Here is a 57671-nt window from a genome sequence, read left to right on the forward strand (position 1 = left end):
GAACCACACCTTCTACTGGAACAGCCTGAGCCCCAACGGCGGCGGTGCTGCTACTGGCGCAGTGGCGGAAGCCATCAACGCAGCCTTCGGTTCCTTCGACAAGTTCAAAGAAGAGTTCACCGCAAGCGCCGTGAACAACTTCGGCTCCGGCTGGACCTGGCTGGTGAAGAAGTCCGACGGCTCTGTTGCCATCGTGAACACCTCCAACGCCGAAACCCCGCTGACCGACGGCAGCGTGACTCCCCTGCTGACTTGCGACGTATGGGAACACGCCTACTATATTGACTACCGCAATGCGCGTCCGAAGTACATGGAAGCGTTCTGGGCACTGGTAAACTGGGACTTCGCGAACCAGAACTTCGCCTGATCCCGGATACTCTCCGGTGATACCGAAAGCGGGCCCCTGAGGCCCGCTTTTTTATGCGCACGCAAAACCACCTCCCCACCCTTTGCGTACAAATGCGTACAAGAAGTGACCGACGGCTCATGAAATTTGCAACCAACGCCGCTTATGGTTACAACACTGAACCCTCAAACCCTTTATTCACTGACGTTGAGATAACACCATGAAACTCAAGCTGACTCTGCTGGCAGCCGCCATAAGCGCGCTGGCCATCACTGGTTGTGACCGCGAACAAACGAAAACGCCGGAGTCTTCGGCTGCGGACTCTGCCCAGGTCGCCGATCAGGCAAAGGGCAACAATGCCGACACCTCTGATGCAACCGCCGGCGGCAACCCAGAAGTCATCGAAAAAACCAACCAGCTTTTCGAAGAACAGTTCCAGACCCACCTCAATCGCAGCCCGGAGTTCAAGACCTTCCTGGGTATGAAGGACGGTTACGACAAGTGGGACGACATTTCCCCCGCTTTTGAAGAAGAAACCCACGAGATTAAAAAGAGCCAGCTGGCGGACCTGAAAAAAATTGATCCCAAGCAGCTCGACGACGCGACCCGCCTCTCCCTGGAGCTCGCTATTCGCAACCTGGAACAGGATATCGAAGGCTGGAAGTGGCGACTGCACACTTACCCGGTCAATCAGATGTACGCGGTGCACACCAGTGCGGCCTCCCTGCTGATCAACCAGCACCGCATCGACAACGTTTCCGATGCGGAAGCCTACATCTCCCGCCTGAATGCCCTGCCAACGCACTTTGAGCAACTGATTGCCAACCTGAAAGAGCGCGCCGACAAAGGCGTCATCGTGCCGAAGTTTGTATTCCCCTACGTGATCAGCGATGGCAACAACCTGATTACCGGCGCGCCGTTTGACGACGGCAAAGACAGCACCCTGTTTGCCGACTTCAAGGGCAAGGTCGAGAAGCTGGAAATTGCTGCCGAAGAAAAATCCGCACTGATCGAACAAGCCAAATCGGCGCTGCTGGACAGCGTCAAGCCGGCCTATGAAAAGCTCAATGGTTACCTGACGGAGCTGGAGAAAGTAGCCACCACCGACGACGGCGCCTGGAAACTGCCCGACGGTGACAAGTTCTATCAGCACCGCCTGAATGTCTACACCACCACCGACATGAGCGCCGACGAAATCCACCAGAAAGGGTTGGATGAGGTGAAGCGCATTCACAACGAAATGCGCGAGATCATGAAGACGGTGAAGTTTGATGGCACCCTGCAGGAATTCTTCGAATTCATGCGCACCGACGAGCAGTTCTACTACCCGGAAACCGAGGAAGGCAAACAGCGCTACCTCAAAGAAGCCACGGCGATGATTGATAATATGAAGCAGCGTCTGGACGAGCTGTTTATCACCAAGCCCAAGGCGGATCTGATCGTCAAAGCGGTGGAACCCTTCCGTGAAAAATCCGCCGGCAAGGCCTTTTACCAGCGCCCTGCGCCGGATGGATCCCGCCCGGGTATTTACTACGCCAACCTGTACAAGATGAGCAGCATGCCCGTGTACCAGATGGAAGCGCTCGCCTACCACGAAGGTGTGCCCGGCCACCACATGCAGCTGTCCATCATGCAGGAACTGGAAAACGTACCCAGCTTCCGCAAGTTCGGCGGCTATACCGCTTACACCGAAGGCTGGGGCCTGTATTCCGAGCTGGTGCCCAAGGAAATCGGCCTGTACGAAGACCCCTACTCCGACTTCGGCCGCCTGGCGATGGAACTGTGGCGCGCCTGCCGCCTGGTGGTCGACACCGGCCTGCACAGCAAGAAATGGACCCGCGAGGAAACCATCGACTGGCTGGCAGAAAACAGCCCCAACCCCCAGGGGGATGTGGTCAAAGCCATCGAGCGCTACATCGTGATGCCCGGCCAGGCCACCGCGTACAAAATCGGCATGATGAAAATTGTCGAACTGCGCGAAAACGCCAAGCAACAACTGGGCGACAAGTTCGATATCCGCGAATTCCACGATGTAGTACTGGCCAATGGTGCCGTGCCTCTGGATGTGCTGGAGGAACTGGTTGGCGAGTGGGTTGCTAGTAAGCAAGACGCAGCCGCCGCGCAGTAAACTTGTCTACCCCGCAGCCGGGTAACCTCGGCGCCCGCCATTCACACGAATTGGCGGGCGCCTTTCCGCACCGTCCTTCTACCGCTCGCCCCCTAGACCGTCCTCCTTTGCGCACTCGAAGCGCCTTGCCCAAATACATCCACGCCATTGGCACGACTCCACCCGCCAGCCCGGTTGCGGGAGAACCAAACCCCTGCTTGACTAAAACATGACCAATTAGAGCAATGGATGCTCAAAAGCCGCCCAACGCGCCACATCAGGGAAGAAGTTATGCCCCACACCAACCAACCACAGTTTCCTCGCAAGCACCTCGCCAACGCCATCGCCAAACTAGTAGCGACCACCCTGTGCTACCTCACGATGGCCAATGGCGCCAACGCGCAATTTGTCTGTGAAGAGGCTGGCCCGGCAAATAATACAGGCGATGGCGCCACTGCCACCGGTGGTGCTTCTGTTGCCTGCGGTACCAACGCCGAGGCCAGTGGTAACGCGTCGGTAGCCGTCGGCAACTCTGCCACGGCCAGCGGCGACAGCTCAACTTCGGTGGGCAGAGGTTCCACTGCCTCTGGCGCTTCGTCCTCTGCTCTGGGCACGGGCGCGAGCGCCACCGGTACTGCCGCCACCGCAGTAGGCAACAGCTCGCAAGCGACCGACGACAACACCAGTGCTTTCGGCGCCGAGGCCTTTGCCTCGGGGGTCGGCAGCACCGCCATCGGCACGAACAGTTTCACCAATGCCGATGCAGCTACCGCGGTAGGCGCCGCCAGCAGCGCTACGGGGGCCGCCTCCACCGCCCTCGGTGAAGGGAGCTCTGCCACAACGCAAAACAGTACAGCTGTTGGCGCAGGCGCTTCGTCTCAGGCAGAAAATGGCACCGCCATTGGCCAGGACTCTGTGGTCGCTGCGGGCGCCACTAATGGTGTCGCCCTCGGCCAGGAGGCAAATGCCAGCGCGGCTTCTGCCACGTCACTAGGTGCCCAATCCGCCGCCTCTGGTGAAAACAGTACCGCAGTGGGCGCCGCGTCACGAGCCCAGGCCGAAGGTGCCAGCGCCTTCGGGCAAAATGCGCAGGCCTCCGGCACCAACAGCACCGCTCTGGGCCTTGGCTCCTCCGCCTCACAACTATCCGCCACCGCCGTGGGTGCCAATGCCATTGCCTCTGGCTCTGAAAGCACCGCACTGGGCCAAAACGCACAGGCTACGGCCAACAACGCCACGGCCCTGGGTGAAACCGCCAACGCCAGCGGTGAATCCTCCCTCGCCGTGGGACAGAACTCCGCCGCCCAGGCTGCACGCGCGACCGCCGTGGGCCAGGAAGCCAAGGCGGAAGAAACCGATACAACCGCCCTTGGTAACCTTGCCACCTCGACAGCAGCCAGTGGCACCGCGGTGGGTGCCTCGTCAAACGCCCTTGGCGAGCAGAGTACTGCAGTGGGCGCCAATACCTTTGCCGTGGGGAACAGCAGCACCGCCGTGGGCCAGGGGTCTAATGCCACGGGCGCCCAAGCGACCTCTCTTGGCTCTCAAGCCAGCGCCGGCGGTGCCGACGCGACCGCACTGGGTTCTGGCAGCAGTGCAGCGCAAAACAACGGAACCGCCACCGGTGCCAACGCCAGCGCGGGGCTGAACGCCAGCGCTTTTGGTCATAGCGCCAACGCCTCAGGCACCAACACAACGGCGGTCGGTAGTGCCGCGACGGCGAGCCAGATAAACGCCACCGCCGTTGGCCAAGGAACACAAGCGACGGGCGAGGGCGCGAGCGCCTTCGGCGTTGGCGCAAACGCCAGCGGCGCGTCCTCCGTCGCCTCCGGTCAAGGTGCGCAGGCCACTGCCGGCAGCGCAACCGCTCTGGGCAGCACATCACGGGCCGAGGCCACAAATTCGGTGGCACTGGGTAAAGGCTCTGTGGCGGATCAGGCAAATACAGTTTCGGTAGGCACGGTTGGTAACGAGAGACGCATCGTCAACGTTGCCCCCGGCACCGACGGCACCGACGCAGTGAATGTCGATCAACTGGATCAACAAAACCAGGACTTGATGCAAAAAATCACCGATGGTGATGCGCAGACGCTGATCGATGCCAACAATTACACCAATGGGGAAATCACGACACTCAACAACAGCCTGATGCAGAAAATCACCGATGGTGATGCGCAGACACTTATCGATGCCAACAGCTATACCGACCAGCAGGTGACCGATTCCAGCAACCAGCTGATGCAAAAAATCACCGATGGCGACCAGCAGACACTGCAGCAGGCCAACACCTACACCGACCAGCAGGTGACCGACTCCAGCAATCAGCTGATGCAAAAAATCACCGACGGTGACCAGCAGACTCTGCAGCAGGCCAACACCTACACCGACCAGCAGGTGACCGACTCCAGCAATCAGCTGATGCAGAAAATCACCGACGGTGACCAGCAGACCCTGCAGAAGGCCAACACCTACACCGACCAGCAGGTGACTGACTCCAGCAATCAGCTGATGCAGAAAATCACCGACGGTGACCAACAGACTCTGCAGCAGGCCAACACCTACACCGACCAGCAGGTGACCGACTCCAGCAATCAGCTGATGCAGAAAATCACCGATGGTGACCAGCAGACTCTGCAGCAGGCCAACACCTACACCGACCAGCAGGTGACTAGCTCCAGCAACCAGCTGATGCAGAAAATCACCGATGGCAACCAGCAGACATTGCGCAAGTCTAACGCCTATACCGACCGGAGCTCTGCGCAAACACTGCAACAGGCTAATCGCTATACCGACCAGCGCGTCGCTGAAATCGCTGGATTCAATTTCCGGGGTTTGCAGCAATTCAACAGTCGCATGGATGACTTCGACCAGCGTCTGAACCAGACCAACACCCGCGTGGACCGCATCGGTGCCATGGGTATCGCCATGCAGCAAACCGCAATCAACGCCGGTGGCTCCAGCTGTAAGAACTGGCGGGACTGGAATGAATGTCGCGGGCGAATCTCTGTAGGGGCCGGTTGGTTGAATGGCGAAAGCGCCGTGTCGATTGGCTACGGTCGTCCACTGGGAGAGAGCGGCCGGATTAGCTTTGGTGGTGCCTTCAGTGGCAGTGAGGCCGGCGGTGGTATCGGCTTTGGCTTCGATCTGTAGCCGATCGATATGCACCATAAATAGGCAGCTCCTTCCAAGAGCGCACAAGCCGGGGCAGCAATGCCCCGGCTTTTTCTTTTCCCCATTCCCCATTTACAATGCGTCTTCGGCCGTGTTGTACATATCGGCAAGAACAATAATCAATTTTCCGGAACTGGACGCAAATGGATTTTCGCACTGGCAAGCTGGCGCTGTGGCTGGCTTTTTCAAGTGGCCTGGCTCTCACTGGCTGCACCCTCGCCCAAAAATTCCTCGAACCCAACCTCGTTAAGGAACACGTCCGCGAGGTGCGCTACCTGGACCAGGGGTGGTCGGAGGAAGATCGCCAGCTGTTTTACAACACACCCCAGGGCACCGAATTACAGGGCTTGCACTATGAATGGCTGAAGGCCCTGGAACTGCCATTTTCCCGGGAAAAACTGGCCAGCCCGGAGAACCTGCGCGGCTGGGGATTTATTGTCGAGTCCGGGGATGACTCGGCACAGAATACCGGCGTGCACCCGGTTGGCATGGGCCGCCATGTAAATCCCACGGACGACTCCGTGCGTCTTGACCTGGGCTGTGCGCTCTGCCATACCGGCGAGCTGCACTACAACGGTATCGCCCTGCGGGTAGACGGCGGCCAGGCGATTCACGGCATGTCCACGGGCGCGCCCGGGGAGTTCACGCACTCCATTGGCGCAACCGCGCTGGAGATGCGCTTTAATCCGCTGAAGTGGAACCGGTTTGCGGATGCCATCGCCGGTGAGGACCCGGCCAAGCGGGACCAGTTAAAGCAGGAATTCGCGGCATTCCGGGAGCGCTTCTTTACCTTCGCGGCGGGCCCCGGAAATCCCAAAAACTTCCCCACCACCGAGGGCCGGGGGCGTACCGACGCCGTTGGGCGAATCGGCAATGTGGTGTTTGGCTACAACCTCGGCATCGAAGAGAATTACAAGACAGCCGATGCACCGGTGAGCTACCCGTTTCTGTGGGATATCTGGCGCTTCGACTGGGTGCAGTACACCGGGTTTACCAATCAGGCCATGGCCCGCAACGTGGGAGAGAGCCTGGGCGTGATGGCTCCGGTAAAGCTGGTCGACGAGGCTGGTGCACTGCTGCCGGAGGAAGAATTCGGCCAGTCCACCATCAATGTGCAGGGTATGCAGTGTATTGAAACCACCTTGCGCAAGCTGCGTCCACCAAAATGGCCAGAGGAAGTACTGGGCAATATCGATATCGCAAAGGCGCGCCGCGGCAAGGACCTGTTCGCCGATCAATGCGCCCACTGCCACGGCCCTCACCCGTCCAAACCCTATGCTTGGCAACTGGCCGCCGGCCCCGGGGATAACCCGGGCAACCAGCGCAGCGTCAACTGGCAGTGGGATATGTCCGGGCAGATTTCCTACGACGCCACCAATCGCCCGGTGCGCGAAGACTGGCGGGAATCCCTGTGGGCCATTCCGTGGATTGATGTGCAGGTCATCGGCACCGACCCCACAGCCGCCGAGAACTACGTCAACCACACCTATGACCCGGGCCCACTGGTGGCCAAGAACCCGCACGACCCGGACGATGCGCGCAATCGACAGGTCAACGCCGGCGACGGACTGCAATTATTACTGAACAAGCTGGTGCCCGTGCTGTACGAAAACAGCGGCGTGTCCAGTGACAACAATGGCGTTGCCGATTATGACGGCCTGAATGTGCCATTCCGTATCGCCAACAAGACCGCCTACAAAGCACGACCCTTACACGGGGTCTGGGCCACACCGCCCTTCCTGCACAATGGCTCTGTACCCACCATCCACGACCTGCTCTCACCGCTGGAAGCGCGCCCGGAGCGCTTCGCGGTTGGTCACCGCGAATACAATCCGCAAAAGCTGGGCTATGTCACCGACAATCGCCCGGGAACCTTCACCTTCGATACCACACAAACCGGCAACAGCAATGCCGGGCACCTGTTCACCGATGCCGATGTGGCCGGGCGGATTGGACGACGGCTGCGCGAAGGCGAGCGTATGGCGCTGCTCGAATATCTGAAGGTCATGGGGAACCCGGACTTCAGCGCAGCGCTGGGCGGTGACCCACAGAACTGGGCGCAATACCCCGCGCCGCCAGCGAGTGCCATCGGCGAGCAAGCCTGTAATGCATTTCGCCACGCAACCGCCTCCGTATCTACAACAGAGGAGGCCGCTTTGTGAATCAGCACCCAAGAGGATTCCTGCTCACCGCCTGCATGTTAGCGACGGCCCTGCACCCGTCTGCGGGCACCGCAGAAACCGGTGTCGCCGAATCGGTGGAAGCGAGCATCGCGCAACTGGACATGCAGATCTCCGCGGCCGAGCAGGCGGCGATTGTCTCCGCCATCACGTCCGCCCGTGAAATTTCCCGCATCGCCCACCAGCACAACAGTCCCGCCCACGGCAATCTCTACCGTCGGGATGCCCATGCCAAGGCCACGGGCTGTGTACGTGCGGAATTTGAGGTGAACGGTGATATCCCCGCACAGTTTCAGCAGAGTGTATTTGCCAGCCCCGGGCACACCTACCAGGCATGGGTACGTTTTTCCAACGGGGACATGCTGGTACAGCCAGATGGCAAAGGGGATGCGCGGGGGATGGCGGTGAAGGTGATGGGTGCCGAGGGCCCTGCAATTGCCCCGGAGCTGGGCAGCGGTGATGAGACCGGCGAGGCAAACCAGGACTTCATCATGACCAATATGCCGGCCTTTTTTAATCGCAATATTTTTGACTACGCCGAGAACATGCAACATCTGGCCAGGCTGGACCGGAAAGGCTGGTTTTTCAGCCTGTGGCCACCGCGGCTGCACCTGAAAGAAACGATCCGGGCCTATCAGACGGTATCGTCAAAAATCGACACACCGCTCGCGGAGCAGTACTTCTCCATGCTGCCCTATCAGCTGGGGGACACAACGGTTAAATTTTCCAGCCGGCCCTGCCCCGGTGCCCACTACCGGCCCACCGTCGACACCACTGCGGACGACTTCTTAACCCGGCAAATGGCCGACACCCTACAATCGGGCTCTGCCTGCTTCGAATTTATGGTGCAGCCTCGGCCAGACAACGCCTCTGCCGACGAGATGCCACTGGATGACGCCACGGTAATCTGGGAGGAAGAAAAAGCGCCCTTCATACCCATCGCGCGACTTCATATTCCGCCGCAGACGTTTACCGGGGAGGCGCAGCAGCAATTCTGCGAAAACCTGTCAATGAATCCCTGGCGCGGCGTCGGCGCCTGGAAGCCCCTGGGCAGCCTCAACCGCGCGCGTCGACTGGTCTATCACGCGGTGTCTGAATTCCGTCACGCACGCAACCGGGCGCCGCAGGTGGAGCCCGCAAACTGGTGTGTGCCCGGAGACAACACGCCCTGCACCCCTCAGCAGGGCCTGAATATTCGCAAACCCGTCTGGCCGCTACCGCGCTGCTTTGATGGCCTGTTCCAGCCACTGGATGGCACCGCCGCTAGCAGCCAGTGTACCCGGGGCTACGGGGCCGAACTCGCAGAGGGCGAGCCCGCCTATTGAATCACGCCGCAGGCGATACGCGAGCCACCCCCACCCAGAGGCTTGGGGTGATCCGAAAAGTTATCGCCACCGGCATGGATCATTAACGCGCGCCCCTTGAGGTCGGCGACTTTCACGCGGGGCGCCAATACCGGCGACGTGGCCCGGCCATCGCTGTCCACATACAGAGACGGCAGGTCGCCCAAATGGCCATCCCCCCAGGGCAACCCGTGTTTGCCGGTTTCTTTCGGGTCGTAATGACCACCTGCCGACAGCGCCGGCACCATCTTGCCGTCTTTTTCCCCGGGCTCACAGCTGCCGTTCTGGTGCAAATGGAACCCGTGCAGCCCCTGGGGCAGCCCTTTCAGGTTGGGGGTAAACACCAGTCCGTAGGGGGTTTCGGAGATGGTCACCGTGCCCAGCATGGTACCCACCCCCTTGCTGTCGACTTTCAACACACTGACCACGGTTTCCGCGCTGGCTGACATTGCCAGACCCGCGATCACCGCGGCGAAACCGCAGCCTACTACCATTTTTCGGGCAATCCGGAACATGCATTCCTCCACTATTTACCAACGTTATCGAAAGCGTTATCCGCAACACCGGCACCAAAGCCGGCGGGAAAATACACATTAATGACTACAGTGTAGAAGCAAATGAAGAAAAGGCCGGGCAATTGCCGCGGCCTTTTTCCGGAGGCAGGTTCAGATATTCAGAACCTGTTTAACGAAGGGAATTGTAATTTTGCGCTGGGCCTGAAGAGACGCCCGGTCCAGCTGCTCCAGGCAGGCGAAAAGCGCGCGGGTGTCCCGCGGTGCCCGATGCAGTATGTACTGGGCCACATCTTCCGGTAAGTCGAAGCCCCGCAGGCGGCTGCGCTGGCGCAGCGCGGCCAGTTTGTCGGTATCACTCAACGGATGTAACTGGAAGGTAAGCCCCCACTGCAGACGCGAGTGCAGGTCGGCAAGATCCAGCGCGAGGCCGCGCGGAGACTTGCGCGCCCCCAGAATCAGCTGGCGACCGCCGTCGCGCAGCCGGTTGTAAAGATGAAACAGGGCGGTCTGCCAGTTTGCCCGCCCTTCAATCAGCTGCAGGTCGTCAATACACACCAGATCGAGAAACTCCAGCCCATCGACGATCACTTCCGGCTCGGTCTCGATCAGCTCCGCCAGCGGCAGGTACTGAAAGCTGCGCCCGGCCCCCTCAGCGACCTGGCAAACCGCTTGCAGCAGGTGCGTCACCCCGCTGCCCGGTTCCCCCCACAGGTACACGGCCTGCTCGGGACTTTCGCCACTGGCGAAACCTCGCAGCAGGCCCACCACCTGGCGGTTACCATCGTCGGGCGACTGGAAAAAATTGGCAAAGGTGGCGTCATCGCGCAGGGACACCCCCAGCGAGAGCTGCTGCGGGACACCACCAGGTTGACTGCTATCGGCCACGGGGTATTACTGCCAGCTGTAGCGCAGGGGATTCTGGGCACTGCCCAGCGGCGCACGATAGCCGGTCAAATCCACCAGCCCATCGTCTTTTGCCAGCTGCAAGTTGCGGTTCAGGGCAAGCACGTCCCGCAGGGATTCCAGCTGGGTGCTCGTGGTCAGCGCCAGTGTCAGCCGATCGCCATTGACCGCCAGCACATCCGCACTGCTGACCTGGGCCAACCCCTGCAAATAACGGGTGGCCGCGGAGTAGTCGGCAAAGCTGCGCACACCGGAAATCTCCACCAGTACGGCACTGGTCACCCCGGTGTCGTCGGTGCGCACCGCATAGCGCTCGGCCAGGCGGTTCGCCGCCTCATTCACACCGCGCAGGGCCACTTCTTCCAGCGAGGTACCGCTGGCATCGAAGGCATAGCTGCGGCCCCCGTGAACCAGCAACCAGTTGGCCTGCCAGCGCTGCCCGGAACTCTGCAACAGGCGCCCCATCAGGGTCGCATCCGGGCGATAGCGCACGCCGGCGCGCTCTGCCGCGCCCTCGTCCTGCGCCCACAGGGCGCCGAGGGGCATATTGCGCTGGTCATTGAGATCCATTACCGGGAAGTCCAGCGGCAAACCGCGCTCCATGGCCAGCCCTTCGAGCAGACCGAACAGTTCCGGGTAGTCTTCCTGGCGCAGGGTATCGCGGCCGCCCTGCAGGGTATCCACCGCCATCCACACCAGGGTACCCGGGCGGTTATTCGGCCACAGGGGCAATTGCAGCTGGTGCACCAGATCATTCACCGCCTGGGGGTCAAACGTCAGATGCACATAGAGCTGGTTATCGACGGTGTCATAGCGGTAGCCCTGTACGTATTTCTGGGCCTGCTCCAGTACCGGTGTCAGCTTGGGGTCACTGCCCACCGCCTGGTTGCCGGTCACCCGCACAAACACGCGCTCCAGGCCCCGGCTGGTGGCCGCAGCGCGGTCCGTGGTCCCGCGGCTGGGTACCGCTTCGTTCACTTCGTACAGACCCGGCATTACCCGCGCCGACGCAGGCAGTACCGCCAGCAGTGCCGCCAGCAACAGCGCGAAACAGAGTAGCCCCCGGGGGTTCATGGTCAATGGCATTGGCTCGGTGTCCCCTTTACCTCTTTTATAGGCGTATCAGATGCACGCCCCAGAACCGGTTTACGCCGGTGGCATGGCCTTCGCACAATCGGGCAAGGCCTGCTGGGTGGTGCGCTTACACGCCGAAGACAGGCCCCGGCGGTCAATTACCGGCTATTGTATCAGTGTCGGCTGTTTCTCCCAGCCTTCAGTTCGCACATTCAGGTAAATTTCTACTAGAATACGCGCCCTTCCAAACAGGCCCTTTACAGGTTGAACCATGAGCGACTCCAAGCCGAACTCCTCCAGCCCCTCTCTCAGCTACAAAGACGCCGGTGTCGATATCGACGCAGGCAACGCGTTGGTCGAGCGTATCAAGCATGTGGCCAAGCGTACCGCGCGCCCAGAGGTGATGGGCGGCCTGGGCGGTTTTGGCGCTCTGTGCGAGCTGCCTACCGGTTATAAAGAACCGGTTCTGGTGTCCGGTACCGACGGTGTGGGCACCAAGCTGCGCCTCGCCATGGACCTGGGCATCCACGACACCATCGGTATCGATCTGGTGGCCATGTGCGTAAATGACCTGGTTGTCGCCGGTGCCGAGCCGCTGTTCTTCCTGGATTACTACGCCACCGGCAAGCTGAACGTGGATATTGCGGCAGACGTGGTGGCCGGTATCGGCCGCGGTTGCGAACTGGCGGGTGCCGCGCTGGTGGGTGGCGAGACCGCCGAAATGCCCGGTATGTACGAGGGTGACGACTACGACCTGGCCGGCTTCTGTGTCGGTGTGGTGGAAAAATCCGAGATCATCGACGGCTCCAAAGTGCAAGCCGGTGACAAACTGATTGCGCTGGGCTCCTCTGGCCCCCACTCCAATGGCTACTCCCTGATTCGCAAGGTGCTCGAAATCAGCGGTGCAGACCTGCAGAAAGACCTTGAGGGCAAAACCCTGGCCGAGTCCCTGATGGCGCCCACCCGCATCTACGTCAAGAACCTGCTGGCGCTGATGAAGGAGGTCCAGGTCAACGCCCTGAGCCATATCACCGGCGGTGGCTTGCTGGAGAACCTGCCCCGCGTACTCCCCGAGAGTGCCCGCGCAGTGATCGACACCAAGAGCTGGGCTCTGCCGCCCGTATTCCGCTGGCTGCAGGAAGCCGGCAATATCGAAGGCCGCGAGATGTACCGCACCTTCAACTGTGGTGTTGGCATGGTGATCTGTGTACCCGCCGCCGATGCCGACAAAGCGGTCGCCAAGTTACAAGAACTGGGCGAAGACGCCTTCATCCTCGGCAGCATCGAAGCGGCCACGGACGCCGACGGCGAAGCGGTCGAGCTGGCGGGACTGTAATCCAACGATGTCTACCCAATCCTCACCCGCGCCCACTGCGGCGCGGTGCCGCGTCGTGGTACTGATTTCCGGTAGCGGCACCAATCTCCAGGCATTCCTTGACGACGCCGCCAGCGAGGCGTGCGACTACACGGTAGAGGCCGTCATCAGCAACAAAGCGGATGCCTACGGCCTCACCCGTGCACACAATGCCGGCGTTGCCACCGAGGTGCTGAGCCACCGGGATTTCTCCGATCGCGAGCACTTCGACCAGGCGATGGCCAAACTGATCGACGGCTATCAACCGGACCTGGTGATTCTTGCCGGCTTCATGCGCATCCTCACCCCCGACTTCGTGCGCCACTACAGCGGTCGCCTGTTGAACATTCATCCATCCCTGTTGCCCAAGTACCAGGGCCTGCACACGCACCAGCGTGCGCTGGACGCCGGAGACCACGAACACGGTGCCACCGTGCACTTTGTTACCGAAGAACTGGATGGCGGCCCGCCCATATTGCAGGCCGCTGTTCCCATTGAAGCCGGTGATACCGCGGAAACCCTTGCACAGCGTGTTCAGGTGCAGGAACATAAAATCTATCCGCTGGTTGCCCGCTGGTTTGCCCAGGGGCGGCTGAACATGGACGGCGATCGCGCGCTGCTGGATGGCGAGCTACTGCCCCGCGGCGGCAAGCGCCTCGACTGACAGGCCGACTACACTTTCGGCCTGAATCTACAATCAGAATTTCAGGCCGGAGGTGGACCCTTGATTCACAACGCACTGCGAAAGAAAGCGATTGGCAACACCCTGTTACTGTCGCTTCTCACCCTATTTGCCATTGCCCCCCTCAGCCAGGCTGAAACAGGCGACGAAACCGCGCCCAAGGTACTCCTCCCCTTCTCCGCCACCTATGAGGCCAAGTTCAGTGGCTTTGCCGTGACCGCCGAACGCAAACTCACAGGCTCACCCGCCAGCTGGCGGCTGGATTTTTCGGCCCACTCGATGTTTGCAAAAATTGAAGAGTACTCCCGCTTCGCGCAACAGGGGCTGCAGCTCATACCGCAACATTACGACTACCAGAAATCCGGCCTGGGCAAGGACCGCCACACCGCGTTGAGTTTCGAAGACAACGCAAGCCGTGTCGTCAATGTTTACGACAAGTCACGCAGTATCGAAAAAGCGCCGGCGAATTTGCAGGACAAGATCAGCTATCAATTACAACTGGCGGTGGATGTCGCCAATGGGAAAACGCCGCTGAAATACCAGGTGGCCGACGGTCGTAAAATTCGCCAGTACGAATTCCGCGTCGCCGGCACAGAAAATATCAAAACGCCAATGGGTATGATCGAAACCGTCAAGGTTGAACGGGTGCGCGAGGCTGGCGCAGAACGTGTCACCAATATCTGGTTTGCCCCCAAATGGAATTACGCGTTAGTAAAACTTTGGCAGCAAGAAGATAATGGCAAAAGCTACCAAATCACCCTGACAAAATTATCCATTAATGGCAAAGAAGTCCGCGCTGAAAATTAATTGGAAAAAATTTCTCACATCTTCCAAAAAATTTACGACAACCCGTAGATTTTTCCGCTACAGGCCACTATAAAGTCGCCGCATTCTCCACGTGCGTAAAAATCGCACTGCTAGAATCAAGCTACTGGGAATTTGTTTGCTTGAAGCAAAAACTTTCTGGAAAAGCTTCTTCGCCAGTAAAGGGTCATTTTCCCGCTGGCATAATTTTCAGCAATTGAGTGGGACCTCATGACTATCAAATCTTTGCGTAAGGCCGCGCTGGCCACGGCTATCTGCGCCGTCACCGGCGGCACTTTCTCAAGCGGCGCCCTGGCAGCGGGCTTCGCGCTTCAAGAATCCAGCACCTCGGGCCTAGGTCGTGCGTTCGCCGCGGAAAACGCCATCGGCGACAACGCAGCTATTCTTGCGCGCAACCCAGCAGGCTCTGCGCTGTTTAACGAAATGGCGTTTTCGGTCGGCGTTACCTACGTCAATCCGGAAATCGATGCCGCCGGCACAACGGACTACTATTCTCTCACCTCCGCCGGCCCGAACCTGGAAGCCTCGGTATTTGACAGGGCCGACGACTACGCCAGTAGCGCCTTTGTACCCAATGCCTATTTTGCCATGCCGCTGGACGACTGCTGGTCGTTCGGTCTGGCGATGAACACTGACTACGGCCTGGAAACCGATTTCGATTCCGATTGGCCGGTCACCCATATTGCGGACCAGACCGAACTGCTGTCCGTCAACATCGCGCCGTCGGTGGCTTTCGACTGGAACAACCAGTTCAGTGTGGGCGTTTCCGTCAATTTCCTGTACGCGGATGCCACGCTGAAAAGCAAAGTACCCAATAACTTTGTGCTCGATCCGCTCGCGGAGCAAATCCTGGGTGGCCCGGCGTCCAATGCGAAACTGCTCGATGCAGAGGGTGACGACTGGGATGTGGGCTGGAGCATCGGAGCACTCTGGCGCAGCGTCGATGGCCGTACCCATATCGGCGTTTCTTACCAGTCCGAGCTGGACCCGGAAATTGAAGCAGATGTAGATTCAGACCTGCTGCGCTCCGCGACCACCGGCCTGCCGTTCAACAACGAGCGCGCCAACCTTACCCTGGACCTGCCCGATATGTTCGAGCTGGGTATCTACCACCGCTTCCACGATGAGTGGGGCGTCGCGTTCGGTGCAATGTGGACCGACTGGGACGACTTCGAACGCCTCGAAGCCTTTTTCCCCAATCAGCGCGTAAACGGCAACCCGGTGCCGGACTACAACCCGCTGAAGATCAAGGAAGAGAACTTCAAGACCGGCTGGCGCTATAGCCTGGGTGTCGAATACTACCCCTGCGATGAAGTGACCTGGCGCTTCGGCTATGCCTACGACAATGGCGCTGCACGCGATGGCTTTAACAACGACGCCCTTGCTGAGTCACAGGCGGTAGGTTTCCTTCCCGACGGACTCCCGGTTACCTGGCGTACCCTGTCCATTCCAGACGCCGACCGCCAGTGGGTGACCTTTGGCGGCACTTACAAGGTGAACAATCAGCTGAGTATCGACGGTGGCCTCGCATACCTGTGGGGTGACGATGAGCCTATTCAGGAATTCCAGGCCCTGCCTCTGGTGCCGGGTGTTGGACTTGGCACCTACTTCGATGGTGGCACCACCAACCTCGAAGCCTGGCTAATCGGCGCCTCCCTGAACTACAGCTTCTGATACGAAGCGGCAAAACCTGTCCTCGTGCCGGGCCTCAAGGCCCGGCATTTTTTTGCCTGCCAATCATCGCGATTGCCAGCGCCAATCAATACCAAGCCCAGCCGCTCGAGCGTCAGGTCTTGTGTTATCCCAAAGGCCCTCTGCGCCTGCAGTGCACCAAATTCATTCCACCGCACGGCCTTTGCACCCATTTAGGTCCGGATTAATTCAGGGTTTGACGACCAAAGAGGCATCCGTGAGCGCCGAAACTCCATTGGGTTCCTGCTAGCGGCAATACATCAGTCCCTTGCAGCTTGGCAAAAAGATTTCAAAGCAAGACAAGGGCTTACGCCCTCCGGCAGTAAAAGAAGCGCCCGCGTCGCCGGTTAAACGCCATAGGGCACAAAGCGACAACGCCTGTAACCCCAAAGACTTGGCACAAAATCTGCTAAACAAATACCAGAGTAGTTCGATAAGGCGCGGTGGTAGCGTACTGATAAGCCGCCCCGCCGAAATCACCACGGCTCAACAGACCACATGATTTCCGTTGACCAACCGGGCCATTTGTCGCCCGAGTAACAAGCAGACTGGCATCCAACCGCGATGCCCTTGAGTAGAGACGCTCACCGATCCTGCCCTTCCGGGCAGGCACCGGTGAGCGTTTTTTTTTGCCAGATTTTCGAGTGAATAAAACGAAAGAACTTAGAAATGACCAGGAGCACGATCACCATGCAATGGACAAAGCCCTTCACGAAACTCGCCGCCTCGCTGGCACTGGCCGTAGGATTTTCCTCGGTCGTCGTGCCCGCCAGTGCCGAGGAACTCGGTTACCCGGAAAAAGAAGAGCTGACCTTCGGCTTTATCAAACTCACCGATATGGCGCCCATTGCCATCGCCTATGAAAAAGGGTTTTTCGAGGAGGAAGGCCTGTACGTCACTATCGAGGCACAGGCGAACTGGAAAGTGCTGCTGGACGGTGTCATCGATGGCCGTCTCGACGGTGCACATATGCTGGCAGGCCAGCCGATTGCCGCCACCATGGGTTTCGGCACCAAGGCGGACATCATCACGCCCTTTTCCATGGATCTTAACGGCAACGGTATCACCGTCTCCAACGCGATCTGGGAAGAAATGAAGCCGAACATTCCCAAGATGGACGACGGTCGCCCGGTGCACCCGATCAAGGCCGATGCGCTCAAACCCGTGGTGGAAAAATACAAGGCGGATGGCAAGCCCTTCAATATGGGCATGGTATTCCCGGTATCCACCCATAACTATGAACTCCGTTACTGGCTGGCTGCCGGTGGTATTCACCCCGGTTACTACGCGCCACACAAAGGCGACACCTCTGGCCAGATTGACGCCGATGCACTGCTCTCAGTAACCCCGCCGCCACAAATGCCAGCCACTCTGGAGGCAGGCACCATCTACGGCTACTGTGTCGGCGAACCCTGGAACCAGCAGGCCGTATTCAAAGGCATTGGTGTGCCCGTCGTCACCGACTATGAGATCTGGAAAGACAATCCAGAGAAGGTCTTCGGTATTACCAAGGAATTTGCCGAAAAATACCCCAACACCACCGTACGGATTACCCGCGCCCTGATTCGCGCCGCCATGTGGCTGGATGAAAACAACAATGCGAATCGCCCGGAAGCCGTAAAGATCCTGTCACAGTCCAACTACGTGGGTGCGGATTACGATGTGATCGCCAACAGCATGACCGGCACCTTTGAATACGAAAAAGGTGACAAGCGCGAAGTGCCCGACTTCAATGTGTTCTTCCGCTACCACGCCACCTACCCCTACTACTCTGATGCCATCTGGTACCTCACCCAGATGCGTCGCTGGGGCCAGATCTCTGAAGACAAACCGGACGAGTGGTACAAGGAGCTGGCAGCCAAGGTTTACCGCCCCGACATCTACCAGGCCGCCGCCAAATCCCTGATCGAAGAGAAGCTGGCCACCGCCGGGCAATTCCCAGACTTCACCAGTGAAGATGGCTACCGCAACCCGCAGACCCACTTTATCGACGGCATCGTCTACAACGGCCAGAAACCCAATGAATATATCGAAAAATTCGCCATTGGCTTGAAGTCCGGACAAAAGCTTTAACCCGGCAAGAGCAAAGCGCTGACCGCCGCGAACGGTCAGCGCTCGCCCTGAGAATAAAGAAACGAAAAAAGCGCACACCAGATACCCAACTCGTGTGCAGAGGTAACAGCAATGAACACCACCACTGTAAATGCCGAAAAACTAACTGGCTTCAAACTGCCGCAGCTGCGTCAGGTTTTTAGCGGGATTATTGTCAGCGGCGTCATCCGGCTGGTCGCCCTGCCACTCGCCGGCATCCTCGCCTTCCTGCTGCTGTGGTCGGTCACTGCGCAGAATATTGATACTTCCCTGGGCAAGTTCCCAGGCCCCGCTGCGGTGATGGAGCAATTCAATGCACTGTACGATGAGCACCAGCGCTCACGAAAAAAAGAGCAGGCGTTTTACGAGCGCCAGGAAAAACGCAACGCAGAACGCGTCGCCAAGGATCCGAATTATACGCCGAAGATTCGCGCCTATACCGGCAAGGAAACCTTTCTTGACCAGATCATAACCAGCCTGGTGACGGTGATGAGCGGGTTCTTGCTGGCCGTTGCCATCGCCGTCCCGCTGGGTATTGCCATCGGCCTGAGTAAAACGCTGAACAGTGCCATCAACCCGATTATCCAGATCTTCAAGCCGGTATCGCCGCTGGCGTGGCTGCCCCTGGTCACCATGGTGGTGTCCGCGCTGTATACCTCGCCGGACCCTGTTGTGGCCAAGTCATTCCTGAACTCGCTGATCACCGTCACCTTGTGTTGTATCTGGCCCATGGTGATCAACACCGCGGTGGGCGTAGCCGGCATCGACAATGACCTGGTGAATGTCAGTAAGGTACTGCGCCTGCCCGCACTGCGCCATGTTCAGAAAATTGTATTGCCCGCATCCGTACCAATGATTTTTACCGGTATGCGCCTGTCACTGGGCGTGGCCTGGATGGTACTGATCGCCGCAGAAATGCTCGCGCAAAATCCCGGTCTCGGAAAATTTGTCTGGGACGAATTCCAGAATGGCAGTTCCGACTCTCTCGCGCGCATCATGACGGCAGTTCTGGTGATCGGGTTTATCGGATTCCTGCTGGATCGCGGCATGTTGACCCTGCAGAAACTGGTTTCCTGGGACAAATCGGCCAGTCAGTGAGCCACGCACAGCAAGCCACGCAGAAAAGATACGAAACGAATAATGTAACGGAGAATGAACCGATGAGCGTACTTCTCGACATCAGTCACATCGACATGGAATTCCCCACCCCCAAGGGCCCTTTTACCGCTCTTCGGGATGTCGACCTGAAAATCGCCCAGGGAGAATTTGTCTCCCTGATTGGCCACTCCGGCTGCGGTAAGTCCACCGTGCTGAACGTGGTGGCCGGACTCTATCAGGCGACCCGCGGCGGCGTGATTCTGAGCGGCAAGGAAGTGACTGAACCAGGCCCGGAGCGCGCCGTGGTTTTTCAAAATCATTCCCTGCTGCCGTGGCTCACCGCGTACGAAAATGTCGAGCTGGCAGTTAAGCAGGTATTCGGTCGCAGCAAATCCAAAGCGGAGAGACGCCAGTGGATCGAGCACAACCTGGAACTGGTGCATATGGGCCACGCCATGCACAAGCGCCCCGGGGAAATAAGCGGTGGTATGAAACAGCGCGTCGGCATCGCACGCGCACTCGCCATGCAGCCCAAAGTCCTGCTGATGGATGAACCCTTCGGCGCGCTGGATGCGCTGACCCGGGCGCATATGCAGGACTCCCTGATGGAGATTCAAGCCGAACTGAACAATACCGTCATCATGATTACCCACGACGTGGACGAAGCGGTGTTGCTCTCAGACCGTATCGTCATGATGACCAATGGCCCCGCCGCTACGATCGGAGAAATTCTTAGCGTCGATCTCGAGCGCCCACGGCACCGACTGGCACTGGCGGACGACCCACTCTACAACCAGTATCGCGCCAAGGTATTGAAGTTCCTGCATGAGCGTCACAGCAAACCCGATGTGCCGGCGAGAAAAACCAGAATCGAGCCCAGCAAAGGGGCAGATTCTGCAACCACAGGTAGAAAAACGGCCTTGCCAGAAACGGTCGATAACGCAGCCTGAATTACCCCGGAATCACCAACCGAATACCCCCATCGACAACGGAGCAACGCTGTCGACAGGGCGCCCTGCCGCCGAAATCCGGCACGAGGGGCAAGAGGAATTTCTCGATTCTCCAAAAAAGGAAAGCAACATGAAAAACCAGAACCTTCTGAATGCCACTATCCAATCCGCTCTCCAGCGCCGCGCATGGTGCCTCGCCGTCGGCGCGCTGAGTGCTGCGGTGGCAACCACACCGGCGCTTGCACAGGAAATGACAGAAGCCGAAGCACCGGCAGTGACCAGTTTCGGCGAAGCGCTGGCCCAGGGCGAAGCAACGCTCGGCTTCCGTGCACGCACCGAGCTGGTGGACGTCGACGGCAATGATGTGGACCTGACCAGCCTGAAGACCCGACTCACGTATTCTTCCGCCGCCTATCAGGGGTTCAGCACCGTGATTGAGATGGATGACGTCACCCACCTGACCGATTTCGAAGGGGGTATCGGCGATCCCGAGGGAACCGAAGTTAATCAGGCCTATCTCGCGTACACCACCGGCGCAACCACGTTCAAGTACGGTCGTCAGCGCATTTTGCTGGACAATCAGCGCTTTGTGGGCGGTGTCGGCTTCCGTCAGAACGAACAGACCTACGACGGCTTCAGTGCAAGCAATACCAGTTTCGCCGATACCACCCTGTTCCTCGCCCACATTCACAACGTCAATCGCATCTTTGGCGAAGACAGCCCCATTGGTGACCACACCAATGACACTTACCTGCTCAACGCGAAGTACGCGGGCCTACCTGCTGGCACCCTGAGCGGTTACGCCTACCTGATCGACAATGAAGACGCCGCAGCATTCTCCACCAACACCTACGGCGTGCGCTTCGCAGGCAGTCAGAATGCGCTGGGCTACGCACTGGAATACGCCACCCAGTCCGCAGCAGCGAATAACCCCGCAGATTACGACGCAGATTATGTGCTGGCGGAAGGTACATACAAGCTGGGTGTGGTAACGCTCGCCGCAGGCTACGAGCTGCTGGGGGCGGATGGGGCAGAAGCACAGTTCATCACCCCTCTGGCCACCCTGCACAAATTCCAGGGATGGAGCGATAAGTTCCTCGGTGGTGGTACCGGTAATATTGCCGGCGGAATCGAAGATGTTTACCTGACGCTCGGCACCAGTCTGGGCAGCGTCAAGTTTGCGCTCAACTACCACCAGCTCAGCTCGGATGACAGCGACGTTTCTGGAATGGACAAGCTTGGCAGTGAAGCCGGCTTTCTGGTGGCGGGCAAGCTCGCCGGTGTCAATCTCAGCATGAAATACAGCAATTACACCGCGGATGATTTCAGCGTAGACACCAACAAACTCTGGCTCACCGCGGCCGCGCAGTTCTGATTCCATCTGCGCGATACTCAGAAAAAGACCAGTCCGTGCATTGTATTAACCCCGGCCGCAAGGCCGGGAATGATCCCATCGGCTGTTATGTGCAGCCCTGCAATAGTGAAACCAGCATGCTGAAGGTTACTCCGTAGCGCACACCGGGCAATCGCCATTGACCGGCAACGCCAGCGCGCGCCACTCCAGGCGCTCGGCTTCAAACAGCTGCAATCGATTCAGACTGGAAAGTGGCAGGCCCACCAAAAGTTTGATCGCCTCCAGAGCCTGGGCACTGCCCATCATGCCAAGCGCTGGCCCAATCACGCCCACGGTGGAACAGTTCTCCACTTCCGGCAGGTCGTTGTCCCGTTGCTGAGGAGGAAACAGACATGCGTAGCAGGGGCCGCCCGCTTCACGAAAATCAAAGCTTACCAGCTGTCCGGAAAAGCCCCGCACCGACGCCATCACCACCGGCACCCGCAGCGCCCGGCAAACGCGGTTAATCACGTAACGGATTTCCAGGTTATCGGTGCAGTCCAGCACCAGGTCGATGCCCAGCGCAGGTAACTGCGCCTGCAGCCACGCCGCGTCCGCCATTCGGCTGTGGGCGTGAATCCGGATCTCAGGGTTGGCTGCGGTTAATTGCTGGGCGGCAACCTGGGCCTTATCTTTATCACGGTGGTTGGTTTTGTAGAGCACCTGACGCTGCAAATTGGAAAGCTCCACCCGGTCGCCGTCCACCAGATGCAGCTCGCCAATGCCTGCCGCTGCGAGGTACAACGCGGCGGGGCTTCCCAAACCGCCGAGCCCCACAATCATGACTTTTGCTCCGGCAAGTTTTTGCTGGCCGGCTTCTCCGACCTGGGGCAGCATAATCTGGCGGCTGTAGCGCTGCAGCTGTTTACGGCTCAACATGACGGCACTCCGGTCAGGGGGACTCCAGTACAGCCTGCAATTGTGCCACAGCTTCCCGGTAATCCGGTGCTTCGGTGATCGCCGTGACCACGGCGATGCTCCCCACCCCGCATGCGGCAACCACCGATGCACGCTCGCAATTGATGCCACCAATGGCCACAAGTGGATAATCCGGCAACAGCGCGGCCATGCGCGCGAGCTTCTGTGGCCCCTGTAACTGACCGCTCATATCCTTGGTGCTGGTGGCATAGATGGCACCAATAGCGAGGTAGCTGGGGCGAAACTGGTAGGCGTACAACAATTCAAAAAAGCCGTGGGTGCTGATACCCAGTTTCAGCCCGGCGGCCTGGATTGCCTTCAGGTCTGCGCTCTGCAGATCCTCCTGGCCGAGATGCACACCGTAGGCGCCACACTCAATTGCCAGTTGCCAGTAGTCGTTGATAAACAGGCGCACGTCATAGCGGCGGCCAATGGCCACCGCGCGCTCAATCTGTTCCCGCAGGTCAGTGCGCGGATACTTGATACGCAGCTGCAGGGTGCGCACGCCCTCCTCCGCCAGCTTCTCGACCCAGTCCACGCTATCCACCACCGGGTAAAGGCCGAGCCGGCTGGAATCCGGCTGCGCAAATTCCGCAGCAAAATTGGCCGCCCCCGATTCGCTGAAGGTACCAAACGGTTTTGCCCGCTCGCTGCCGGCAAGCAACACTTCGGGGAAGTCTTTTAACGCATCCGGCCAGCCGCAGTGCCCTACCGGGCCCGGGCCCGCGCCAATATGATCGCTACTGGCGAGGCGCAACCCGCGCCGCACATAGGCATTGGCCACCACACAGGCATCCTTGAGCGGATAGCCCAGGGCCAGCAATGCCGCAATCGCAGAGGACAAAGTACAGCCGGTGCCATGGGCATTGCGGGTATCAACTCTTTTACCGATCAACCAGTCATGGCTCGCGCACTCACCGTGACCTGTACATAACAGGTCGGAGGTTGTACCCGGCTCAATCTCGAGATGCCCCCCGGTAACCAGCAGTGCCGTCTCATGGTTGCCCCGCACGCTGCGCGCCGCCTTGAGTACGGTTTCGGCACTGTCAACGTGAGTCCGCGCCAGCCACGCCAGCTCAACGCTGTTGGGCGTAATCAAATCACACAGGGGCAACAAGTCTGTCAGCACCGCAGCGCCGGTACTGTCTTCGGTCAGCTGTGCGCCGCTGGTGGCCACGGCGACCGGATCGTAGACCACGGGAATACGATTGCCAGCGGCTTTCAGCGTGCGCAGAAAGTTTGCTACCAGCCGCACCTGTGCGGCGTTTGCCAGCAGGCCGATCTTGATCGCCGCCGGTTTGAGATCGTCGAGCAACGCGTCCAGTTGCGATTGCAGTACCTCATCGGAAACCGCATTAATGGCCGGCACCCCGAGGGTATTCTGTGCGGTGTTGGCGGTGATGACACTGCAACCATGCACACCCAGGTCATGCATGGTGAGCAGGTCTGCCTGAATACCGGCACCACCACCGGAATCACTGCCGGCGATAGTCCACACAATCAGCCGTTGCTGTTCTATTGCGCTCATGCTTTTTCGCCTTGCTTGCCGGCGCTCACGGTCTGCTGCCAGAACGGCATATCCAGGGTGGGCGTGCTGGGGCTGGCGGTCTGGCGTTTGCGCATCAGGCCGGCATTCCGCGCGGCGCGCCCCGACTCCACCGCCAGTTTGAAGGACTCCGCCATCAGCACCGGGTTCTGGGCCCTGGCAATCGCCGTATTGAGCAACACGGCATCGAAACCCATCTCCATGGCTTCACAGGCCTGGGACGGTGCACCGATACCGGCGTCGATAATCAGCGGCGTATCCGGCAGACGCTCGCGCAGGGTCTGCAGGTTGTACTTGTTCATCAGTCCACGGCCGGTGCCGATGGGCGAGCCCCAGGGCATCAGTACTTCGCACCCCACGTCCAGCAGTTTGCGGCATACCACCAGATCATCGGTGCAGTAAGGCAAAACCTTGAAGCCGCGCTCGACCAATTCCCGCGCGGATTCCACCAGACCGTAGGGGTCGGGCTGCAAGTTGTAGTCGTCACCGATCACTTCCAGCTTGAGCCAGTCGGTGCGAAAAATTTCCCGGCTCATTTCCGCCAGTGCGATGACCTCTTTCGGGGTTTTGCAACCTGCGGTATTGGGCAGCAGCTGGCAACCGGACTCCTGAATATAATCCCAGATCATTTTCCCCTGCTGCTGTGCGGGACTCTGGCGACGCAGGGACAGGGTGATGATTTCCGCACCGGAGGCCGCGACGGACGCACGCATGATCGCCGGTGAGGGATAGAGTGCGGTGCCGACCAGCAGGCGACTGTCGAATTCTTTGCCGTAGAGTTTCAATTTATCGTTCATGTGCTCTCTCCGCTCAGCCTCCAACCATCGGTGCGACGATATCCAGGCGGTCACCGGCACTCAGCAAAGTCTGCGGGTAATTCCCGCGCGGGACGAAATCACCGTTTAGCGCCACGGCGAAGGTTTCGCCGCGGCAGCCGAGCTGTTGCAGCAATTCCGACAGTGATTTTTCACTCTCAATATGGGTTTCTTCGCCGTTGACCAGTAATCGCATCAGGTCACCTGTTGTGTCGTTTGGGTTGATCGGGAAACTTCGATTTCAGCCTGGGCCACTAACGCCGATGCCAGTAGATAGCCGTGGCGAAACAGGCCGTTAATGCGCATCAGTCCGGGTTGGCTTTCCACCACAGGAAGGTTGTCCATGGTGGCGGGACGGCAGTTGACGCGGGTTTCAATGACGCGCGCTTCGGCGAAAGCGGGATGGATTGAGTACAGTGCACTGGAGAGTTCCATGGTGGAGCGGAGCGAGATCGGGCTCATATCTTCGCTTTCAATTTCAGTGGCGCCAATGACGGTCTGGTTGTTGGCTCTGGGTACGGCGTAAAGTTGGTACCGGGGGTGCAACAGGCGCACGGGGCGGTTGAGTTGCACTTCGGGGGTTTCTACCACCATGACTTCGCCGCGGACACCGCGCAGTCCACTGATCTGTTTCTTGGCGCCGAGGCCGCGGGTGTCGATAACGAGATCAAACGACTCTGTGCCACGCACGCTGTGTACTGTTCCGGGGGCGCACTCTGCCGGGGTGTTTTCGTGCAGCCGTATATGGTTTTGCCTGAGTGCTTGCAACAGTGCGGGGAGAAGCTTGCGGTTGTCGATGTCGGCTTCGCTGGCGAGGAACAGGCCGCGATCAAAATGTTCGAGTTCGGGTTCCAGGTTTCGCAGGGAGTTATTGTCCAGCCATTGCAGTTGCTCGCGGTTTTCTGAGCCTAGCTTTGCGTCGAGTTCCTGTTGGAATTGCAGGAGTTCGCTGCGGTCCTGCGGGTGGGCGATGAGGATGCTGCCTTTCTGGCGATAATCGACTTTGCTGCCGGTCGTTTGTTCCAGCTGGCTTACCCAGTCGGGCCAGTATTGCAGGCTTTGCATGCCCAGTTGGTAGATGGGGAGTGGGCAGTGGAACAGTTCGGACAGCGGGGAGATCATGCCGGCGGCGGTATGGCAGGCGCCCGCCGGTTTTTCCAGGCTACCGGATTCGAACAGGGATACTTGCTGGCCTTTTTCAGACATACGCCAGGCTAGAAGGCGGCCCATCAGGCCGGCTCCCGCTAGTGCGATATTTAGTTTCCGCTCTGCCACTTTAAGGTTCCGGGGTACGTATTTGGGAGGACCTGGGCGGCAGTGCTACGGGTAATTGTTTGCCAGACACACCGTGAACCCATCCATGGGGGCTCTTCCGCGAGGTCCCTCTCGCGGAAGGTCTGGCAAACAATTACCCGTATCACTACCTGCTCGTCAAACTATGCAGTTTTTATTTACTTCGAGGTTAACCCTTGTGATAAATCTCTGCGCCTAGTTCTTTGAACTTGATGGACATTTCTTCCATTCCTTTACTCGCCTCGGTTCCCGGTTTTGCTGCCTCTAGCTTTTTGGAATAGTCGCGGACGTCTTGGGTAATTTTCATTGAGCAGAATTTCGGGCCGCACATGGAGCAGAAGTGGGCGATCTTGCCGGATTCTTTGGGCAGGGTTTCGTCGTGATATATGCGCGCGCGTTCGGGGTCGAGACCGAGATTGAACTGGTCTTCCCAGCGGAATTCAAAGCGGGCCTTGGAGAGGGCGTTGTCCCGCATCTGCGCCCTTGGATGCCCTTTGGCGACGTCGGCGGCGTGGGCGGCGATTTTGTAGGCCATGAGGCCTTCTTTTACGTCTTCTTTGTTGGGCAGGCCGAGGTGTTCTTTGGGTGTGACGTAGCAGAGCATGGCACAACCCATGCTGCCGATCATGGCGGCGCCGATGCCGGAGGTGATGTGGTCGTAGCCGGGGGCGATGTCGGTGGTCAGGGGGCCGAGGGTATAGAAGGGGGCGCCGTGGCAGTGTTCCAGTTGCTCGTCCATGTTCTCCCGGATTTTGTGCATGGGCACATGGCCGGGGCCTTCGATCATGGTCTGTACGTCGTGTTTCCAGGCGATTTCGGTGAGTTCACCGAGGGTGCGCAGTTCGCCGAACTGGGCTTCGTCGTTGGCATCGGCGATACAGCCGGGGCGCAGGCCGTCGCCCAATGAGAAGCTGACGTCGTAGGCTTTTAGGATTTCACAAATATCCTCGAAGTGGGTGTAGAGGAAGTTTTCCTTGTGGTGTGCGAGGCACCACTTGGCCATGATGGAGCCACCGCGGGAGACGATGCCGGTAACGCGCTTGGCGGTAAGCGGTACGTAGCGCAGGAGTACGCCGGCGTGGATAGTAAAGTAATCAACGCCCTGCTCTGCCTGCTCGATCAGGGTATCGCGGAAGACATCCCAGTTGAGGTCTTCGGCAACGCCGTCAACTTTTTCCAGGGCCTGGTAAATGGGCACGGTGCCAATGGGGACGGGGCTGTTGCGCAGAATCCACTCGCGGGTTTCGTGGATGTTCTGGCCAGTGGAAAGGTCCATGACGGTGTCGCCGCCCCATTTGATGGACCACACCAGTTTCTCTACTTCTTCTTCGATGGAAGATGTGACCGCGGAGTTGCCGATGTTGGCGTTCACTTTGCACAGGAAGTTGCGGCCGATGATCATCGGCTCCAGTTCGGTGTGGTTGATGTTCGCGGGAATGATGGCGCGGCCTTCGGCCACTTCCCGGCGGACGAATTCCGGGGTAATTTGCGGTGGAATATAAATGCCGGTACGGGCGTTTTTATAATCTGCTTCGCTCAGTTGTGCGGCAAGATTGCCACGCCCCATGTTTTCGCGGATGGCGATAAATTCCATCTCCGGGGTGATGATGCCCTGACGGGCGTAGTGCATCTGCGTAACATTTTTTCCGGGCTTGGCTTTGCGGGGCGCGGGCAGGTTGTCAAAGCGGATATGGTCGAGGCCCTGATCGGCCATGCGTTTCTGGCTGTAAGCGGCCTGACGGGTGTCGAGAACGTCGGTATCGCCACGGGCTTCGATCCATTGCTGGCGCAGTTTGGGCAGACCGTTGCGAATATCGGGTGTGTACTCCGGGTCAGAGTAAGGCCCTGCGGTGTCATATACCGGCAGGGGTGCGTTCGGTTCGAACACGGGATTTTGTTCATCGCCGCCAACGAGGCTCTGGCCGAGGCAGATTTCACGCACACCGACTTTTACGCCGGAATGTTCGCCTTGCAGATAGACTTTACGGGAGTTGGGGAATTGCTGAGCGGTTAGATTATCGAGGAATTCTTTGGCGCTTTTCTTCTGTGCAGCGCGGCTTTTTTTATCGGCGTTGCTCTCGATATTCTTCGGTTCGGCGATTTGAGACATGCTGACCCCTTACGTCGTTGCGGACGTTCCTTGGATGGTATCCGTGAGTGGATTGCCGGGGTACAGGTGGGGAGAGCGGGTTTCGGACGCAAAAAATAAACGTACGAAAAATAGCGATTTCAGATCTTGTTCCCTACGCGGGGGTTACCCCGATCAGGTTCAACGGATCTCGCAACAGCGATCTCAGCCCGAAGGCACTCCGACAAGTTGGGGCGGAGTATAGTAGCAATGTGACCGGCGGGACAAGTCTCTGGGATATTTTGGCGTTAGCCTGGTTCTGTGGTAGCGAAGACTTCGTAGGTCTTACGGTGGCGGCCAGGCACCGGGTGAACGGTTTCAGGACCGCTGTGAACCCCCGCTAAGCGGGACCGGCCACCAATCATAGATTGGTGTCGTTCGGCTGCGCGCGAAGCGGTGCTTCGCAAACGCTTGCCTCACCCCTAAACGCTGCGTCGGCGACGTCCATGTCGCCGACGCTCCTGAAAGCTACTACCCAGCGCCCGGCCTTTGCTTCAAGCCAATTACTTCGTGGAAATTGACTAGATCACGAGCGTTTTCTGGTAGCTCATTTCACGAATGGCGTAGCGCACCCCTTCCCTTCCGACACCGCTTTCTTTTACGCCGCCGAACGGGAAATGTTCCGCACGAAAGCCGGGGCCGTCGTTGACGGCGAGCAGGCCTACATCCAACTGATTGTAGAGGCGTTTGGCGAGGGCAAGGTTCTGGGTGAATACGCCCGCCTGCAGGCCAAAGGGCGAGTTGTTGATCAGGGGAATCAGCTCTGCTTCGTCGTCAAATTTGCGCAGAGGCACCACCGGGCCAAAGGTTTCTTCCGCGACCAGTTCCGCGTCGTCGGCGACGTTATCTAGAATGGTGGGCCAGAGAATGTTGCCTTCACGTTTGTGACCGAACAGCACCTTCGCACCAGCGTTTACTGCAGCAGAGATACGCGCTTCCACTTCGTCGGCGGCGGCGGTGTGGATCAGTGGACCGATAAAGGTGTCCTCTTCCGCCGGGTTGCCGACTTTGAGTCTGGCGGTAGCGGCCACGAGTTTTTCGGCGAAGGCGTCGAATACGGCAGTGTGTACAAACAGGCGCTTGGCCGCGGTACAGCGCTGGCCGGCGGTGGCAAAGCGCTGGTTGATGGTGGCGTTCACGGCGGCGTCCAGGTCGGCGTCGGGCATGACGATGAGCGGGTCGTTACCGCCCAGCTCGAACAGCATTTTTTTGTAGCCGGCATCCGCGGCAATGGCATTGGCCGCGGCAGTGCCACCGGTAAAATTGATGGCCTGAATTTCCGGATGGGACACGGCGTAGCGGGTGGCGTCGATATCCGGAATCAGCATTTTCAGGACCGATCGATCCATGCCTGCGGCATAGCACAGCGCAACCAGCCGTTCTGCGGAGCGTTTGTTCTGGGGGCCCGGTTTGAACAGGATGGTATTACCGGCGGCAAATGCCGGGCCGATCTTGTGCAGCGCAATATTGATGGGAAAGTTAAACGGAGTAATGCACAGGACGGTACCCAGGGGCTTCCACAGTACGACGCCAATTTTCTCGCGCATGGGCGGGTAGGCGTCGGAATCCAGAGCTTCGCCGTTGATACTGCGTGCTTCCATGGCACTGGCCAGAGCCGTGTTGTAGGCGCGATCGATTTCCACGCGGCTGTCGTTGATGGTTTTGCTGGTTTCCTGCATAACCAGCTGCGCCAAATCTTCTTTGTTTTCCAGCAGTAACTGGGCCAGTTTCAGCAGAATATTGGAGCGCTCAAACGCTGGTGTTGCCTGTTGGGTTTTTCGGGCGGCTACCAGCGCTTCGATGGCTTCGGCCACCTGCTCCCGGGTATGGAACTCATACGCTTCGATCGGCTCACCGCTATATGGGTTGATAATCTGATAATCTGCCATGTTGGGTAATTACCTAAGTGCCTACGGTGCAAATAATTGATAGACAATGCGTATCCCAGCCACGAGAAGTGCTGCGCGCATCAGGTTGAAAAATACTTCGCTGCTGATCCGGTTCAGGAGGATGATGCCGATGCGGGTACCGATCACCGCGGCAACGGTGAGTAATACAATCAGCCCCAGATGATCTGAAAACGCAAATCCGAGGAAAATAAAGGCGGGGACTTTAAGGGCATGACACCACGCCTGCATGACGGATTTATTGGCAACGATTTCTTTGGGTGTCATGTCCTTGCGTACGAAAAATGCCGCAAGTAGTGGGTCTACCGCACCGGCCAGGATGCCCAGCGTCCCGGTGCCGATACCCACCCAGAAAAAATTGCGTGGCTGCAGGCGAATCTCCGGCAGCTTTTTCGGTTTGAATACCGTGTAGAACACCAGTATGGCCAGCAGCGCCATGGGTAGCTGCTGCCAGCTGAGACTCGCCAGCCCCAACGTCATCAACCCGGCGCCGATCGTGCAACCGAAAAAAAACGGGATGCACATATCCCAGCGGATATGGTCACGGACGTAAACGATGCGTGCCAGGTTGCTCATCAGCTGCACAGCGCCGTGAATGGGCACCAGTAGGCGCAGTGGAATGGCAACGTTCAACGCGGCGAACATCAGGATGCCACCGGCGCCACCGGTGACCGCAGAGATAAACGCACTGACCACACACACGGCCAGTAAAAGCCCCAGCGTAAGGCCGGATATGTCACCCAGTTCCGCCAAGGTAGACCTCTGCTTGTTATTCAGTTATCGGTGAAGCCGATCGCTCGGGGGTGAGCAGAATACCGTCGGGGATAGGCACAAACCCAGTAGTCACGGGCCCTGTGCTGGTCATTTGGGGACATCGGGCGTGCGCTGCGCCGATCCCGCCGGACACCGCCTGCGCCGCCGCACCGCATAGTGCCCCGCCCCACCCGTGTCCGGTGGAAACACCTACACTATATTTCCGCCGGGACTGTCCGCCCGGGCGCACCCTTGGGAGATCAGGGATCACACTATGACCCGGGCGCTGCCACTCACTGCCTACCGCATGGGAATCGACACCCATGAGGAACCCATTGTCTTCATGCGCAAGGACTGCGCTATTTGCCGTGCCGAGGGCTACACGGCAAACACCCGACTGCAAATCAGCGCCGGCCAGCGCACACTGATTGCGACGCTCAACACGGTGAGTGAAACGATTCTGCCCCAGGGCTATATCGGTTTTTCCGACAGCGCCTGGGAATTCCTCGGGCTGGATGAACATTCGGTGGTTCATGTTCACCACGCCCCACCGGTGCCCTCACTGAGCGCCCTGCGCAAGAAAATCTATGGTCACCGGCTCAATACCCTGGAAATCAGCAGCATCATCGGTGACATCGGCCAACGCCGCTATTCGGATATCGAAGTCGCCAGTTTCCTGACCGCCTGCGCCGGCGGACGCCTCGATGCCGCCGAAACCACTGCGCTGACCACCGCCATGATCAACAACGGCAACCGACTGCACTGGCCCGAGTACACACGTGTGTTCGACAAGCACTGCATCGGCGGCCTGCCTGGTAACCGCACGACGCCGATTGTGGTGGCCATCGTCAGTGCTGCCGGCCTGGTCATTCCCAAAACCTCCTCGCGCGCCATCACCTCACCGGCGGGCACCGCCGACACCATGGAGGTCCTCACCAACGTCGACCTGCCGCTGGCACAATTGCGCAATGTGATCACCCGTACCGGGGCCTGCCTCGCCGCTGGGGGCGAAGTCGGGCTGAGCCCAACCGATGACCTTTTGATTCGCATCGAGCGCGCCCTGGACCTGGACAGTGAGGGACAGCTGGTGGCCTCGGTGCTTTCCAAGAAAATGGCCGCCGGTTCCACCCACATCCTGATTGACATGCCCGTGGGTCCCACCGCGAAATTACGCACCCCGCAACAGGCGGCAGATCTCGAATCCCTGTTTCACGCAGTGGCCGGCAACCTCGGGGTAGAGGTTCGCTGTGTACAAACCGATGGCAGCCAGGCGGTTGGCTGGGGCATCGGCCCCGCCGAGGAGGCGCGCGATGTGCTGAGTGTGTTGCACAACGAGCAACACGCCCCGGCCGACCTGAAGGAGCGCGCGCTGTTTCTTGCGGCACAACTGTTATGTATGGCCGATGAAACCAGTGACGCGCAGGCGTACCGAAATGCCCGGGACTTGCTGGAATCCGGCGAGGCTCTGCAGCAGTTCCTGAATATCTGCGAAGCCCAGGGCGGCCTCCGCGAAATCCCAACCGCCAGCCACCATATCGAACTGCGCAGCACATGGGATGGACACCTGCGCGGCATGGACAACCGGCGCCTGGCACACCTGGCCAAGGTTGCCGGCGCACCCTCGTCCCCGGAAGCCGGACTGCGCCTGCAGGTCAAGGTGGGGGACAGCATCCGCGCGGGTCAGGCACTGGCAACCCTGCTGGCACAGACGCCGGGGGAGCTGGCCTACGCGCGGGAGTACTACCATCAAAACCGGGACCTGTTTGACGTTGCGCCCGCAAACACCCCGGCGATAACCGAGGGCAACCGAGATGGCGACAGGGACAGTAATCGATAGGAAAGCGCCGCAAGCGGATTACCTTTGAGAAGCGCCTATCGCAACGTACGCGCAGCAACACTGGCCAATGGAGAAAATCCTACCGATGAATATCACGTTCCTTGGCGGCACCGGCACGGTTACCGGCTCAAAATTTCTGATCAGTGTGGATGAGGGTAAAACGCAGTTTCTGGTGGATTGCGGTATGTTCCAGGGCTACAAATGGTTGCGCGAACGCAACTGGGAAGCGCCCCTGTTCGACTACCGCCACCTCAAGGGGATCGTCCTCACCCACGCCCACCTGGACCACTCCGGTTATATTCCGCGGCTCTACCAGCAGGGATATCGCGGCCCGGTCTACTGCCACCATGCCACCCGCGATCTCTGCTCGATTCTTCTGCCGGATGCCGGGCACATCCAGGAAGAAGACGCCCGCTTCTACCAGCGCCACAAACTCGGCAAGCACGCCCACCCCGTGCCCCTGTACAACGGTGATACCGCAGAGCGGTGCCTCGAGCTGTTCCAGCCAGTGGCCTTCGACGAAAAAATTCGAATTGGCAGCGCCACCCTGCATATCCAGCCGGCGGGGCACATTCTGGGCGCGGGCAGTGTCATTCTCGAAGCGGATGGCAAGCGGGTAGGATTTTCCGGTGATGTGGGCCGCCCGCACGATCTCATCATGCACTCGCCGCGGCCTCTGCCCGCTCTGGACCTCCTGCTGCTGGAATCCACCTATGGGGACCGGCGTCACCCGCAGATTGACCACGCGCAACAACTGGCCGAGGTCGTCAACAACACCCTCGGCCGCGGCGGGGTGTTACTGATTCCGAGTTTTGCCGTGGGACGGGCGCAAACCCTGCAATTCCTACTGCTGAACCTGATGCGAGAACAGCGGATTCCCAAAGTCCCCATTTTCCTCGACAGCCCCATGGCCATCGACGCCTCGGAAATCTATGCCCGCTACCCGGACCAGCACCGCCTCAGTGCCGCAAACTGTACCTTCATGTGCAGCGGCATCCGCTACACCCGCAGCGTGGATCAGTCCAAGGCTCTGGAGAACATCCAGTATCCCCACATCATCATCGCCGGCAGCGGCATGGCCAGCGGCGGCCGCATACTGCACCACATGAAGCGCTTGCTACCTGACCATAGAACCACCGTGTTATTCGCCGGCTACCAGGCTGGCGGCACCCGCGGTGCCCGCCTGCTGGCCGGTTCACGCAACGTAAAGATTCACGGGGAGTACATACCCTGCAAGGCGCAGATCGAAATGCTGGAAGGGCTATCCGCCCACGCGGACTATGTGGAGCTGGGCGAGTGGCTGTTGCAGTCTGCACTGGAGGCAGGCACCCAGATTCAACTGGTGCACGGCGAGCCGGACGCGGCCGATTGCCAGCGTCTCTACCTGCAGGACAACACCCCCTTCCAGGTACGGGTTGCCGGCTACCGGGACATTCTGCGCCTGTAACCAAGATTGACGGGAGCAGAAGCAAGCGCAAAAAAAACGGCGGCAACCGAAGTTGACGCCGTTTTCGAGTAACGCTCGCTGAGGAAATTAGCCGGTGACGTTACCGTAGCTCATCAAGCGCTGATAACGCTTCTCCAGCAGTTCATCGATCGGAACCGCAGTCAGCTTGTCCAGCTGCTCAGACAGGCGATCGCGCAGACGCGCGGCCATCAGGTCCGGATCGCGGTGCGCGCCGCCCAGCGGCTCTGGCAGCGTCTCGTCCACAATACCCAGCTCTTCCAGCACACTGGACGTCACCCCCATGGCCTCGGCCGCCAGCGGCGCCTTCTCCACGGTTTTCCAGATGATATTGGCGCAACCTTCCGGGGAAATCACAAAGTAGGTGGAGTACTGCAGCATGTTCAGCTGGTCGCCCACACCAATCGCCAGCGCGCCACCGGAGGAACCTTCACCAATCACGGTGCAGATAATCGGCGTGCGCAGGCGCGACATCACCGCCAGGTTCTTGGCGATGGCCTCAGAGATACCGCGCTCCTCACTGTCGATACCCGGATAGGCCCCCGGAGTGTCAATCAGCGTCAGCACCGGCATTTTGAAACGCTCCGCCATCTCCATGATGCGCTGCGCCTTGCGGTAACCTTCCGGCTTCGGCATACCAAAATTGCGTTTCACCTTCTCGTTGACCGTGCGGCCCTTCTCCTCACCGATCACCGCCACCGGACGGCCCTCAAGACGACCGATACCGGCAATGATCGCCTGGTCATCACCAAAGTGACGGTCGCCATGCAGCTCGTCCCAATCGGTGAAAATACGCTCGATGTAGTCCTTCGCATAAGGGCGCTGCGGGTGGCGGGCCACCTGCACGATCTGCCACGGAGAGAGGTCGGAATACAGGGACTCGGTGAGCTTCTCGCTCTTTTCCCGCAGGCGGGTGATCTCTTCAGCGATGTTGAGGTCGTTGTCGTCCCCTACATGCTGCAGTTCCTTGATCTTGCTTTCCAGTTCCGCAATTGGCTGTTCAAACTCGAGAAAACTGAAGTTCATTTAATTCGCGCCTTGATAATTCTGTGGGCCTGCCAAATGTTGGAAAATGCGACTAAACCACCCCGAACAGTCGCAAACAGGCCTCGTCTACTGAAAATGGCGGCTAGCTTACCGGGATAGGACCATCCAGTCGAGTGCATGGGTTCACTTAGCTGTGTTTCGAGCGCAATCAAAGCCTGCATCGAGAATGAGGTGCCCTCGAATCATGTTCATTTAACACAACCACGGGCGAAGGTGGCGATACCGGGTGCGGTCTTGCGAGACCTTCACCGCCATGGATGGCGGTGCAGAGCCCCCAGGGATGGGTACACGGCGTGTCTCGCAAGACCGCACCCGGTAGCGCCACCGCCACCAAATGGTCAAAAAATTTACTGCCGTTGATTGTAGTTGAGCTGTACCCGCTCCCGGCCGACGACCTCCCGCAGGGACTGAATCAGCTGATCATTTGGCTCCACTTTCCACTCTTCGCCCAGGCGGAAAGTTCCACGGGCATCGCTGCGTTCCACTTCCACCAGCACCGGACAGCTGCCACCCACATAGGGCCGCAGGCAGGCACCCAGGCGCTGGCCCATCTTGGGCAGCGCCTGGGCACTGTCGATCTTCAGGGTCACCCCGATCACACTGCCACTGCGCAGGTCATCCAGCGTAGACACACTGTTTACGCTCATCTTCAGGCCGCCACTGTAATCGTCGTGAGAGATAGAACCCTCCAGCACCAGCAGCGCATCCTTCACCAGCTTCTCCCGGTGCTCACCAAACGCCTCGCTGAACACCGCCGCCTCGATCCGCGCACTGCGGTCATCCAAAGTCACGATCGCCATCGAATCGCCACGCTTGGTCTTCATCACCCGCATGCCCACACACAGCCCGGCCACCTTCTGGTTATCCCGGCCCGGCTTCAGGTCGGCGATGCGCGCCTTCACCAGGTGTTTCAATTCATCTTCGTATTCATCGATGGGATGGCCGGTGAGGTACAGACCGAGGGTATTTTTCTCGCCTTCGAGACGCTCGCGGATACTCCACGGGCGAGCGTTGCGGAAATCCTCGTACACATCGCCGTCAGACGCCGAGCGCACCACCTCGCCAAACAGGTCCATCATGCCGGCGCTGTCGTTCTTGCTCTGCTGCTCCGCAGACTTCACCGCCTCATCCAGCGCGTTGAACAGCACCGCACGAGAGTAATCCAGCCCATCGGCACTGTTGGTATCCGGACCGATGCTGTCCAGTGCACCGGAGCGCACCAGCGCTTCCAGCGCGCGCTTGTTCACCTTGCGCGGGTCGATGCGGGAACAGAAATCGAACAGGTCCGTAAAGGGCCCGTTCTGCTCACGCTCGGCAATAATGTTGTCGATGGGTCCCTCACCCAGCCCCTTGATCGCACCGAGACCGTAGATGATGCGGTTTTCCCCGTTATCGGAGACCGGCACGGAGAACTGGTAGGTACCCAGATTTACATCCGGCGGCACCAGGTCGAGCTTCATGGCCCGACACTCTTCGATAAAGGTCACCACCTTGTCGGTCTTGTCCATGTCCGACGACATAGTGGCGGCCATAAACTGCGCCGGGTAGTGGGCCTTCAGCCAGGCGGTCTGGTAAGAGACCAGAGCGTAGGCGGCGGAGTGGGATTTGTTGAAACCGTAACCGGCGAATTTTTCAACCAGGTCAAAGATCTTGATTGCGAGATCCGGGTCTACCCCCTGCTCCTTCGCACCCTCCTCAAAGGTGGCACGCTGCTTGGCCATCTCCTCGGGTTTTTTCTTACCCATGGCCCGGCGCAGCATGTCCGCACCACCGAGGGTATAGCCCGCCAGTTCCTGGGCAATCTGCATCACCTGTTCCTGGTAAACGATTACCCCGTAGGTGGGCTCCAGGATCGGCTTGAGTTTCTCGTGCTGGTACTTGGCATCCGGGTAGGCCACCTGGGCGCGACCGTGCTTCCGGTTGATGAAGTCGTCCACCATGCCCGACTGCAGCGGACCCGGACGAAACAGGGCCACCAGGGCGATCATGTCTTCGAGGTTGTCCGGCTGCAGACGTTTGATCAGGTCCTTCATACCGCGGGATTCCAACTGGAACACCGCGGTGGTCTCGGCCCGCTTGATCATCTTGAAGGTTTCTTCATCGTCCAGTGGCAGCGCCTCGATCACCAGAGGCTCTTTGCCCTCCCGCGCGCGCTGCTCGTCCACCATCGCCTTGGCCCAGTCGATGATGGTCAGGGTACGCAGACCGAGGAAGTCGAACTTCACCAGGCCCGCGTCTTCCACGTCGTTCTTGTCGAACTGGGTCACCAGGCCGGCACCGGTCTCGTCGCAGTAGAGCGGCGCAAAGTCGGTGAGTTTGGTGGGGGCGATTACCACACCACCGGCGTGCTTGCCCACGTTCCGCGCCACGCCCTCAAGCTGCAGCGCCATCTCCCAGATTTCCTGACCTTCCTCATCGTTCTCGAGGAACTCGCGCAGTACTTCTTCCTGCTCGAAGGCCTTCTGCAGGGTCATGCCGGGGTCCGGCGGAATCATCTTGGAGAGCTTGTCGGCAAGGCCGTAGGACTTGCCCTGCACCCGCGCCACATCCCGCACCACCGCCTTCGCGGCCATGGTACCGAAGGTGATGATCTGGCTTACCGCGTTACGGCCATAGTTATCCGCCACGTAGCTGATCACGCGATCGCGTTTTTCCATGCAGAAGTCGACGTCGAAGTCGGGCATGGAAACCCGTTCCGGGTTCAGGAATCGTTCGAACAGCAGGTCGTATTGCAGCGGATCGAGATCGGTAATTTTCTGCGAGTAGGCAATCAGCGAGCCCGCACCAGAACCCCGCCCCGGGCCCACCGGGATATTGTGATCCTTGGCCCACTGGATAAAGTCCATCACGATCAGGAAGTAGCCCGGGAATCCCATCTGGATAACGATATCCAGCTCGAAGCGCAGGCGGTCTTCGTACTCTTTTTTGCGCGCTTCGTAATCCGGGGCACTCTTGTCGAGAATAAATTCGAGGCGCTCGTAGAGACCATCGAAGGAAATCTTTTCGAAGAACTCGTTCTCCGTCATGCCGTCGGGGATGGGGAACTGGGGCAGGAAGTACTTGCCCAGCTGAATCGGCGCGGAACAGCGGCGCGCAATCTCCACCGTGTTTTGCAGCGCTTCCGGAATATCCGCAAACAGCGCCTGCATCTCCTCCGGGGTGCGCAGATACTGCTCGGAAGAATAACGGCGCTCGCGACGCGGATCATCCAGCGCACGGCCCTCGCGGATACACACCCGCACCTCATGGGCCTCAAACTCGCTGTCCTCAAGAAAGCGCACATCGTTGGTCGCCACCACCGGCAGATTCAGCTTGCCCGCCAGCCCCACCGCCGCATGCAGATACGCCTCATCCCCCGGCCGACCAGTGCGCTGCAATTCCAGATAATAACGCCCCGGGAAAATCCGCTCCCACTCCTGCGCCAGCGCCTCCGCCTGCGAGTTCCGCCCCGCAATCAGCGCACGCCCCACATCCCCGTACTTGGCACCAGAGAGCATCAGCACGCCTTCCGACGCCTGCTCGATCCACTCGCGCTCCACAAAAGCGTGCCCGTGGTACTGGCCTTCCATCCACGCGCGGGAAATCAGCTCGGTAATATTGCGATAGCCGGTGGTGTTCATCGCATACAGCGTCAGCAGCGTCGGCTGCTCCTCACCACCTTCCTTCAGCCAGAAATCTGCACCGGTGATCGGCTTGATGCCGGCACCCATGCAGCCTTTATAAAACTTCACCTGGCCATAGAAATTCGTCTGATCCGTAATCGCCACCGCCGGCATCTCCAGCTCAGCGACACGGCTCACCAGCGGCTTGATACGCACCAGACCGTCGATCAGGGAATATTCTGTGTGGATTCTTAAATGTACGAAGGGTTGGGTCATATTTTTTCTATTTGGTTTGGTTCCGGGGCTCTTTTGTTTTGAGCTCTGATCCGGGTACGCACCGAGGGGCGGTAAGCCCTTCCGGGACACGCGGCGAGTACATCCATGTAGCTCTGCGCCGACATCCCTGTCGGCGAAGGCCCCGGAAGGGCTTACCGCCCCTCGGTGCTTTGTGCAATTCTGGTAATTTTTTGCTTCGTAAGCCCAGGCAACTCATCGCAACCTGGTGCCCAATAATTTCTGACGGAGTACTGTAGCCGAAGCGAAGGCGGAGCAGCGGGTACGAGTTTTCAGGAGCGTCGCAAACAGGATGTTTGCGCCGCAGCGCCCAGGGATGGGTTCACAGCGGTCCTGAAAACTCGTACCCGCTGATCCGGCGCCAGAGGGCCGAAAAAAACGAACCACAAACGGTCAGTCCGACCACCAAACCCGCTTCATTTCCACCGCCCGCTCATGGCACAAACTCAATACCTGCTTTTTCTGAGCATTAGACATCCGCCCCCACTGACTGATCTCAGTCCCGGAGCGAAAGCACCCCTCACAGATATCCTCGCGATTCAGCGCACAAACGGAAACACAAGGCGACTTTACCGGAAACTCGAATTCAGCCTCCGGCTCTTTATCCTTCACCTTGCTCCAATCGCTCTCGGTCATCGTTCAGACCTCAACCAGCTCTTCCGCAAACCGCTGACCGTTGGCCACATAAATCTCACTGCTCGCCTTCAACAACTCAAACATCGACGCATCCAGCGACTTCACCACCTTACCCGGGCTGCCCAGCACCAACGAATAATCCGGAATCTCCGCATTCTCCGTCACCAGCGCATTCGCCCCAATAATGCAGCACTTGCCGATCTTGGCCCCATTCAGCACCACCGCGTTCATACCCACCAGCGAATAGTCACCGATCTGGCACCCGTGCAGCGTCACCTTGTGCCCCACCGTCACCCCAGTGCCCACCGTCAGCGGCACACCCGGATCCGTATGCAACACAGAGCCATCCTGAATGTTCGCCCGCTCACCAATCGTGATCAGATCGTTGTCCCCGCGAATCACCGCGTTGAACCACACCGAACTGTGGGGCTTCATCAGCACATTGCCAATCACCCGGGCACCCGGCGCCACATAGTGGCCCTCGCCTTCCAGCTGCGGCTGTTTATCGCCCAATCTGTACAGCATCTGGTCTCCCCCTCAGGGTATTGCGTGCGGACTTGATCAATGAAAAGTTCATGGAAATCAGCCGGCCATTATCCAGCCCAAAGGGCGCGAATACCACCCCGCAACACCGTGACTCACCGGGCATTTTCACCCGATCAACACCCCCTCCAGCGCCAGTAAACGCGCCTTCATCTCCAGCCCGCCGGCATAGCCCGTCAGCGTGCCGTCCGCCCCGATCACCCGATGACAGGGCACCACGATAGACAGCGGGTTGGCGCCGTTGGCGCGGGCCACCGCGCGCACCGCCTTGGGGTTACCGATGGCCTCCGCCAGCGCCCGGTAACTGCGGGTTTCACCAAAGGGAATCGCGCACAGCGCCCGCCACACCGACTGCTGGAACGGCGTCCCAGCGGCAGCCAGCGGCAGGTCGAAGGATTGCCGTTCACCCGCGAAATAGGCCCGCAACTGCGCTGCAGCCGCCGCCGTCAGATCATTGCCCCCGCGCTGCCAGCCCGGCTTTACCGGCAACGGCCGCTGGCCGGCCTGCAGGTCAATACCCACCAGCCCGGCCTCGCTCGCCGCGATGCCCAGCTCCCCAAAGAGGCTCGGATAGATTTCGTAATGGATCATGTGGATACCCCCGTTGCGGACTTCAGTTTGAGCGACTGCCAGAGCAGCAGCGCCCCGTAGGCCCGCCAGGGGCGCCAGGGTTCGGCCCGTGCCAGGGCCTGTTTGGGTGTCGCCTTTCGTTGCTGCTCACTCTCTCGCTCTCCGAGAGCGATCAGAACCCCAAGATCAGACGCGGGAAAGGCATCGGGCATGGACAGGCCACGCATGGCGGTGTACTGGGCGGTCCAGTCACCGATACCGGGCAACGCGGTCATCTGTGCGCAGAAGGCGTCGAGATCCGGCTCGTCAAAGTCGATCTCACCGTTCAACGTGGCCGCGACGAAGGTCCGCAGGGTTTGCGCACGGCTCCGGGTCACCCCGATTTCGGCGAAGTCCGCATCGCGGAGCTGTTCTGCGGTGGGGAACAGCAGCAGCTCCCCTTCCGGCCCGGCAAAGGTCTCACCGTAGCGGCGCGCCACGCGCCCGGCAATGGTAGTAGCCGCTGCCACCGAGATCTGCTGGCCGAGAATCGCCCGCAGTGTGTACTCGAACGGATCCCAGGCCCCGGGCAGGCGCACCCCCGGGTTCACTGCCAGCACCTGCGCCAGTAACGGGTCCGTGCGCAGGTGTGCACCGATTTCCTCCGTGTCGGAATCCAGGTCGAACAGCCGGCGAAGCTTCTCCCGCAACGGGTACAGTACGGCACCACAGCCGTCGCCATACACACGTACGCGCAGCCGCCCCTTGGCGTGTTCATGGGTCACACGCAACAGCCCGCGCTGACCGTGCAGCTCGAAGCTGCGTCGGTATTCGCCCTGCTCCGGGTCGTCCGCGGGTATCACCTGCTCCACCCCCGGCAGGGTTCGCGCAGAAAAAAAGGCCAGCAGTGCCGGCCAGTCGAACGGAGGGCGATAGCTCAGTGTCATCTGGATGGGCGTGGCCTCCTCCGCGCTGTCTGTAGTGGCAGCCGGCGCGCGCCGCACCTGCGAGGGCGTGCGCTGATAAATGGATTTGAACACACCATTGAAACGGCGCAGGCTGCTAAACCCTGCGGCAAATGCGATATCCGCCACCGGCAGGCGAGTGTCGCGCAGCAGGCCAAAGGCGAACAGTGCCCGCTCGGTCTGCCACACCTGCAGCGGGCTCAGACCGATATGCTCGGCAAACAGTTTGCGCAAATAGCGGCTGCTGATGCCCAGCCGTTCCGCCAGTTGCTCGATGGAATGTGCCTCGCGCTCCGCGCGCATCAGCTTGAGCGCGCGCTGCACGGTAGTGGAAACCAGGCCCCAGGCGGGGCTGCCCGGCGCGGCGTCGGGGCGACAGCGCAGGCACGGACGATAACCCGCCGCAGCGGCCTCCGCGGCCGTCGCGAAGTACTCAACATTTTTCTCCAGCGGCGGGCGCGCCGGGCAAATAGGCCGGCAGAAGATACCGGTCGTTTTCACTGCGGTATAGAAACGGCCATCAAACCGCTTGTCGCGGGCGAGTCGGGCACGGTGGCAGAGATCGGGGTCGGGACGCACGCAAGGCTCTCGAATAGTTTTCAGCAACGCCAGTGTATTGGTCAGGAGAGGGCAAGACTAGTCAGATTCGGAACTCACCCTTCGATCGAGCAACCATGAATGGGCGCGCGGTGATAGGGGAAAGGACGGAAGCGACAGACGCACCACTACCGGCACACGTGCTAAACCTACAACGAGCCAAATTTTCGCTGGACCCCCTTATGGCCGGAACTGAGACGAAGCCACAATCTGACTGGCGGCGCTATATCGAGAAGCCCCTGCCGCGGCCACAGGCGCGGGAGCAAATCCTTCCCGGCTCGATTCCCTCGCCCAGCTTTTACCTGATGATGACCGCGTCGACGGTGATCGCAACCCTCGGTTTACTCGCTGACAGCGCAGCGGTCATCATTGGCGCAATGCTGATAGCGCCACTGATGGCCCCAATCATCTCCCTCGCGTTCGGGGCGGTATCCTGGGACGGACAGCTCGTGCTGCGCTCGGCGCTGATTGCCGGCTCCGGTAGCCTGTTGTGTATTTTGATCGCGTTTCTCACCACCTACAGCATTGGCTATCAAATGGCGGGGCCGGAAATTGTCGCGCGTATGCGCCCGAGTATGCTCGACCTCGGCGTCGCTATCGCGGCCGGCGCAGCCGCCGCCTATACCCTCACCCGCCCAAACACCTCCGCCACCCTCGCAGGCATCGCCATCGCGGTGGCGCTTGTACCCCCTCTGTGTACCGTCGGTATCGCACTGGCACTCGACAACGAGGCCAGCATCGAGGTGGGTGTGGCATGGGACTCTTTAAGCGCAAAGCGCCCGTTTATCCTCTTTCTGACCAATCTGGTGGGTATCGCCTTTGCTGCCACGGTGGTTTTCTTCCTGCAGTATTTTCGCCGGCAACCCAGGGGAATTGGGGCGATGGCGATCGCATTCACCTGCCTGCTGGTCGTCGTCCCCTCCCTGACCCACGGACTGCAAGAACTGCTGGTGCGCAACAAGGTGCAGCGATCTCTGATCGACGAGAGCGAAAAAATCATTGGCGCAGACCAAGAAATCCGTTTTACCAGTATCACCACACGCTTCGACGGGGAGAGCATCGTCATCAGGGTTGAAGTGATCGACGGCGCGAAGGTAGTCACGCAGGAATTTTCCAATGAATTACAACAGCGAATGCGCGCACTGGTGGAGATGCCTGTTCAGCTGGAAATAGGCGTCATTCCCGAGCGCATATACCGTGGCCTGGACACGGCTCGCCTGCCGTCCCGATCGCCCCCACCAGCAACCACAACGGACGCGCAAAACGAATAAGCAGGCCCTCTGAGCTTTTCCGGGATAAAAAAAGGCCCCGCATTATGCGGGGCCTTCGATCGCTCACAGCATTCGGCAGTTTACTGAATACCGAGCACTTCCTTGCCCTGGATAAAAGTCACATCCACCGGAATGCTGGCGTCTTTCAGGCGATCCAGATCGGCCTGCAGCTCGCTACCGACTACACCCATGTTGTCCAGCAGGTCTTTGGACTTCTTGTAATCGCCGTCCCCCTGAATGGTCAGGATCAGATTGGACAGCTTGGTCATAGCCGCCTGCATTTTGTCGAAGTCCACACTGTACTGGCCGGTGGCTTCGTCGCGGCTGAAGGCGCCTTCCTGCTTGAAGAAGTTGAAGCGCATCATGTTCGCCTTGCCGTGGGCGCTGGCGGCGCCGAAGCGCACGCTGCGGAAAATACCGGCGAGGAAGGTGACGTAGTTGTCCATCAGCTCACCTTCTTCAATCTCACCCTTCTCATGCAGCTTGGTGATCATGTACAGGCCGAGGATATCCGCCTTGCCCTCTTCCAGTGCGGAGGAAGTTTCCTTCAGCGCCTGGCGCACATTGGCCCCGTCAGTGACGGTTTTCTTGATGCCAAGGCCGTGGGCCACTTCGTGGAACATGGTATTGCCGAAGAAGGCGTCGAACGTAATGTGCTTGCGCTGGTCCTCGGCGATCAGTACACCGCTGATGGGCACCAGGATCTGGTCGAACTTTGCGCGCATGGCGTTTTTCAGCTGCAGGCGGCGGGTGCCTTTCTTCAGCTGCACTTCTTCGTCGTTCGGCAGGTTGATGGCGATTGTTTTGGAGCCGGCATTACTGTGGCCTGCGTAATACAGCACATCGTAGGCATTCAGGTCGGAGTCGGTTCCGGGGGTTTCCGCCTTGTACTTGTCATCCACCGGCAGGCCGCGCTGCAGCTCCGGCAGGAAGGCGGCGAACTTGGACAGCTTTTCGCTCCACGCCATGTCTTTCAGCAGGACGTAGGACTCGTAGGCGGTGCGATAGGCGAACAGCTGATCTTCGTAATTTTCTATCGGACCGATCACCACGTCGATGCGGTTGTCCTTCATGTCCATCCAGGCCATGTCGCTTTCGCGGAACTGATCGTCAAGCAGCGCATCGGCGCGCAGTTTCAGATAGCCGGCGAAACCCGGATCCTCGGCCAGCTCGGAGGCCTCGCGCAGCAGGGCGGATGCCTTTTCCAGCTCAGTCTTGTAGGCCTGGTGGTAAGGCACCAGTTCCAGCTTGCCGTTACTGTCACGGCGCACCAGGGAGTAGAGCCCGTCTTTACCGGGCTGATTCCAGGCATCAAATTCCTGCTTGGTCATATCTTCCGGATAAAACTCGGCGCCCAGCGGCTTGTCGCCATAGCCCTCAATAAACGGCTTGTTATCGTTCAGGCGATCCCACGGGCCGTAGTTGATATCGGCAAATTTGCGCGCGGCGCTGTCGTCGATACCACTCAGCAACTCCTGTGCGGGGCCGTAGGACTGCAGCCAGAACAGCTGGTCCATGATTTTACTGGCGTCGATCAGCTTGCCGATCATCTGACGCTGGTTGTCGGAAAGAGAAGACAGGTCTGCATTCAATTCAACCGGCGCATAAATATTGAACCGGGAGGGGTCCACACCCTTGGCGATTCCACCAGCCTGAGGGCCTGTGGCCGGCTGTGCGGTATCGGCCGCCTGCTGTGCCGAATGTTCCGCTGGAGCCGCGGTTTCCGGCTTGGCGGTGGATTTTTCGTCAGAAGAGCAGCCCGCCACAATGGCGAGTGCCAGGGCGGATGCCGCGAATAGTGCAGTTTTCATTCAGGTTCCTGCCTGTAGATTTATTGATTCGTGCGAGCAACATTAATTGTGGGCTCGAAAGATGTCCAGACGACCCCGGCTGCTGGCCCGGTGCCGGATTTTCCTCTGCCATTATGCGCAATCATAGGAATTTACGTGGTGCGAATGCCCGCGAAAGAAACAAGTTGCGCCACGCAATACATGAACCCGACGTCAGGAACGCAGCCGCGCACCGCTTTGCCCCGCTTCTCGCGCCCGCTCCTGTTGTTGTATTCGCCACATTTCCGCATAGCGGCCGCCGGCGGCGATCAGATCCCCGTGACTGCCCTGCTCCACGATACGCCCCTGATCCATTACCAGAATACAGTCGGCATCCACCACCGTAGACAGACGATGCGCGATCACCAGGGTGGTCTGCTCCCGGGAAATTTCCTGCAGCGCGCGCAGAATGCCCTGCTCGGAGTGGCTGTCCAGGCTGGAGGTGGCCTCGTCAAACACCATGATGGGAGGATGCTTCAAAATTGCGCGGGCGATGGCCACACGCTGCTTTTCGCCACCGGAAAGCTTCAGGCCACGCTCCCCCACAGTGGTGTGCACCCCTTCCGGCAATTGCGCGATAAAGTCATCCAGCTGCGCGTGACAGATCGCCGCGCGCACTGCCTCGTCGCTGGCATCGACGCGGCCATAGCGCACATTTTCCAGAATCGACTGATTGAACAGCACGGTATCCTGGGGCACCACACCAATGGCGGCGCGCAGGGAATCCTGGCTCACCGCGCGGACATCCTGCCCGTCCACCCGGATACTGCCACTGGTCACGTCATAAAACCGAAACAGCAGTTTGAACAGCGTGGACTTGCCGGCACCACTGGCCCCCACGATGGCTACCTTTTGCCGCGGCCGCACGGTAAAGCTCACTCCCTTGAGCACCTCGCGGTCGGCGCTGTAGCCAAAGTGCACGTCGCGGAACTCGATCGCCCCCTGTTGGATACCGAGCCCGGGGGCACCTTCGGCGTCTTCGATCGCCGGTTTCACATCGAGGATGGAAAACATTTTTTCGATGTTCGCCAGCGCCCCCTTCATTTCCCGATACACAAAACCGAGGAAATTCAGCGGAATAAATATCTGCATCATGATGGCATTGATCAGCACGAAATCGCCAATGGTCATGCTGCCGCGGGTGACGTTGACGGCGGCCATCACCATCGCACCGCACAGGGCGGCGGCGATGATCAACGCCTGGCCGGCGTTCAAACCGAAGAGCGACAGGCGGTTCTTGCGCCGTGCCTGCTCCCAGGTGGCCAGCTCGCGATCGTAGTGCTGCGCCTCGTACTGCTCATTGCCAAAGTATTTGACGGTTTCATAATTCAGCAGGCTGTCCACGGCCCGGCTACTACTCTCGGATTCGGCCTGATTGAGCTCCCGCACAAAGCGCGTGCGCCACTCGGTGGCCACTACCGAGAAACCGATATAGACCACCACCGCACCCAGTACCAGCAGCGCAAAACCAGCGCTGTAGTTCCACCACAACAGTCCCACCACCATCAGGATTTCCACCAGGGTGGGTACGATGTTAAACACCATAAAACGCATCAGGAAACCGATGCCGGCGTTACCGCGCTCGATATCCCGCGACAGACCACCGGTGCGCCGGTTGAGATGATAATTCAGGTCCAGCCGGTGCAGGTGCTGGAAGACTTCGAGCCCCACCCGGCGCTGCGCACGCTCGGTTACGCGGCCGAAAATGGTGTCGCGCAGCTCGCCAAACAGTACCGAGGAGAAACGCACAAAACCGTAGGCCAGTAACAGGCCAAGGGGAAGCGCGATTGTCGCCGCCACACCGCCGGCACCGTCCAAGTCATCGACGATATGCTTGAGCAGAAACGGCAGGCCGACACTGGCGGCCTTGGCGCCCACCAGACACAGTAGCGCCAGCAACACCGGGCGCTTGAATTCCAGAAGATAGGGAAACAGGGTTTTCAGCGCGCTCCAGTGAACATCTTCCAGAGCGACGGCGGACTTGGGTCTGGGCATGGTCAATCTCGGTAAACAGGCCCGCAGTATACCTGACCAGACAACGCGCTTACGTCGGGATGGAACTCAGCTCAGCGCGCGCAGCGGAACGTCATCGCGGCGACCAATCGGCACATCCAGCACCCGCACCAGAAATTCTGTCAGCACACCGGCGGTAAAGCCCCAGATCTCGTAGCCTTCGTACTCGTAGGCGGGAAGGTAAATACGACGCTGGTCGATGGTGATGCGATCGGTGCGGATACGCGGGTCGTCGAAGAACCAGGTCAACGGAACCCGGAAGATCGCATCGAGTTCGCCGGGATTGGGCGTGAGCTGTGCGTCCGCCGGGACGATACCGAGCCAGGGTGTGACCTCTACCTGCCAGCGGGTGCTACGCGTCCACAGCGGGCCGAGCACGCGCACCTGATCGGCGGGCAGCCCGATTTCTTCATGGGTTTCGCGCAGGGCGGTGTATTTCAGGGAGGGGTCGGTTGTGTCCCAGCGCCCTCCGGGGAGGGATACTTCACCGGAGTGGCTGGAGAGTTGCTGAGAGCGCAAGGTAAGGATGACTTGTGGGTCTGGCTCATCTGTCAGGGCCAGTAACACCGCCGCGTGTCCCTGCAGGTCGGGGCCTGTGGGCACCTTTGCCTGCAGCTCGCTGCGCACTTCGGAAAACTTGCGTTCAATAATATCCAGCATTGTGTGTTTCAAATACCGCTGCCGCTCTATAGACACTATACCGCTGCGGCGAGAATTGACCAGTGCAGCGCAAAATGGGCTCAACCCACTAGGCCACTGTGTCCGCCGCGCCGGCATCCTTGGGCTTATGCCCGCCTTTTACCTTCTCGCGCAGGCTTTGTACCAGGCCGTAATAAATTGGCACGAGCAGGGTTGCAAAAATACTTGCAGCAAGCATGCCACCGAATACCGCCAATCCCAGGGACACCCGGCTGGCAGCGCCGGCGCCGGTGGCGATGACGAGCGGGAAAATCCCGAGGATGAATGACATCGACGTCATCAGTACCGCGCGGAAGCGCAGCCGCGTGGCCTCCAGCGCCGCCTCCTCGATGGATTTCCCCTGGTCACGCTGCGCCATGGCAAATTCCACCATCAAAATCGCGGTCTTCGCCGACATCGCGATCAGCAACACCAGGCCAATCTGGGTATACAGGTTGTTGTCTTGCCCCATTAGCCAGCACGCCAGTAATCCACCGCCCAGGGCTATCGGGATCGCCATCAGCACCGCGATGGGAATAGACCAGCTCTCGTACTGGGCGACAAGAAACAGGTAGGCGAACAGCACCGCAAGGGAGAACAGGATCGGCGCCAGGTTACCCGCACTGATTTCCTCCAGGCTGGAACCGGTCCACTCGTAGCCGTAGCCCTGCGGCAGCCGCGCACCCAGTTCCTCCATCGCCTTCATTGCCTCGCCACTGGCATAGCCAGGCGCGGGTACGCCGTTGACGCTGATACTGTTGTACATGTTGTAACGGTTCACTGTCTGCGGCCCGACGATCGGCACGACCTCGGCCACCGAGCTGACCGGCACCAGCCCACCGCTATTGGCGCGCACAAAAAAGCCATTCAGGTCCTGCTCATCATCGCGATAGGGCGCATCGGCTTGCGCCATTACCCGGAACATCTTGCCGAAACGGTTAAAGTCGTTGACGTAGAAGCCACCGAGATAAGTCTGTAGCGTCAGGTATACATCCGATAGCTGCAGCCCGAGTATGTGCGCCTTGTCCTTGTCCACTTCCAGTTGCAGCTGCGGTGTGGCCGCCTGATAGGTGGTGAAGGCGCGGCCGATTTCCGGGCGCGGGTTTGCCTCGCCGAGCAGTCCATAGACGACCGCGGCAAGTTCCTGGATATCCCGCCCCTGCAGATCCTGGAGCACATATTCGAAGCCACCGATGGTGCCGAGGCCCGGCAGCGCCGGCACCGGGAACGCCTGCACTTCGGCCTCCGGGACCCCAGCGCCCAATGCCTGCACCTTGCCGAGAATGGCAAACTGGTTCAATTCCGGTGTCTTACGCTCTTCCCATGGGTGCAATATCACAATCATAAAAGCGGTATTGGGCGCCATGCTGCCAGACAACAGGCTGTAGCCGGGGATCGCCATCACCGAGGCAACACCGTCAAGTGCACCGATGTTTTCACTCAACCCCTCCACCACCTTCACCGTTCGCTGCAGTGAAGCGCCATCTGGCAACTGCACGTTCATCATGAAGAAGCCCTGGTCCTCGTCGGGAATAAACCCGGTGGGCACCGTGCTGAACAGCCAGGCACACAGGGCACACACACCGGCGATGGATGCGAGCCCGATCATCGGGCGCCGCACACTGAAGCCTACGATCCTCACGTAGAGGCGGGTGGCACTGCGCAAGAAACGGTTAAATGGTCCGAACACCCCGGTCAGTTTCTCCCCGCCCTCGCCCTCGCCCTGCCCATTTTTGGGGCGCAACAACAACGCACTGAGCGCGGGGCTCAGGGTCAGGGCATTGATACTGGAAATAAGCACAGCGATGGAAATGGTCAGGGCGAACTGCTGATACATTTTGCCGGTGAGCCCAGGCATCAGCATCACCGGCACGAAAACCGCAAACAATACTGCGGTAGTGGCGATCACCGGGCTCGTCACCTCACGCATGGACTGCATCGCCGCCTCCTGCGGCGCCAGCCCCTCGCCGAGCAGGCGCTGGGTGTTTTCCACCACGACAATGGCGTCATCCACCACCACACCAATAGCGAGGATTAACGCAAACAGGGTGACGGTATTAATGGTCATTCCCAGCGCCAGCATCACCGCAAATGTACCGATCAGTGATACCGGTATCGCCACCGCCGGAATCAGCGTGGCGCGCCAGTCCTGCAGAAATACATACACCACCACGATCACCAGAACCAACGCGATCAGTAATGTCTCCACCACCTCGGTGATCGAGGCGAGGACAAAATCGGTGGTGTCGTACAGAATCTCGAACCTCAAGCCCTCGGGGAAGCGCTGGGAGAGTATCTCCATCCTCGCATCAATGGCCTGTGCCACGCTCAGCGCATTTGCGTCCGGCAGCTGGTAGACCGCCAGTACCGCCGAGGGTTTGTTGTCGAGCTGCCCGAATGCGTTGTAACTCTGACTGCCAAGCTCAATACGCGCAATATCACTCAGCCGCACAATCGCGCCGCCGGGCTTCGAGCGGATGCTGATTGCGGCAAACTCTTCCACGCTCTCCAGGCGGCCCCGGGCAATGATGGTGTACTGGAACTGCTGCTCTTTCTGGATCGGTGGCGCGCCGATACTGCCCGCGGCCACCTGTAAATTCTGAGCGCGCACCGCCGCAATCACATCACTCGCCGTCACATCCAGCGCCGCCATTTTGTCCGGGTTCAGCCACAGGCGCATGGAGTAATCCTGGGCACCCAGGAACTGCACGTCACTGACACCATCCACCCGTGCCAGCTCATCGCGAATAAAAATTTCGCCATAGTTGGCGAGAAACAGGTTGTCGAACTTGCCATCCGGGGATACCAGGTTCACCACCAGCAGAATGGTGTTCGACTTCTTCTCCACGGTGACGCCGCTGCGTGTGACCTCTTCCGGCAGGCTCGGCGTCGCCTGCTGCACACGATTCTGCACATTCACCTGGGCGACGTCGCCGTCATAACCGCTCTCGAAGGTCACCGTGAGGCTATAGGAGCCGTCGCTGTTGCTGGTGGAGGACATATATTGCATACCCTCCACGCCGTTGACTTCCGCCTCGATGGGAATCGCCACACTGTCGCGCATCACTTCCGCGCTCGCCCCGGGAAAGGAAGCATTGACTTGCACTGTGGGTGGGCTGATATCGGGAAATTGGGCGATGGGCAGCAGCGGCAGCGACAGAATGCCCGCAAGACTGATCAGGATCGAAATCACCAGGGCGAAGCGCGGGCGACGGATGAATGTGGCACTGATCATTGCCCGGCCACCCGCAACCACAGCAAAAACTGCCGGGGACTATTTACCGTCAAAATATGCATCCGGCTCCTTGCCCTGTGTTGCGTCGTCTTGCTCTCGCTGTATCTGCGGATCTGTCGCGCCGGATTCCCTGCGCTCCTGCTCGGTGACCTCGCCTTCGCGCAACGGCATGACCGGGCTCGCGGTGTCCGGGGGCTGAACCGTCTGCAACCCCTTGTATGGATCCAACTGGGTATTTTGCGGCGTAACCGGCTGCCCCGCATTCACCCGCTGCAGGCCATTGACGATCAGCCGCTCGCCGGCCTTGATGCCATCGGTCACGGCCCACAACTCACCCTCGCGCTGGCCCAGCTCCAGGTAGCGCTTGTGCGCGATATCCTGGTCATCGACCACGTAAACAAAACGTCCCTGCATGTCCTCCTGCACCGCTGCCTGGGGCACCAGCGGCTTGATGCCCTCGCTGCCGGAAAACACGCTGATCTCTACCCGCACAAACTGGCCCTGTATCAGCAACTGCTCGGGATTGGGAAAGCGCGCTCGTACCAACGCCGAGCCGGTATTGGGGTCGATCTGGTTGTCCACAAAAACCAGCAAGCCCGGGTACGGATACATCTCGCCATTGGGCTGCTTGATGCGCACATCCCGTCGCTCCTGGGCGATCCCCTGCTGGCGACGCCGCGCCGCCTCCTCCTGCACCACAAACAAGCGGTGCTCCGGCACCTCGAAATTGACCAGGATGGGATCCATACGCACGATGGTTGTCAAAGGCTCAGACATTGGCCCCACCAAGGAGCCATCGGTAAACTGGCTGCGACCGATGATGCCGGTCAAGGGCGCGCGGATTTCGGTGAAGCTCAGATTGAGCTCTGCGGTCTCCACATCTGCCTGTATCGCCTCCATCTGGGATTGCGCGGACTCGTAGTTGCCGGTGAGTTCATCCATCTGCACCTTGCTGATGGCGCCCGTGCGCACCAGCTCCTCTCCGCGGCGGTAATTGCGTTCCGCAATGGCGAGCGCCGAGCGCGCCTGGGACAGGTTCGCGCGCTGATTCTCCAGTGCCGCCACGAACGGTCGCGGGTCTATGACGTAGAGCAGCTCGCCCTCGCGAATCATCTGCCCCTCGACAAAATTGCGGCTCTCGATATATCCCTCTACCCGCGGGCGCACCTTGTATTCGTCGGTTGCTTCCACGCGGCCCACGTACTCGTAGCGCGGCACAACCTGGTGCGCACGCGCTGTCAGCACCTCCACCGGCGGAGGTTTGGGTGCCTCCGGCGCTTCCTCCTCGGCACAGCCCTGCAGCCCCAACACACCCAGGAGCCCCGACAGCAAAAAAACAAACACGAGAAAACGCGCCATGGTAAACCGACCATCGCCACTGCAAAAAAGCCTACTTATGAATATAGAAGAAAGATAAAGGGCCGACTGGCACTCCACCCTTTGGCGGGTATACTTCCGCCATGAAATTTTGCAGCCATTGCGGCCACACCGTTGTATTTGAAGTCCCCACCGGCGACGACCGCCCCCGCCACCTGTGCCATAGTTGCGGCGCCATCCACTATGTGAACCCGCGGGTAATCGTCGGCACCCTGCCCTACCTGGGCGATCAAGTGCTGCTATGCAAGCGCGCCATCGAACCCCGCTACGGCCTGTGGACCCTGCCTGCGGGGTTTATGGAAAATGGCGAAAGCAGTGAGCAGGGGGCGCTCAGGGAATCCTGGGAAGAGGCCCGTGCCAACCTTCGCGTGGACGATCTCTTCTCGGTCTACGACATTCCCCACATCAACCAGGTCTACCTGATTTATCGCGGCGAACTGACCGACACCGAGTTCGGCCCCGGGCCGGAATCGCTGGAAGTCGAGCTATTCGATGAAAAGGATATTCCCTGGCAGGAAATGGCGTTTCCGGTAATGACAGAGACGCTGAAGCACTACTTCAACGACCGCGCGCAAGGGCAATTTTCCCTGCACCGGGGCGTAATCAAGCGAAAGCTCTAAGCCCCCACTCAGCAGCCACCGAGCGACCCGGCGCCTGCCGGGATACCAGCATCTGCACAAATCAGTTGCAGCGGTCGTCGAGTTTCCACAGGTCAAATGCGGGCTCTTCGTAGGGATGCGCGTCGCGCATGGCCGCAAGTACCGCATCAACGACCGCATCCGCGCAGACGGTTTCCAGCCGGTACTCCGGCACCTGCTCCACCGCCCCCTGCTGGCCAATAAACGGCTGGCTGCCGTCCAACGGCCGGAATTGCCCGCTGCCCAACACCTGCCAGCAGCAACGGTCGTAGTCACCGATACGCCCGGCGCCGGCGGCAAAAATCGCCTGTTTCACCGGCTCCAGATGCGACTCGGGTATATAGATACACAGTTTGTACATGGCTTCGATCCCTGCGGATCAGAACATCAGGGTCATCAGTTTGCGCTGGTAGGTCGTCGCTACCGGGTCACCCGCTCCCAGTGCCTTGACGATATCCAGGTAGGCCTGCTTGGCCGCGCCATCGGCAAAGCCCAGGTCTTTGCGCAACAGGCCGAGCAGAATTTCCAGCGCCTCTTCGTGACGGTCCGCCTGACTGAGCTGTACCGCCAGCTTGTACGCAGACTCACTGTCGTCCGGGTTTTCCGCCAGCGCCTGTTGCAGAGCCTTGATTTCGGGGGAGTCGGCTGCGGCCTGCTTCAGTTCCAGCTGCGCCATCAGCTGCTGGTAGTCGGCATCCTGGTCCGCCATCAGAATCTTGCCCAGCACTTCTTCGGTGTCCTTGACCCGGTTCTTCTCCAGCAGCACGGCCGCATACTGCTTGGCAATGTCCGCGCGCTCGGCGGAATCTCCATAGGCCTGGCGCAACAGCGGCAGCGCCTGGTCCAGCTCGCCCTCCCCGACCAGCTTCTGCGCCTGCTGGTATTGCAGCTCCCAGGCTTTGGGCAGGTAATTGTCCAGCATTTCGCGGATCTGCTGTTCCGGCTGCGCGCCGGCAAAACCGTCCACCGGCTGGCCATCTTTCAACACCATTACGGTTGGCAGGCTGCGCACCCCGAGCTGCCCGGCCAGCGCCTGCTCGGTATCCGCGTTGAGCTTCGCCAGCAAAAACTGGCCCGCGTACTCATTGGCCAGCTTTTCCAGCACCGGCATCAGCTGCTTGCAGGGTTCGCACCAATCCGCCCATACGTCCACCACCACCGGGCGTTGCATGGACTCTTCGATCAATACTTGCTGGGCGTTCTCGGCGGTAACGTCGACAATAAAGCCTTCCACGGCTACTCCTGAATTCTGTGTTTCTAACCTGATGTTGATTTTGTGGCTGCGGCTAACAGGTGCGGCCGCAATCTGGCCGCATCATACCTGACCGCCAACCACCCGGATTAACCTTTGCTGGCACCCAGGCACTGCGGGCTCTGCGGCGCCTGCCCTGCCCACTCCTCACCGGTGTAGAGGTGCAATGCCAGTGCGTGAATGGGCCCGGCCATCTCATCCGCCAGCACCGCGTACACTTTCTGGTGCCGCTGCACCTTGCGAACACCGGTAAACGCCTCGCTCACCAGCACCACACGGAAATGCATCTCGGCCCCTTCGGGCACATTGTGCATGTGACTTTCACAGTCCACCTCGATGTGGGTCGGTGTAAAGGCATCACTCAGCTTTTGTTGAATATGTTCTGCCAGAGACATTGGCGGGCTCCTCACTTCAAACCTGGTCAACCGCCGCCTGGCGCTTGCGCGCGGCGACAATGGTGTCGTAAGCCACGGTGACACTTTTCATCTGGTCTTCCGCATGGCGCATGAACTCTTCCGGCAGGCCCTTGGAGGCAATCTTGTCCGGATGATATTCCGCCGCCTTGCGCCGGTAGGCAAGCTTCAACTCTTTGTCGCTCGCATCCGGGCTGCACTCGAGAATGTCGTAGTGCGCCTGCAGATTGCTGCTCCCAGTGCCCGCACCGCGATGACCAAACTCGTTGAACATGGCAGTAAAGATGGAGGCGTGCAGCCCGAGGGCTTCGGGAATCTTGCGCAGGATCTGCTCTTCCGCGGGATGCAACTCACCATCGGCAAACGCCACCGCAAACAGCAGGCGGTAGACCATTTCCCGCATGGCCTGATTGCGGATCAGCTGCCGATACTGCTGGGCGTAATCGTAGATGCTGAACTGATCGTCTTTAGCGTTCTGGAAAATCTTGATCGCCTGCTGGCGATCCTCAGCATTCAGGCGCAGGTTATTATTGATGAAGTCATCAACCAGCTGGATTTCCGCTTTCGAAACCTGACCGTCCGCCTTGGCCATTTTTGCCAGCATGGAAAACAGCGCGACGATAAACACCGTCTGCGCACCCTCACGGTTCAGGGTCACACCCGCTTCACTCAGCTTCTTAAGGCCGGAGCCAAACGAACTCCCCACCCAGGCACCCAGTGCGGCACCGATGGGGCCGCCAAACATCATGCCGATGCCCGCACCAATACCCGCTCCCAACCAGGACATAACCTCTCCTTTGCGGCACGGGCCTTACTCGGGGCCAGGCTGCCGCCCTGTTACAAAACGGCCGCCATCTTAACACGGCGGCCCGGGGCGGCGCCCGGTGCCCGCGCCCAATGCAGACTATCGAGTCAACGGTTGCTGCCGGACACAAAAAACCCCGCCGCAGCGGGGTTGTGTAGCAGCAGGCAGACGCCAGCCCATCAGCCGGTCATGGCGCGCACCATGGTGATCATGACACCGGCCGCCACCGCGGAGCCGATCACGCCGGCCACGTTGGGCCCCATGGCGTGCATCAACAGGAAGTTGTGCGGGTTGGCCTCCAGGCCCAGCTTGTTGGAGACTCGCGCCGCCATGGGCACCGCAGATACCCCGGCCGAACCAATCAGCGGGTTGATCTTGTTCTTGCTGACCGCGTTCAGCAACTTGGCCATCAACACACCGGCCGCGGTGCCGATGGCAAAAGCGACGATGCCCAGCGCCAGGATGCCGAGGGTTTTCGGGTCCAGGAACTTGTCCGCCGCCAGCTTGGAGCCGACCGACAGACCAAGGAAGATCGTGGTGATATTGATCAGCGCATTCTGCGCGGTATCGGACAGGCGAGATACCACGCCGCACTCCCGCATCAGGTTACCAAAGCAGAACATCCCCAGCAGCGGCGCCGCGTCTGGCAGGAACAGGGCCACCAGAATCAACAATACCAGCGGGAAGATGATTTTCTCGCGCTTGCTCACCGGTCGCAGCTGCACCATCTCGATTCGGCGCTCCTGCTCGGTGGTGAGCGCGCGCATAATCGGCGGCTGGATCAGCGGCACCAGCGCCATATACGAATAGGCCGCAACCGCGATGGCACCGAGCAGATCCGGCGCCAGCAGGCTCGACACGTAAATCGCCGTGGGGCCATCCGCACCGCCAATAATGCCGATCGCCGCCGCGTCCGCGACGGAGAAATCCATGATCCCCGCCGCCGACATACCGACTGCGCCGAGCACCGTGGCGAAAATACCAAACTGCGCCGCCGCCCCCAGGAACAGGGTGCGGGGATTGGCCAGCAGCGGGCCGAAATCGGTCATCGCCCCCACGCCCATGAAGATCACCAGCGGGGCCACACCGGAAGCAATGGCCACGTTGTAGAAGTTGTACAACATGCCGTTGTTGAAGCCCGCATCGGCAGCAATCTGCTCCACACGCAGCTGCGCCGCCGCCGGCGCGTTTTCCAGCGCCACTTTGAGCCCCTCGACGGAGTCGAAGCCGGCCAGCCCCAGCGCTTGCGCCAGCTGCTCCATCACCCCGGCGTCCCCGGAGTAAATCGCCGCCTCGACCGCGGGCAGCGCCAGGTTGGCGCCGGGAATATTGGCAAGAATGCCGCCAAAGCCAATCGGCACCAGCAGCAGCGGCTCAAAGTTTTTACGAATGGCGAGAAACAGCAAACCAAGGCAGACCACTATCATGGAGAACTGCCCGACGGTCATCTGATAGGCGCCGGATGAGAGCCAGAGATTCGTTATATTTTCCACAAGTGCCCCCGTTACGCGATGGTCAGCAGGGCATCGCCCACCGCCACG

45 protein-coding genes and 1 riboswitch (2 of these 46 cut by a window edge) are annotated in these 57671 nt (G+C 59.6%); of the genes, 17 read left to right on the forward strand and 28 right to left on the reverse strand.

Annotated features, from left to right (window positions below):
- From JF535_RS14680 to JF535_RS14700, 5 genes are all read left to right on the forward strand, one after another.
- Positions 1-367: the 3' portion of a superoxide dismutase gene (locus tag JF535_RS14680; RefSeq protein WP_207003364.1), read on the forward strand. Its footprint begins 215 nt before the window's first position; 367 of the gene's 582 nt are visible here — the last part of the coding sequence; its start codon lies off the left edge, out of view; the stop codon is at positions 365-367.
- Positions 368-566: 199 nt separating this feature from the next.
- Positions 567-2474: a DUF885 domain-containing protein gene (locus JF535_RS14685; protein ID WP_207003365.1), complete on the forward strand. Its 1908-nt coding sequence runs from the start codon at positions 567-569 to the stop codon at positions 2472-2474.
- 270 nt (positions 2475-2744) lie between these two features.
- Positions 2745-5603, forward strand: a complete 2859-nt coding sequence (locus JF535_RS14690) for a YadA-like family protein (RefSeq protein WP_207003367.1) — start codon at positions 2745-2747, stop codon at positions 5601-5603.
- Between the two features lie 164 nt (positions 5604-5767).
- Positions 5768-7786, forward strand: coding sequence for a di-heme-cytochrome C peroxidase (locus tag JF535_RS14695; protein WP_207003369.1), 2019 nt, complete (start codon positions 5768-5770; stop codon positions 7784-7786).
- Positions 7783-9129, forward strand: a complete 1347-nt coding sequence (locus JF535_RS14700) for a catalase family protein (protein ID WP_340674188.1) — start codon at positions 7783-7785, stop codon at positions 9127-9129. Before JF535_RS14695 ends, JF535_RS14700 begins: the two co-directional genes overlap by 4 nt.
- On the opposite strand, the gene sodC is transcribed toward JF535_RS14700, so the two are convergent.
- From sodC to JF535_RS14715, 3 genes are all read right to left on the reverse strand, one after another.
- On the reverse strand, positions 9123-9662 hold the full coding sequence (gene sodC, locus JF535_RS14705) for a superoxide dismutase family protein (protein WP_207003370.1): 540 nt from the start codon (positions 9660-9662) through the stop codon (positions 9123-9125). The two genes, JF535_RS14700 and sodC, sit on opposite strands and share 7 nt — an antisense overlap.
- Before the next feature lie 150 nt (positions 9663-9812).
- Positions 9813-10547: a DnaA regulatory inactivator Hda gene (gene hda / locus JF535_RS14710; protein WP_207003372.1), complete on the reverse strand. Its 735-nt coding sequence runs from the start codon at positions 10545-10547 to the stop codon at positions 9813-9815.
- Between the two features lie 6 nt (positions 10548-10553).
- Positions 10554-11651: a DUF2066 domain-containing protein gene (locus JF535_RS14715; protein WP_242523855.1), complete on the reverse strand. Its 1098-nt coding sequence runs from the start codon at positions 11649-11651 to the stop codon at positions 10554-10556.
- A gap of 259 nt (positions 11652-11910) precedes the next feature.
- Between JF535_RS14715 and purM the strand changes: the two genes are divergently transcribed.
- The 8 genes from purM (at position 11911) to JF535_RS14755 (ending at position 21706) form a co-directional block, all read left to right on the forward strand.
- Entirely contained in the window at positions 11911-12975 is a 1065-nt protein-coding gene (gene purM / locus JF535_RS14720; protein WP_207003374.1) for a phosphoribosylformylglycinamidine cyclo-ligase, read from the forward strand.
- Positions 12976-12982: 7 nt separating this feature from the next.
- Complete coding sequence (gene purN / locus JF535_RS14725; protein WP_207003375.1) at positions 12983-13657, forward strand: phosphoribosylglycinamide formyltransferase; 675 nt, start codon at positions 12983-12985, stop codon at positions 13655-13657.
- A gap of 60 nt (positions 13658-13717) precedes the next feature.
- Positions 13718-14482, forward strand: coding sequence for a DUF3108 domain-containing protein (locus JF535_RS14730; RefSeq protein ID WP_242523856.1), 765 nt, complete (start codon positions 13718-13720; stop codon positions 14480-14482).
- A gap of 228 nt (positions 14483-14710) precedes the next feature.
- On the forward strand, positions 14711-16174 hold the full coding sequence (locus tag JF535_RS14735; RefSeq protein WP_207003377.1) for an OmpP1/FadL family transporter: 1464 nt from the start codon (positions 14711-14713) through the stop codon (positions 16172-16174).
- Positions 16175-16882: 708 nt separating this feature from the next.
- On the forward strand, positions 16883-18265 hold the full coding sequence (locus JF535_RS14740) for a CmpA/NrtA family ABC transporter substrate-binding protein (RefSeq protein ID WP_422880013.1): 1383 nt from the start codon (positions 16883-16885) through the stop codon (positions 18263-18265).
- 111 nt (positions 18266-18376) lie between these two features.
- Positions 18377-19381, forward strand: a complete 1005-nt coding sequence (locus JF535_RS14745) for an ABC transporter permease (RefSeq protein WP_207003382.1) — start codon at positions 18377-18379, stop codon at positions 19379-19381.
- Between the two features lie 62 nt (positions 19382-19443).
- Positions 19444-20331: an ABC transporter ATP-binding protein gene (locus JF535_RS14750; protein ID WP_242523857.1), complete on the forward strand. Its 888-nt coding sequence runs from the start codon at positions 19444-19446 to the stop codon at positions 20329-20331.
- Between the two features lie 130 nt (positions 20332-20461).
- Positions 20462-21706, forward strand: coding sequence for an alginate export family protein (locus JF535_RS14755; RefSeq protein ID WP_207003384.1), 1245 nt, complete (start codon positions 20462-20464; stop codon positions 21704-21706).
- A gap of 126 nt (positions 21707-21832) precedes the next feature.
- On the opposite strand, the gene JF535_RS14760 is transcribed toward JF535_RS14755, so the two are convergent.
- From JF535_RS14760 to JF535_RS14795, 8 genes are all read right to left on the reverse strand, one after another.
- Complete coding sequence (locus JF535_RS14760) at positions 21833-22603, reverse strand: HesA/MoeB/ThiF family protein (protein ID WP_207003386.1); 771 nt, start codon at positions 22601-22603, stop codon at positions 21833-21835.
- Positions 22604-22616: 13 nt separating this feature from the next.
- Entirely contained in the window at positions 22617-24170 is a 1554-nt protein-coding gene (thiE, locus tag JF535_RS14765; RefSeq protein WP_207003387.1) for a thiamine phosphate synthase, read from the reverse strand.
- Positions 24167-24985 carry a thiazole synthase gene (locus JF535_RS14770; protein ID WP_207003388.1) on the reverse strand — a complete coding sequence of 273 codons (819 nt, stop codon included), beginning with the start codon at positions 24983-24985 and terminating at the stop codon, positions 24167-24169. Before JF535_RS14770 ends, thiE begins: the two co-directional genes overlap by 4 nt.
- A 13-nt stretch (positions 24986-24998) precedes the next feature.
- Entirely contained in the window at positions 24999-25199 is a 201-nt protein-coding gene (gene thiS, locus JF535_RS14775) for a sulfur carrier protein ThiS (protein ID WP_207003389.1), read from the reverse strand.
- Entirely contained in the window at positions 25199-26278 is a 1080-nt protein-coding gene (thiO, locus tag JF535_RS14780) for a glycine oxidase ThiO (protein WP_207003390.1), read from the reverse strand. The genes thiS and thiO overlap by 1 nt, the downstream gene beginning before the upstream one ends.
- A 187-nt stretch (positions 26279-26465) precedes the next feature.
- Complete coding sequence (gene thiC, locus JF535_RS14785) at positions 26466-28406, reverse strand: phosphomethylpyrimidine synthase ThiC (protein ID WP_242523859.1); 1941 nt, start codon at positions 28404-28406, stop codon at positions 26466-26468.
- Positions 28407-28519: 113 nt separating this feature from the next.
- A riboswitch (TPP riboswitch) is annotated at positions 28520-28618 on the reverse strand.
- A gap of 327 nt (positions 28619-28945) precedes the next feature.
- Positions 28946-30313 carry a sulfoacetaldehyde dehydrogenase SafD gene (gene safD / locus JF535_RS14790; protein ID WP_207003391.1) on the reverse strand — a complete coding sequence of 456 codons (1368 nt, stop codon included), beginning with the start codon at positions 30311-30313 and terminating at the stop codon, positions 28946-28948.
- Positions 30314-30334: 21 nt separating this feature from the next.
- Positions 30335-31084 (reverse strand): sulfite exporter TauE/SafE family protein, encoded by a 750-nt coding sequence (locus JF535_RS14795; protein ID WP_207003393.1) that lies wholly within the window; start codon positions 31082-31084, stop codon positions 30335-30337.
- Between the two features lie 274 nt (positions 31085-31358).
- Here JF535_RS14795 and JF535_RS14800 point away from each other — a divergent pair, with 274 nt between their 5' ends.
- On the forward strand, positions 31359-32921 hold the full coding sequence (locus JF535_RS14800) for a thymidine phosphorylase family protein (protein ID WP_207003394.1): 1563 nt from the start codon (positions 31359-31361) through the stop codon (positions 32919-32921).
- An 85-nt stretch (positions 32922-33006) separates the two neighbouring features.
- Positions 33007-34368, forward strand: coding sequence for an MBL fold metallo-hydrolase (locus JF535_RS14805; protein ID WP_207003396.1), 1362 nt, complete (start codon positions 33007-33009; stop codon positions 34366-34368).
- 87 nt (positions 34369-34455) lie between these two features.
- On the opposite strand, the gene JF535_RS14810 is transcribed toward JF535_RS14805, so the two are convergent.
- The 6 genes from JF535_RS14810 to JF535_RS14835 form a co-directional block, all read right to left on the reverse strand.
- Positions 34456-35412, reverse strand: a complete 957-nt coding sequence (locus JF535_RS14810) for an acetyl-CoA carboxylase carboxyltransferase subunit alpha (RefSeq protein ID WP_207003397.1) — start codon at positions 35410-35412, stop codon at positions 34456-34458.
- A gap of 368 nt (positions 35413-35780) precedes the next feature.
- Positions 35781-39311: a DNA polymerase III subunit alpha gene (dnaE, locus tag JF535_RS14815; protein WP_207003399.1), complete on the reverse strand. Its 3531-nt coding sequence runs from the start codon at positions 39309-39311 to the stop codon at positions 35781-35783.
- A 411-nt stretch (positions 39312-39722) separates the two neighbouring features.
- Entirely contained in the window at positions 39723-39965 is a 243-nt protein-coding gene (locus JF535_RS14820; RefSeq protein ID WP_207003400.1) for a DUF1289 domain-containing protein, read from the reverse strand.
- A gap of 3 nt (positions 39966-39968) precedes the next feature.
- Positions 39969-40490 (reverse strand): gamma carbonic anhydrase family protein, encoded by a 522-nt coding sequence (locus JF535_RS14825; protein WP_207003401.1) that lies wholly within the window; start codon positions 40488-40490, stop codon positions 39969-39971.
- A 126-nt stretch (positions 40491-40616) separates the two neighbouring features.
- Positions 40617-41099 carry a methylated-DNA--[protein]-cysteine S-methyltransferase gene (locus JF535_RS14830; RefSeq protein ID WP_207003402.1) on the reverse strand — a complete coding sequence of 161 codons (483 nt, stop codon included), beginning with the start codon at positions 41097-41099 and terminating at the stop codon, positions 40617-40619.
- Positions 41096-42601 carry an AlkA N-terminal domain-containing protein gene (locus JF535_RS14835; RefSeq protein ID WP_207003403.1) on the reverse strand — a complete coding sequence of 502 codons (1506 nt, stop codon included), beginning with the start codon at positions 42599-42601 and terminating at the stop codon, positions 41096-41098. Before JF535_RS14835 ends, JF535_RS14830 begins: the two co-directional genes overlap by 4 nt.
- Positions 42602-42801: 200 nt before the next feature.
- Here JF535_RS14835 and JF535_RS14840 point away from each other — a divergent pair, with 200 nt between their 5' ends.
- On the forward strand, positions 42802-43890 hold the full coding sequence (locus JF535_RS14840; RefSeq protein WP_207003404.1) for a DUF389 domain-containing protein: 1089 nt from the start codon (positions 42802-42804) through the stop codon (positions 43888-43890).
- Between the two features lie 80 nt (positions 43891-43970).
- On the opposite strand, the gene JF535_RS14845 is transcribed toward JF535_RS14840, so the two are convergent.
- The 5 genes from JF535_RS14845 to JF535_RS14865 form a co-directional block, all read right to left on the reverse strand.
- Positions 43971-45701: a dipeptidyl-peptidase 3 family protein gene (locus JF535_RS14845; RefSeq protein ID WP_207003410.1), complete on the reverse strand. Its 1731-nt coding sequence runs from the start codon at positions 45699-45701 to the stop codon at positions 43971-43973.
- A 192-nt stretch (positions 45702-45893) separates the two neighbouring features.
- Positions 45894-47714: an ABCB family ABC transporter ATP-binding protein/permease gene (locus JF535_RS14850; RefSeq protein WP_207003412.1), complete on the reverse strand. Its 1821-nt coding sequence runs from the start codon at positions 47712-47714 to the stop codon at positions 45894-45896.
- Positions 47715-47780: 66 nt separating this feature from the next.
- Positions 47781-48392 carry an NUDIX hydrolase gene (locus JF535_RS14855; protein WP_207003413.1) on the reverse strand — a complete coding sequence of 204 codons (612 nt, stop codon included), beginning with the start codon at positions 48390-48392 and terminating at the stop codon, positions 47781-47783.
- Between the two features lie 88 nt (positions 48393-48480).
- Positions 48481-51645, reverse strand: a complete 3165-nt coding sequence (locus JF535_RS14860; RefSeq protein ID WP_207003414.1) for an efflux RND transporter permease subunit — start codon at positions 51643-51645, stop codon at positions 48481-48483.
- 39 nt (positions 51646-51684) lie between these two features.
- A complete protein-coding gene (locus JF535_RS14865; RefSeq protein WP_207003415.1) occupies positions 51685-53004 on the reverse strand; it encodes an efflux RND transporter periplasmic adaptor subunit in 1320 nt (439 codons plus the stop codon).
- 101 nt (positions 53005-53105) lie between these two features.
- On the opposite strand from JF535_RS14865, the gene JF535_RS14870 reads away from it, so the two are divergent.
- Positions 53106-53642: an NUDIX hydrolase gene (locus tag JF535_RS14870; protein ID WP_207003416.1), complete on the forward strand. Its 537-nt coding sequence runs from the start codon at positions 53106-53108 to the stop codon at positions 53640-53642.
- A 61-nt stretch (positions 53643-53703) separates the two neighbouring features.
- Here the strand turns inward: JF535_RS14870 and JF535_RS14875 are convergent, their stop codons facing one another.
- The 6 genes from JF535_RS14875 to oadA all read right to left on the reverse strand — a co-directional run.
- Positions 53704-54021, reverse strand: coding sequence for a YqfO family protein (locus JF535_RS14875; protein ID WP_207003417.1), 318 nt, complete (start codon positions 54019-54021; stop codon positions 53704-53706).
- Positions 54022-54039: 18 nt separating this feature from the next.
- Positions 54040-54894, reverse strand: coding sequence for a thioredoxin (trxA, locus tag JF535_RS14880; protein ID WP_207003418.1), 855 nt, complete (start codon positions 54892-54894; stop codon positions 54040-54042).
- A gap of 107 nt (positions 54895-55001) precedes the next feature.
- Entirely contained in the window at positions 55002-55307 is a 306-nt protein-coding gene (locus tag JF535_RS14885) for a BolA family protein (RefSeq protein ID WP_207003419.1), read from the reverse strand.
- Between the two features lie 16 nt (positions 55308-55323).
- Complete coding sequence (djlA, locus tag JF535_RS14890; protein ID WP_207003427.1) at positions 55324-56112, reverse strand: co-chaperone DjlA; 789 nt, start codon at positions 56110-56112, stop codon at positions 55324-55326.
- A gap of 197 nt (positions 56113-56309) precedes the next feature.
- The gene (locus tag JF535_RS14895) at positions 56310-57578 is read right to left on the reverse strand and encodes a sodium ion-translocating decarboxylase subunit beta (protein ID WP_242524029.1); all 1269 of its coding nucleotides are present in this window, start codon (positions 57576-57578) and stop codon (positions 56310-56312) included.
- A 56-nt stretch (positions 57579-57634) separates the two neighbouring features.
- Positions 57635-57671 carry the final stretch of a sodium-extruding oxaloacetate decarboxylase subunit alpha gene (gene oadA, locus JF535_RS14900; protein ID WP_207003432.1) on the reverse strand. 1751 nt of this gene lie beyond the right edge of the window, so 37 of the gene's 1788 nt are visible here — the last part of the coding sequence; its start codon lies off the right edge, out of view; it ends in the stop codon at positions 57635-57637.

Source organism: Microbulbifer salipaludis (assembly GCF_017303155.1).
GTDB lineage: Bacteria > Pseudomonadota > Gammaproteobacteria > Pseudomonadales > Cellvibrionaceae > Microbulbifer > Microbulbifer salipaludis.

Coding starts and splice junctions, on each gene's coding strand:
- JF535_RS14685 (WP_207003365.1), top strand. CDS start 567: ATGAAACTCAAGCTGACTCTGCTGGCAGCCGCCATAAGCGCGCTGGCC.
- JF535_RS14690 (WP_207003367.1), top strand. CDS start 2,745: ATGCCCCACACCAACCAACCACAGTTTCCTCGCAAGCACCTCGCCAAC.
- JF535_RS14695 (WP_207003369.1), top strand. CDS start 5,768: ATGGATTTTCGCACTGGCAAGCTGGCGCTGTGGCTGGCTTTTTCAAGT.
- sodC (WP_207003370.1), bottom strand. CDS start 9,662: ATGTTCCGGATTGCCCGAAAAATGGTAGTAGGCTGCGGTTTCGCCGCG.
- JF535_RS14715 (WP_242523855.1), bottom strand. CDS start 11,651: ATGCCATTGACCATGAACCCCCGGGGGCTACTCTGTTTCGCGCTGTTG.
- purM (WP_207003374.1), top strand. CDS start 11,911: ATGAGCGACTCCAAGCCGAACTCCTCCAGCCCCTCTCTCAGCTACAAA.
- purN (WP_207003375.1), top strand. CDS start 12,983: ATGTCTACCCAATCCTCACCCGCGCCCACTGCGGCGCGGTGCCGCGTC.
- JF535_RS14735 (WP_207003377.1), top strand. CDS start 14,711: ATGACTATCAAATCTTTGCGTAAGGCCGCGCTGGCCACGGCTATCTGC.
- JF535_RS14740 (WP_422880013.1), top strand. CDS start 16,883: ATGCAATGGACAAAGCCCTTCACGAAACTCGCCGCCTCGCTGGCACTG.
- JF535_RS14745 (WP_207003382.1), top strand. CDS start 18,377: ATGAACACCACCACTGTAAATGCCGAAAAACTAACTGGCTTCAAACTG.
- JF535_RS14750 (WP_242523857.1), top strand. CDS start 19,444: ATGAGCGTACTTCTCGACATCAGTCACATCGACATGGAATTCCCCACC.
- JF535_RS14755 (WP_207003384.1), top strand. CDS start 20,462: ATGAAAAACCAGAACCTTCTGAATGCCACTATCCAATCCGCTCTCCAG.
- JF535_RS14760 (WP_207003386.1), bottom strand. CDS start 22,603: ATGTTGAGCCGTAAACAGCTGCAGCGCTACAGCCGCCAGATTATGCTG.
- thiE (WP_207003387.1), bottom strand. CDS start 24,170: ATGAGCGCAATAGAACAGCAACGGCTGATTGTGTGGACTATCGCCGGC.
- JF535_RS14770 (WP_207003388.1), bottom strand. CDS start 24,985: ATGAACGATAAATTGAAACTCTACGGCAAAGAATTCGACAGTCGCCTG.
- thiS (WP_207003389.1), bottom strand. CDS start 25,199: ATGCGATTACTGGTCAACGGCGAAGAAACCCATATTGAGAGTGAAAAA.
- thiC (WP_242523859.1), bottom strand. CDS start 28,406: ATGTCTCAAATCGCCGAACCGAAGAATATCGAGAGCAACGCCGATAAA.
- safD (WP_207003391.1), bottom strand. CDS start 30,313: ATGGCAGATTATCAGATTATCAACCCATATAGCGGTGAGCCGATCGAA.
- JF535_RS14800 (WP_207003394.1), top strand. CDS start 31,359: ATGACCCGGGCGCTGCCACTCACTGCCTACCGCATGGGAATCGACACC.
- JF535_RS14805 (WP_207003396.1), top strand. CDS start 33,007: ATGAATATCACGTTCCTTGGCGGCACCGGCACGGTTACCGGCTCAAAA.
- JF535_RS14810 (WP_207003397.1), bottom strand. CDS start 35,412: ATGAACTTCAGTTTTCTCGAGTTTGAACAGCCAATTGCGGAACTGGAA.
- dnaE (WP_207003399.1), bottom strand. CDS start 39,311: ATGACCCAACCCTTCGTACATTTAAGAATCCACACAGAATATTCCCTG.
- JF535_RS14820 (WP_207003400.1), bottom strand. CDS start 39,965: ATGACCGAGAGCGATTGGAGCAAGGTGAAGGATAAAGAGCCGGAGGCT.
- JF535_RS14825 (WP_207003401.1), bottom strand. CDS start 40,490: ATGCTGTACAGATTGGGCGATAAACAGCCGCAGCTGGAAGGCGAGGGC.
- JF535_RS14830 (WP_207003402.1), bottom strand. CDS start 41,099: ATGATCCATTACGAAATCTATCCGAGCCTCTTTGGGGAGCTGGGCATC.
- JF535_RS14840 (WP_207003404.1), top strand. CDS start 42,802: ATGGCCGGAACTGAGACGAAGCCACAATCTGACTGGCGGCGCTATATC.
- JF535_RS14845 (WP_207003410.1), bottom strand. CDS start 45,701: ATGAAAACTGCACTATTCGCGGCATCCGCCCTGGCACTCGCCATTGTG.
- JF535_RS14850 (WP_207003412.1), bottom strand. CDS start 47,714: ATGCCCAGACCCAAGTCCGCCGTCGCTCTGGAAGATGTTCACTGGAGC.
- JF535_RS14855 (WP_207003413.1), bottom strand. CDS start 48,392: ATGCTGGATATTATTGAACGCAAGTTTTCCGAAGTGCGCAGCGAGCTG.
- JF535_RS14860 (WP_207003414.1), bottom strand. CDS start 51,645: ATGATCAGTGCCACATTCATCCGTCGCCCGCGCTTCGCCCTGGTGATT.
- JF535_RS14865 (WP_207003415.1), bottom strand. CDS start 53,004: ATGGCGCGTTTTCTCGTGTTTGTTTTTTTGCTGTCGGGGCTCCTGGGT.
- JF535_RS14870 (WP_207003416.1), top strand. CDS start 53,106: ATGAAATTTTGCAGCCATTGCGGCCACACCGTTGTATTTGAAGTCCCC.
- JF535_RS14875 (WP_207003417.1), bottom strand. CDS start 54,021: ATGTACAAACTGTGTATCTATATACCCGAGTCGCATCTGGAGCCGGTG.
- JF535_RS14885 (WP_207003419.1), bottom strand. CDS start 55,307: ATGTCTCTGGCAGAACATATTCAACAAAAGCTGAGTGATGCCTTTACA.
- djlA (WP_207003427.1), bottom strand. CDS start 56,112: ATGTCCTGGTTGGGAGCGGGTATTGGTGCGGGCATCGGCATGATGTTT.
- JF535_RS14895 (WP_242524029.1), bottom strand. CDS start 57,578: ATGACCGTCGGGCAGTTCTCCATGATAGTGGTCTGCCTTGGTTTGCTG.